Raw genomic sequence first — 53,125 nt, forward strand, 5'->3', positions numbered from 1 at the left:
CGGCTCTCTCGCGATCACGAGGGCTTGCCCGAAAGTTCGGAGGCGTTTATCAGAATCGCCTCCTGCCATCGCCTCTTGACCAAGCTCGCGCCTGCATACCCATCGTGATGGGAATCAAACACTCTCTATGACAATATAGACACGGTCGGGATTCTCTTGACCGACTATTTTCTCAAACTGCTCACCATATTTGTGGGCTAAAGCGGCGCGGGCAGCGGCGCGCTCTTCAAGCGCGGCGTCACGCCCCTGACCGACTACTTCTGGCTCACCTAACAATTCTCCCATGCGACCAGAAGGGGTCATGCTTACACGCCCGTTATCGCGAATACGCTTGATTTTTCCAGCATTTTTAAAGGTCGTCACATAAACCTTGCCGTTGTCATTGGCGAACCAGACAGTAGTAGGAACGGGCGTCCCATCATGGCGATAGGTGGTCATGACAACGTACTCGTGCGCGGCCAGGAAGGCAAAAGGATCTTCGATATTTACATCAGGTGTGGTCATATGTGTAACAACTCCTCTAAATATGCGTATCACGCAACAGCTTCAATCCTGATACTACTCTGTCTCATCAATAGATACTATCATAACGCTTTATCCACAGCAAAAGGATAAATCCTCAGCGTCATCTTGCTCTGCTTAATATACGCATGTTTCCCCGATTAGTCAAGGATCATTGTGGTAGTAAGGCGACTGAAGAAGGGTTACCGATCGTTTCAGCGGGAGGAAACCACACATGAAAATCTTAACCAGGAAATGGTACTTTCATACCAAATTGTAAAAATAGAGGAAGAGATGCATTTTGATATGCTAACATCGCAAGCAGGCGTGATATATATGGATACTTCAATAAGTGGTCATGCTATGTCACTGTGATTCCCTGTAATTGCCAGTTGAGCAGTGATAGCTTTGATACACAACCGGTTGACCGGAGAACAGATCTCATATTTTCTCATTGCTTTCTCAGTCCTGCCATATGGAGTTTATCAGTTATCAGCAGGGCTGGGCTGATGCAAAAATAGCACAGTGCAAGAAAAGGAACACAACATATGCGCAAACCAGGACGCCAATCCTTTGGTTCTCAGGCCGGAAGACACCAGCATTTTTCGCCCTATGCACTCGTGACGACGGTTGTGACATTACTGGTAGTGATAGGTGCCGGGACTTATTTTGTCATACTCCCATTGGCACGTTCTCATGCCGCAGGTCAACAGATAAACCTTAATCTCAACTGTACACTGCTGGTGCCAGCCAATCCCTTATCAGCGAAAGGGCTGGCGACTCCTTACCAGCTTGTAGCGACCAATCCCAATGATGGTCCCTGTCATGAAAGCAACCTGGCACAAAGCGCCTTTGTCCAGGGCGTCATTTACGATCCCGCTAGCGGTAATTTTAGCGTGTATAATCCACTGATCATCGATAAGGATACCCGGCCAGCCATAAATCCGACGGTGCCAGCCTTGCCCAGGCACGCAGTCGTCGGACTCTGGTTTGGTTTTAACGCGACCAATCTGACATTGAAAGCCAGACAGGTGGAGACACTGCAACAGGCAGGATGTGTCAATGGCCTGGAAGGCTCAGTATTTGGGCAATTTGCCTATTGTAACGCACCGGCATTTTTCGCCGCCGCCAATCAAGGCATCGTAGCCGGCAGGGTCAAAATTCCTGCGCTGGCACGCGCTCGAGATGGCATGCCCTGTCCTACCGTTCGTGATTTCGGTATGATCGATCAGGATCAAAGCGATAACGTGCAAACACAATATCTGGCGACCACTGATGGACGTATCGCGCAGCAATCTACCGCCAATCGAGCACGCATCAACAACACGACCCTGATCGCCAATCCCAGTGATAATGCCCTGCTCACCAACTTCATCGATCCCGCCCTTGACTGTCAACCGTGGCAGGCTCCCAATCTCGCTGATAACAACGCTCCCGTCTCAGCGCTGCCATTAGACGAATTACAAGCGTCAGTTATTCAAAAAGCGCCGGTAGCATTGGTTCCATTAACTGATCCAATGGTGATCAATGGCAACGATCAAAGCCTGACAAAGACAAATCTTTATCGTCGTGGTGTTGATCAGATTATAGCTACCACTAATCAGCAGGCCAGCGGCACACTCTACTGTCAGAACTACTTACAGATTGGTCTGACACGCATCCTGGTGGATAAGCAGTTCACAATCAATGCCATTTCACCCGATCCAGCTGCGGCCAACTCGCTCTTTACCTTCCTGGCAAACCGCTTCCAGGGCGCCTATACCCTGCTCAATTGTCCCAAGCTCCTCAACGTACCCAATCCTGTCACCACTCAGATGAACAAGAATGGAGTCGTCATCTCCGCCACCATCCATGCACCAAACATCAACGCAGGCGGAACCGGCACCACTACTGGAACCGGCACCACCACTGGAACTGTCAGCGGAAAAGGCACCGGCACTGGCACCACTGGAACTGCTACTACTCCCGGGAAAGGAGCAACTGGCAATAACGCAGGGACTGGTAGCACCGGCACTGGCACTGGAAATCCATCCCAGACGCTCAATTGTAGCGTTAATGGACAACTGGTGCGCGGGTGTATAGGCACCGTCACAATTAATAATCAAACCTGTACACTCACAATTGCCTATAACACAGTTTCAATCAACTGTCCCAACAACCAATAATCATACAATCCCAACCGTGAAGGGCAATACCGCTTAAACAAGAGGAATTTTGACGAATGATTTTCGTGATTCTCGTTATTCCTCTGAAATTGGGAGCAATTTCATCCTTCCTGATTGAGCAAAAGAATTACGGGAAAGGTTTGTTTTTAGCCGATTATTTTTCAGGTACGGGCGTATGGCGCTCAGGTCTGGCTGAACGCAGGTCGCGGGCAGAGAACTGAGTGTGCAGATATCCAATCCGCTGCTTGAGTTGTTCGATCTGATGCCTTAAATGACTCATCGATCCTTTGAGGCGTCCATAGGTGAGACGGTCCGTGTTAGCAGCTATAGTTGAATTTTCGATTTCAGTACATTGTTGATAGAGATGGTGCATCTGTGTTTCGATAGAAGCTAATGTCTGCATTTGCGCTTGCCATTGCTGCTGTTGCTGGCGCTGGAAATAGAGCAGTGAGAGGAAAATGGGACTCAGCTCCGGCGTGCGCTGGTTATTCCTGGGAAGAGGCACTAATAGAGCCCCGTTCGCGAACTGTTCTACGGTTGTGCGTAAGAGATCACATTCAGCACGCAGACGCTCATAAGCTTCTGTTTGTTGCTTGAGCAATCCCAAACGTTCAACCATCAAATTAAAGCTCAGGGCCATTGGCACCAGTGGTCCTGGCGGGACACTGGCACGAGCGGAAAAGTCACCACGTGCCAGCAAAGTATGGGCGGTCCGAAGGGATTCCAGCGCCTCCTCCAGGGTACGCTTCTCCTGCATCTCGCACGTCACGGCTACAATCTCAGTACGTGACGCGCCCAATTCACGCTGCGTCACTAATAACGCATCCAGTAACTGCCGCGCCGCTCTGGCATTTTCAAAGAGGATGATAATCTGGCGCATCATGAAGACGGCGATCAATGCGCCTGCGCAGGAGGTGGATTGCAACAGGAGGTGACTGCCATGTGCCGCCACGACCGTACTCAAGAGGGCACAGACGATCAGGGCCAGTAGAAAGGGCGTCAGGGTACGTAAAGAGAGGGACAGCTGTGGCATCATCGGAAGAGGTAAGGGTTGACGTGCCAACCGCACATGCTCGTTAACAACCGACTGAGGATATTTGATGGCCGCGCTGGCGATGAGCAAAAGAGCGCAGGGATCAAGCAGCGCGCGGATCAATTCTAAGCCTAATGTCCGGTTGAGTGCTTCATATTGTAGAAGGCTGTCACTCACAGCGAGCAAGCAGAGTCCCCAGAAGATAGCACCAAAAACAGGATCTAATTCAGGTGAAAGTGTCGTGCAACACAAGAAAAAAGCCGCTAACGAGACCAGAATGATATCGCTGGCTGGAAGATATACGGCCAGACCTTGCGTAAGCAGATCACTATGCATACTGGCAAGCAGTGGTGCCAGCAAAAAAAACCAGGAAAGTGCCAGCGTGGCACCCAGGATCATCAAAGCATCCAGTATCAGACGGAAACGTCCAGGCAGCGTAGCATGTATGCGTGCAAGCAACAACAATCCTATGAAGAAGCAGGGATACATGCAGGCGGCTGGTAACGGGTTGAGATCAGAAAAAGCCGCTAACGGCTGATGCACGGCAATCTTAAACCAGATCCATAATCCCTGTGTGAAGCAGGCAGCAAGCACACCCAGAGTTAAAAGCAGCCATATCAAGCATGCGGAACGCAACGCCTGGAGCTCACTCTGCAAAGTCGCCTCGCCTGAAGAGGTAGTCTCCGCAATAATGCGCTGCAATTTACGAATCAAGCCTGCTTTAATCCACAGCATACTACTACAAAAGAGCAGGGCCAGAATGCCTCCTAATGCCGGTGCCACATACGTCAGGACAGTAAGTGCGGCGCGCTGGCCGGTGATGAAAAGAATGCCAGCCAGCAGGACAGAGAGTACGAGCAATCCAACAGAGATCATTCCTCCGTAGCGCTCCAGCCAGATGCTGCGCGCCAATACTTCATTATACGGTGGCTCACTGTCTCTCAACATGCCAGGAGGAGAGGAAAAAGCATGGGCAACGCCACGCGGTTGAAGGGAAAAATTGCGGGTCACCCCGGTACTCAAGCGGGAAGGGTCATGCCAACTCTCGCGTCCAGTTGAGCGGGCAAAATCTAAAGGATTTCTGTTAGACATCGTTAACGCCACTCCTCATTGCAACATTCCGCCACACAAAGATGTCATAAGGCCAAATATATCAGAACAATCCAAAAATGTTACATGGATATACAACAACAATTTCTCTTATTATAGCATATTGTTGCGACAAAAGTATCAACTCATCCGAAATATGTGTTTTCATGAATATTGAGAGCACAGTAAAGGTAGAGCGCGTATGTCCAATTGCTGGCATTGAATAGCGTATAAGGACCATCTATAGAGCATAAAACACAATATTGCTGACATTGCAATCTCGCAAAACAAGCGGACATAATACCAAATTGTAACAGCGATCATGAAAGAAAGGGAGTTGATATGTCTTCAAAAACCTCAACACAGATAAGAGGGAACTTATCAACGTGTGTCAAAGGAGCGACCGCCTTGCTATTGTTGACAATGTTGTGGTTGGTGCCAGCCACCGTGTCCGCGCAAAAAAGTGCCACCACCACAGCAACTGCCAAACTCCTGCACAGCCCACTAGGCAAAGCTCAACTTGTTTACGATCAAAGCAATCAGACCCTCACCGTCACCATTCGGCAAGTGGGGCTCACCCCCAACAGCACCCACCCAGCCCATATCCATGCCACCGGCACCTGCCAGAATCCGGTGGATACCATCAAATATCCATTGAATAATGTCGTTGCGAATAGTACAGGCATGGGCACCAGTATAACTACCATTGCCAATGTCAAAACAGGTATTCCCGCCACAGGCTGGTTTATCAATGTGCATAACGGTCCCAACCTCGTACCAGCCGCGCAATACGCCCCCATCAGTTGTGGCATGATCAGTAATGCCAGCGGCGCAACAGCCGTTACCACCGTGCTGGGACCAACAACCAGTCCCAATGAAAGCGCCATGGGAACGGGAAGCTTGAGCCTCACCAATGGCACACTGACAGTCACCCTGAAAATAAGTGGGCTGGCCCCCAATAGTATGCATGCGGCCCATATTCACGCAGGCAACTGCTTGAACACTGGAAAGGTGCTGTATGACCTCAGTCCGTTACAGGCCGATAGCAATGGTTCTGTTACTAAAACCATGACCTTCAGTAACGTCCCAGCTATCCCCAGCACAGGCTGGGATATCAACGTTCACTATACCAACAACATCGCCACACAGACAGGCTATAATCCTATTCTCTGCGGGAACATTGTACCTGCTTAGCAATTGTATCAACAAGCGGCTTCTCTACCTGTTCTGAAGTGTAGAGAAGCCGCTTATCATATGATGAACTATCCAGAGAGAATTGGACAGGAACTTATAGAGGCAAAAACGTCTTTCTCGCGGCAGTTCGCGCTATGTCCTGTGTATGGTCATAGTCAGGATGGATGGGCATACCCTGCCGGTTCTGGCTCGCTGACTGAATAAGCAGTGTAGCGAAGGCAGTATGGTTGGCGGCATCACTATTATGCGGCACCGTTATCGTTGCGGTTGAAGTGAGAATCGGAAAGGCATCGGCTGTCAGTTGACCGGTGATGATGATGGGCGCAAGCGCTACCCCCGGTCCAATAGCCCGCTTGCCAATGTATTGAGCATGGATAACAACCGGGCTGATCGTATCGCTAACAGTAACCTTCCAATCGTTGCCGATAGTCTGGATATGCGAGAGGCCCAGGGGAATCACTGCATCCAGAGCAATTGTATCCGGCCTGACAATCGTGCCCGCGCCAGCAGCGTTTGCCGCTCGCAGCTCAAAACTAATTAAATGCCCGACGGCAGCATAATCCCAATACAGCGTAGTGCTGGTAAGGGAAAGAGCTGGCCGGGATTCTTTGGACGACGCTTCGCTGCTAATGTGTATCATGGTCGGCGTGACAGGCAAACTGGACACAACTGTTCCTTCCAACGAGGCTACGACAGTTGGACTAGCGGAAACTGCCTCCATCGGAGTGGGCGTTGCCTGCACAGCAGGCTTCACTGTGGCAACGATAGGAGTCGGGTGGACAGGAGAGACAGGAGGGACAGAAGTCGCCTGTATTTCGATTGTATCCACGACCATCGGTTGTGTTCCGGCCAGACTATTAGAGGAGAGAACTGTTACGGCGGTCGAGAGTTGTGGGAGAGCGGCGCTGGTCAGGATGCCGCTGAGTGTAACAGTTGGCAAAACAGTGCCTGCGGCAATAGGATAGGGGCCATTGAAGGTTGCGGCGAATACGGCTGGTCCGATATTGCTGGATGCATCAAATGTCCAGTTTGTTCCGCTGATCGTGAGATTACGCAGGCCAAGCGAAACAATATCTAAGAGTCGGATCATTTGATTCTGGCTCCCCGCCAGATTCGTGACGCTCAGATGATAACTGATGCTCTGCCCAACAACATAATGGCCGTCAGGGAGCGCATCGGATCGCTCCAGGCTCAGTTGCAATCTGGCTGGCGTCATCATGGGCTGTGGAGTTGGCTGTGATGTTGGCTGTGGGGTTGGCTGTGGGGTTGGTTGCGAAATTGGTTGTGATGCTGGCAGTGGGGTTGGCACGAGGATATGCGATGGAAGAGGAGTTGCCGTTGGCGTGGGAAGTGCAGTCAATTCAGGGGTTGCGGTTGGCTGTCCACCTGATGAGGAGATGACGGTTGGCGAACCGGTTGGCGAGGTTGTCATCGTTGGCCGGACGGTCGGTATTATAGCTGAAACAACGGTGGGAGTTGCCGTTGGAGAGATCACTTGATCCACAAAAATTGTGTCGGTGTCGGTATTGTTGGCAGGATTGCTGTCGCCGGGCGTCGCAACATTGGCGGTTGTGGTGATGGATGGGATGGCATCACGATCCAGGAGTCCCTGGATGAAAATTGGCGCGAGGTTCATGCCTTCTTTAATGGGATATTTACCAGTATAAGTGGCCTGGATGACAACAGGACTGGTTGTGTCGCTGACAAACACACGCCAGCCATTTCCATGGGCGTAAACATTTTTCAGTCCCAATGGGATGATATTCGTAATGGCAATCGCATGCTGCTTGGTGATTGCCGCACCCCCATTATGCATCGATAAGGTATAGGTCAGTATTTTGCCAACGGTATTATGTAAAGAACCGCTATGGGTGATGCTAAGTGATAAGTCAGGCGCGCTCACAAGCGCTGTGCCGGTTGGCGTGATAGTAGGCACGACAATGCCTGCTGATGTGGGCGTGACGGTTGACGTTGCGGTTAGCGTACCAATTGGGGTCGCCGTCTGGATCGTAGCCGAAGTGTCGGTAGGCGTGACGGTAGAAGTAAAAGGGGCCAGCGGCAGGCCTGGTACCACGACGTGGATCGTACTGATCACAGTATTATTGGAGGGATTATGATCGCCTGCTACGTGGATGGTCATTGTGTTGGACAAGCGCTTGCCCGCCTGAGCGTTCAAGCTGGCAAACAGGACAATCCGAGGGAGACGCTGGCCCGCAGGTAACGGCTTCGCACTCCGGTAGGTGCCACGCAGTATCAAGGGACTGGTGTGTCCATACGGTGTGAATACCCATCCACTATTCCATTGTGTCGAGATGCGTACATTGGATAACCCGATTGGCAGTGTATCACTAAAGGTGATGAGGGTTTTAGCAGGAAGCGTATGCGCGCCACGCATGTTGGTGAGCGTAAAGGTCAATGCCAGCGTCTGTCCCAGTGTCGCCATTTCCGGCTGGCCGGTCACGGTCACAGATAGATCAGGGGCACTGCTACGTTTGTGCCTTAAATGCAGCTTATGAATTTTATGAATTTTTTGATGCCACTTCTGCCGAGCCCTGTGATGCTGCCTATGCTGGAGAGAGTGTGCATGGTTCCCTGTACCATTACTGACGCTTGGAACATGTCTTTGCCCGGCGACGTAATGTGCAGTAGCGTCGTGAGGCACAAGATTGCCGGGTATGGTAAACAGGATGCTTGTTAGCAATAGGCCCAGTAGACCACCCATAAAAAGTATAAATAGTCGTGAGCCTTTGCCACCTGGCATGCCTGATGCTCGCTTAGATCTATGCATAAAATACACAACTCTTTCTTTCATCAATCAAATCTAGTAAAAACTGCATGAACAAAAAGAGCATTTACGATAAAAATACACACAGATGTCCCAACATGCAGTTCATATTTAGTATATAGAAAGCATAAAAATAAACTGGTAAGTTAATCGCGCCGCCTGTGCTTGAGAAAAGAGATGGTGATGTGTTGGGGTATTGTTTGTTATAATGATTGCGGATTTATTATTTATATACGATGAGGGATTTTTGTCATGCATGTCGTTGTCTTTGCGGGCGGGACGCTACGCCCAGGCACAGCCGTAGCCGAGGCTTTATCCACCGCTGATCTCGTTCTGGCTGCCGATGGCGGAGCTGCCGCCGCCCTGCAGTATGGCTATAGGCCCGCTGTAGTTTTAGGAGACTTTGATTCCCTGGACCCTCTCTTATTAGAGGATCTGGCAATCCATGGCAGCGACATTATCCGCCTATCCCCCCACAAAGATGAGACCGATACAGAGCTAGCCTTGCTTGAAGCGCACAAACGCGGTGCCACCCGTATCACGCTCCTCGGTGCCCTGGGTGGCACACGCATCGAACATACATTGGCGAACATCTTTCTGTTAACATCCTTCAGCGATATCCCCACACGGATCATCGATGGACCTTCAATCTGCTGGCTCCTCACCGGCCCTGACACCACGGCTATCACCGGATCAGCAGGAGACTATCTCTCTCTTATTCCTCTCACACCAACAGTCACCGGCATCCACACAACCGACCTTGCCTATCCATTGCACGGGGCAACCCTGCGGCTGGGCACACCACGTGGCGTAAGTAACGAGCTCATCCGCGCAGAGGCCACAGTCAGCATCGATCAGGGCATGCTCTTACTGATCAGTACGCGCCGACAAGAGGTAGAGTAAAAACATGTGTTTTTATCATCTACTAGCAAATAATAAATTTTTTAGCACAGTAATGGTAATCAAGCGCAAAAAGCAAACAATACGCATGGATGAGTTCTAAAAATTGGTATAATAGGAAGATAAAAAGTGTGTATCGGAGGCAAAAGGAGCCCTTATCAAAAGGGTTGAGACCACCGGGATACAATGCTTTTATAATGCAGCGATTACAGCATTGGTGTACAAGGAGAGAGAAAGATGGTTGAGAAGAGAGCCCAAGAGGAGCAACAACTCTTGTTCGCTCGCTCACAAACAAAATACGCATGGAAAAACGTCCAGTCGGTAGAGCGTGGAAACTTTATTGTGATCAAGCAGGAGGAGGTACGCATCCTCGGCCTGAAGCCAGATAATGATTTCCTGATGCTTAGCTATACCGATCCCGTTAGCGGTACCAAAGCCGAGCAACTCTTCAACCTCACAGACTATGTCTATACCAGACTTTAAACCAGAATATCCAAGATGTATGCTATGTGTAGGAAATGTATTTACCATGTTTCCTACACATAGCATACATCACCCTGCTGCGCTACGCTATGCTGTTAGACTTCATTTACAATGCTGCTACCAGTCATGAGGCATCCCAGTTCTTCTTCAGTTGCTTCGGGGGAGACAATATCAACGATCTGTCCTTCATACATGACGGCGATGCGGTCAGAGAGCGAACGAATCTCGTCGAGTTCGGCTGAGATAAGGAGGACCGCCTTACCAGCATCCCGTTGCGCGATGAGTTGCCGGTGGATAAATTCGATGGCACCAATGTCAACACCACGCGTGGGCTGTGCAGCAATCAAGAAAATAGGATTTGAACCTAGCTCACGGGCGATGATCAGTTTCTGCTGATTTCCTCCCGAAAGGGTACGCATGGCAGCTACCGCCGATGGCGTGCGTACGTCGAATTCAGTAATGAGCTTGTTGGCCCAGCTGGCAATCTGTTTGAGCCTGAGAATGATGCTATTGCGCGAAAACTCGCGCCAGTGATGTCGTCCCAGAATCGAGTTGTCGACAATCGATTCAGTAATCACCAGGCCACTCTCACGGCGATCCTCAGGAATATGCGCCACGCCAGCAATACGTGCATTACTGGCCCCAATATTGGTGATATCTTTAGCCGGACCTGCCACCCCATCTTTCACCTCGGTGAGCGTGATCTGGCCGCCGGTCGCTTTGCGCATCCCCGCCAGGACTTCGACCAGTTCGGTCTGCCCATTGCCTTCAACGCCAGCAATTCCCAGGATCTCACCGGCATGAACCTCAAAATTGATACCATGCAGGACCGCCAGATCCCGATCAGATTGCGCTTGCAGATTTTTCACCTGGACCACCACCGCACCTGGTCTGGCGGGCTCTTTCTCGACACGTAACAGGACGTCACGTCCGACCATCGCACGAGCAATTTCACGCTGATTGGTCTCGCGAGTGATCAATTCACCAACATTCTTGCCGCGTCGCAGAACGGTAATCGTATCAGTCACGGCTAACACTTCGCGCAATTTATGGGTGATAAAGATAACCGTCTTGCCCTGTTTCACCAGATCCCGCAGAACAGCAAAGAGATCATCGGTCTCCTGTGGTGTCAACACGCCGGTCGGCTCATCCATCACCAGGATGTCCGCGCCACGATACAACATCTTCAGGATCTCAACCCGCTGCTGCTGTCCTACCGAGAGTTTCTCTACCAGGACGTTCGGATCAATTGGCAAGCCATAGCGCTCGCTTAAAGCTTTGATCTCTTCGTTGGCGCGGCGGCGTTGATAGCCAGAAACCAGGCCGCCCGGCTCATTGCCCAGCACAATATTCTCAGCGACGGTCAGAGGCGGGATCAACATAAAGTGCTGGTGGACCATGCCGATACCCAGGCGGATCGCATCACGCGGCCCGGCGATATGGACCACGCGATCATTAATCAATACCTCACCGCTGTCTGGCGTCACCAGGCCATAAAGGATATTCATCAGGGTGGACTTGCCAGCCCCATTTTCTCCAACCAGCGCGTGAATCTCGCCTTTACGCACCCGCAAATTGACATGATCGCTCGCGACCACACCGGGCCAGGCTTTATAGATCTCGCGCATCTCTACCGCATAGAGCGAGGAAGAGGCAGGACGTTGAGTTACTACAGTGCTCTCTTGCATAGATACCTTCCTCCTACTCTGCCGCTGGCTCATAGGGAACACCATCAGCCGCCGGTGCCATGGTGCGACCAACCAGACCAACCAGAGCGACCAGCGTCAATAGATATGGCAGGGTGCTGAGGAGATTGGCCGAAATTCCTGTATCCTGCAAACGTGGGCTTAACGCTTCACCAAGACCAAAGACAATACAGGCGCCCGCGGCACCGAAGGGAGTATATTTGCCAAAGATCATAGCAGCCAGAGCAATATAGCCCTGTCCAGCAGTCATGTCCTGGTTGAAAATACCCGCGATACCCAGCGACAAGAATGCGCCCGCCAGACCAGATAGCAAACCGCTGGAGACGACACAGAGATAGCGGACCAGGCGAACATTGACGCCAGCCGTATCTGCCGCCTGGGGATGCTCACCAACCGCGCGAATACGCAAACCAATATTGGTACGGAACAGCAGGAAGTGCAATAGAATAACGATCAATACAACAACATAAAAGAGAATATTCTGCTGAAACAGAACTGGACCGATAAAAGGAATATGGGCGAGAGGTCCCAGCGCAGCCTGTGGCAAACGCAAAGAGCTATCCAGCGCCGTGATACCCTGTCCATTGGTCTGGATCGGCAACAGAAAATTGGTCAGACCGAGGGCCGCAATATTGATTGCGATACCACTTACGGTCTGATTTGCCATAAAGTTGATCGAGACAATCGCATGAACCAGAGCCAGCAGGCCACCGGCGATCATCGCGCCCAGTACGCCCAGCAATATATTGTGGGTCGCCACGGCCACCATCACGCCTGCATAGGCACCGATCAGCATCATACCTTCCATCGCGATATTGACGACACCACTCCGCTCAGAAATCACACCACCCAGAGCGGGCAGCAACAGCAGGGCCGCAAATTGTAAGGCCGCTTGCCAGAGATCGCTCGTGATGAGGACATGCCCAAGTACTTGCAAAAACACGACTAATCCTCCTGACTCGTTGCTGGAGTCGGCGCATCCGTCGCCCCCACACTATTATCGGTTAGAGTCGCCTCCGGCGGACCAGCAGTTGACGAGCCAGACGCATGTTCAAGCAGCGCCTCACTCTTAATCAGATTAGGGACTAGAGGCGGAGCCAGCACAGGCTTCGTACGACGCATAAAAGGTGGTAAGAAGCGTTGGAAAGAAGGCACATACTCAACGGCTACCGCAAAAAGGACTAGCGCCTGCAAGATATAGATCAGGTCGCCCGGCACTCCAACATTCAACTGCAAAAACGGACCGGCTTGCTGTAAACCACCAAAGAGTAAGGCGGATAAAATAACGCCGATCGCGGTTGTACGGCCCAGTAAGGCCACGCCAATCGCGTCAAAGCCAGTGCTATCGCTCGAAAAACCTGAGCTGATCAACTGATAGGGAGACTGACCCATCAAACGCGTCGCGCCCGCCAGGCCCGCAAAAGCCCCGGCCAGCGCCATCGCCAACACCAGATTGCGCTTCACCGAGATACCCGCATAGCGAGCCGCCTTCGGATTTTGTCCAATCACGCGCAGACTATAACCAAAGGTCGTGCGTGAAGTGAGAAACCAGTACACAACCAGCGCAACAAAAGCCAGCAACAGGCTGACATCCACGGTATATTGCGCCGCCAGAGGGATCTGTCCAAAGATGGTCCCTAATGTCTGATTGTAGAGATTTGCCAGCGAGGGCAGGGTCGCGGAAGCAGACAAGGGAGTCGTCTGCTGCGAGAGGCCGGGAGCCTGGAAAGGACCCTCTACCAGGGCTGCGCAGACATAGAAAGCAATCCAGTTGAGCATGATCGACGTGACAACCTCATGGGCACCACGCCACGCCTTCAGTATGCCGACGATTGATCCCCAGAATGCGCCCGCCAGCATGCTTGCAACCAGCATCATAGGCACCAGGATTACACCCGGCAACGAACCCAGTTTCAGGCCAATAATGCCAGCCACCATCGCTCCAACAGCCAATTGTCCTGCCGCGCCAATATTAAACAGACCGGCGCGATAGGCCAGTGCGACAGCCAGGCCGGTAAAAATAAGTGGGGTCGTTTTGGCGAGCGTATACGAAATGCTCTGGATGTTGCCAAAAGAGCCCATTACCAGATTATAATAAGCGGAAACAGCAGTGTTGAAACGGTCTCCCAATGCTCCTGGAGACGCGATCATCACAATGATCATGCCCAGAATAAATGCGACCAGCACCGCTATCAGCGGACGTCCTAACGAGGACTTAAGCGTGTGCATCCACCGGGTCAACCTTGACGCAGGAGTGGATGTCCTACGCTGCACTGTTGGCATTGCCATACGGCTCCTCCTGCGCGCATTACAGAGATTGAAATATGTTGATGGGGAAAATCGTTGTGCTAATAATAGCACTCACGTCTCTCCTATACAACTATGTGAAATTCAGTGATTTCGTCCGCCGCCTGCGGCGGAGTTTTTTAGGATATTTGGGGATTTGGGGATCTCCCCCTGGCTCTCTTGCATTTTAACAGGCAAACACCGTGAAGGGCTGTCAGGAACTGCTCCACCATCTCAGATGCGATGCGATGGGATGTAGCAATCCACCAGCCAGCTTCACGGTGTTTAGAAGCAACCTGCTACTGTACAGTTTCAGGGATGTTCAAGGAACCATCTTTGATCTTTTTGACGTATTCATTAACTACAGGCTGTACCTCTGCGGGTACGGCACTGCTGAAGGAACCGAGACCAACACCATCGTTCGAGAGATCGAAGACAGGAGGCTTGGCGGTGAATTTGCCTCCCTGCAAAGCTTTGATGATGTCATAGACCGAGGTGTCGACGCGCTTGACGGCGCTGGTGACCACGCTGCTGTTTACATGAGCCTGATCGCTATCAACACCGATACTATAGACGCCTTTGGCTTGAGCGGCCTGCAAAGCACCAACGCCACAACCACCGGCTACCTGGAAGACGAAGTCAGACTTCGACTGGGTAATCTGGTTGTTGGCAATGTCCTGACATTTAGCGGTATCCTGGAAATTGTTCGAGTAGTTGATTTTGACTGAGACCGAAGGATCTACCTGCCTGGCACAATACTGGTAACCAGCGATGTAGTGCACGACCGCGGGAATTTCCATGCCACCAACGGCACTGATGGTATTGTTCCCCTGTAATTTGGAGACCCTGGCTTTTCCTAATGACTCCATTTTACCAGCAACGACGCCAGCCAGACAGCCTGCCTGCTGCTCTTTATAGGATAAAGGGGCTACATTACTCAGGTTATCACACTTGTTGGTATCTTTAGGATCGGTCGGGCAGGAGTCTACCAGGGCAAAATATTTGGTGGGATATGCACGAGCAACCTGATCCATGGCCGAAGCCATCAGGAAACCTACGCCAACAACCATATCAGAACTCTGAGCCGCACGGGTCAGATTGCTCACATAATCGCTCTCGGACTGGGTTTCAATCACCGAACGTTTGAAGTTATACTGGCTCATGGCTTTTTGATAGCCAGTATACGCCGACTGGTTGAAACTTTGATCATTGATGCCACCGATGTCAGTGACCAGAGTGACGGTCTTGCCAGCGGGAGTAGATGATGAGCCACCGCTTGTAGTACCGGTCGTAGAGCCGCCACCACAGGCAGTAAGCAGAACACCACACAAAACAAAGAGCGAGACGAGCAAGCTCAATTTTCCGGACCTTCTCATTGAGGTAGGTTCCTTTCTTTGCTTCCAAAGAGCATGCGAAATAAATTGTGATAAATACAGCAAACGCTGATGTGTATGAGAAAAAGATACATATTACCCTGGAATATCTATACATCGCCGCAAAATGCGAACGTGATGCATCCATGACATTATACGCATATTCAATGCAGATTCCTTCCACCTATAAAACTCAAGTGGATGGTAGTTCGCTTGTTTCCATACATATATACGTATAAAGGTGTGCAATTCTCACAATGATATGCGCAAATTTTATCACAAATTTTCATAATCTCCACAATATCCCTTGCTCTGGATAGAGAGAAAAGATCTGCTGAGAAGTTCCGGAACGACTATCCTATTTCCTTGCAGTTCAAGTTCCCTACGGTTTATGATAGAGGTACTTGTTTACACCAGCGTTGATCTCCATTGAAACAGGCTGGATCTAATCTATACATGTATTCGCAATACAGACATATCTAAACAAAACCCAAACGGCGATAGAAAAAAAGCTTGACAGCCATTGTTCAGATACCAGAATTCCGCAATATACGTATACTCTTTATACCTATTCTCTACCTTAAACACGTTCACGCGGAACACGAGGAGTAAATTATGCTCATGCAAGAGCTCATACATATGACAGTCGATCATTACTATATTGAACGAGGTCTCGCCAGGGGAGGAATGTCTGAGGTCTATCTGGCCCGTGACCAGCACAACGGCCAGATTGTGGCGATGAAAGTGGTACGCAGAAGCGCGGGTGAATATTATGAACGCTTCCGTCGTGAGGCACGGGCAATGGGCAATCTGCACCATCCTCATATTCTGCCATCGCTTGACTTCGGAGATTATGATCAATGGTCGTATCTGGTAATGCCTTATATCGAATATGGCACATTAACACGCCGCATCCAGGAAGGCCCGATGCCGATGGAGGAGGCGGGGCATGTTCTGGAACAGATAGCAGGTGCCCTGCAATTCGCCCATGAACACGGCATACTGCATCGGGATATCAAAGCCTCCAATGTCCTGCTACGCGATGGGCATTACGCCTATCTAACCGACTTTGGCCTGGTCAAAAGTATTGAGGATGAATATAGCCTGACGCGCTCAGGATTTTTAATTGGTACACCTGAGTATATGGCTCCAGAGTTGGTGGAAAACGCCGCTACACCCGCTAGCGATATCTATGCGCTGGGAATTTTGCTCTATCAGATGGTCACGGGAACTGTGCCGTTTAAAGGCACAAATCCGGTGAACATCGTGATGAAGCATCTGCGGGATGCGCCGCCCCGACCAACTAACTTCAACAAAGATATTGTACCCGATGTGGAACGAGTCATCCTTCAGACGATTGAAAAAGATCCCATGCGGCGCTTTCATACGGCACGTGCGCTCTCAAACGCTTTTTATCATGCGTACCGCGTCGACGCTCCGCCTGTGCCAATTCCCAACTTACTCAATCTTACGACCAGCCAGCAACCATCGGTCCAGATCATGCCTGTCAGCCAGAGAAAATCGACCAGTCTGGGAATGTCACAGCTACGCAACATTCCGAAATCCCTCTGGATCATCGGAGTAACGGTCCTGGTGCTCGTTCTCCTTATCTTTCTGATCAGCACGCTTACCCATAAAACTGGTCAGGAACTACCCATCAAGCCCCATGTGACCGCCACAGCGGTTACAAAGCAACCAGCAGTGACAGCTATGGTGATTACCAGGCAACCAGGCGCAACTGGACAACAAAAAACCATTCAGCAAACGAGTAAACACCAGATGAAGCATGCCCCGAAACCGCTTCATCAATAACGCAACAGCATAAAACACCTCCTCAGATCGAGGAAGCGAGCACAGAAGAAAGGTCGTGATGCATGGCGACAGACGAACGGAACCCGGATGCCCTGCTGCCCCTGACACCGGCAGTATTTCATATCTTGCTGGCACTGGCGGATAGTGAGCAGCATGGCTATAGCATTATGCAAGAGATTAAGCAGCAAAGCCAGGGCAAGCTACGCATTGGGCCCACAACACTCTATCGTTCAATTAAACATATGCTCGCCGACGGCTTGATCACCGAATCCGAAGAGCGTCCCGATCCCAGAGAGGATGATGAGCGAAGGCGCTATTATCGTCTCACTGCGTTTGGACAACAAGTGGCTCGCGCCGAGGCCGCGCGCCTCTCCGCCACGCTCTCAGTAGTCCGCACAAAATCCCTGTTCCATGGCCTGTCGCTTGATATCACCAACGCTTGAAGGAGCTTCAGGATGCGCTCACCGTGGATTATCATCCTTTCATGCCACTGCTATCGCTGGCTGCTTGCACTGGGACCGGAAGAATTCAGAAGCGAATATGGCGAACAGACGCTACAAGTATTTGAAGAATGCTGTCGGGATGCTTATCAAAATAGTGGGATACGCGGTGTACTTGCGCTATGGCCCTCGCTATTTAGTGAAGCGCTGACCGGGATGCTGATCGAACAGGGGCAGCAATCCCGTCCCTGGTGGCCGTGCCTGCTCGCCTTGACCCTGATTCTGATCCCTTTTTACTGGCTCAGTGCCGTCTGGTCCAATTTCGGCAACCTCTTCTACAGTATCTTTGCCACCACCACCGAGCACAAAATCGGCCATGCCGCCCTCTTCTGCATCCTCGGCCTGCTGATCTTCCAGTCATTTCCATCGCTCCGCAACCGTCCCTTGAGCTACAGCGCCAGCATGCTCTGCATGATCCTGGGAGAAGAGCTCATCCACAAAGTACGCCTTCCCCTACCTATCAACCAGACGGATCTGCTCAGCGACCTCATCGGCATCTGTGGTGCCTACCTCGTCATCAAACTCTGGCAGAGCGCCCAACAGAGAGTCAGCGCTAATTGATACATATAAATACATTGCGATCCTGTGCCGTCAGGGCCAATGATGAACAAAAGATGCATCAGGAAATAGCAGGCCAGCACTGGCGCTCGGCTGATTGGGGATCGTGCGCGAGTTGGCTGGCTTGATTGAAGAGCATGGTGGGGCGCTGCTCGAGGTTATAACAGGGCCAGTCTGGCAGTCCGGCACGCCTGGGATCAAGGTTGGGATTGCCAGTGCGGATGAAGGAAATCCAGGCAGCATGCATGATATCTCCCAGCTCCTGGCGGTTGGGGGCTTCGTCGGTAAAGAGTTGGGCGAGATCACTGTCAAGGGTGTTCCAGGCAAAAGGGATTTCAAGGGCGTGGCAGGCTCCCAAACGCCCACCAAAGGCGGGGGTCGGCCAGTCAAAACGATACATCCAGACATGAGGATTATGCTTGAGCTGCTGTTCGGCGAGACGGATGGCGGGAATACGGAAGGCGCGGTCGGTGAGGATATCGATCCAGGCCTGCGGGGCGGAGCCATCTGCTCGTGCCTGACGATAGATTTCCAGGACCTGTGAGGCTTGCGCGCCAAATAACTGTTGTAGAGCCTTCTGGTTAACCACAACATGGTCCTGACTGGTCAATGTGAACATCCTGGCCTCATCACGGTTGGTGCCAATGAGAAGAGGGATGTCTGAAGCCGAGCCAGTGGCAATCAGTTCAAGCGGGGGAGCGGTCAGCAGGGTGCCATCAATGACGGGGCTGAAATTGTGGATACCGCTCCCGCATTGCTGCTGGGCGGCGAGTATGCGCGCAATTTCGATGGTTTCGAGGGACGCAAACCGGGCCGCATCCAATCCGAGCTGAGCGAGAAAGGTCTGGGCGATACGCATGGCAGCGTGTCTGGTAAGTACATTACGACAGGCACCACTCTCTAAAATCGCACGATGAAATAATCCATGAGCACGCGGCACCGCCAGCAAGCTACCGATACTCATCGCGCCAGCCGACTCGCCCGCCAGCGTGATACATTCAGGATCTCCCCCGAAAGCCGCAATATTCTCCTGAATCCATTCCAGGGCGGCAATCTGATCGAGCAGGCCGCGATTACTAACAGCTTCATCCAGAGAAGCTGTCAGCCCATCAAGATATAAGAAGCCGAGGGCACCCAGGCGATAATTGAGTGTCACGACCACGATATCCCCATTGCGAGCAAACGAACTACCATCAGTCCATGGTTCAGCGCCAGAGCCAGAGACAAAGGCACCACCGTGCAACCAGACCAGGACAGGCCGCCGCGCCTGATCAGCAGCAGGTGACCAGATATTGAGATAGAGACAATCCTCACCAGCTAACGGCGTAGATGATGGGCTGTTAAATAGATCCACTATGCTATCTGGCTGGGCTGAAGCAGAACCAAATCTGGTCGCATCCCGTATCCCTGTCCACGGTTGAAGTCTCTGCGGAGCACGCCAGCGCAGTGCTCCCAGCGGAGGCTGCGCAAACGGTATCCCTTTCCAGCAGGATACTCCCCGCTGCTGCTTGCCCCTCAGTGCGCCAGAACTCGTCTCAACAATCACATCACGCATCACACAAAATTCTCCCTCCAGGCTATCTCACATATACAAAGTGGAAATACAGTATCACCATATCACATTTACTGGCACAGCACCTTCTTCATAGAAGAGGAAAATACGCAGTATGCATACCACAAAGAATGCGTTCCTTCCAGCAGCTGCTCACAAAAGTACTTCTATTTCAGTATTTCAACATTTTTGTTTTAAGATATAGCAAACTGGACAGAAACAACAAATTGTCTCAAAACCATACTATGAAAGGATAAACATTATGTATAACAAACCGAGCTTGCTATTGCTCCATATATTTATCTGCTGTCCACTACTCGTACTGACAAATATCTGTATCTCACCCTGGCAAGCTCACATTCACGCGACTGGACTCTCCACTATTCCCAGTACCATCTTCCAGGATACAAACCTTCCCACCTTTACGCTTCAGGCTCCCGCCTCTGGTACGTTGAACTTTATCATTACCAATTTAGATGATACGACTGTATTGACGGGAGTAACCCACAGTATCAATGGAACTATTCAATTGGTACTTCCTCTACAAAGCGATGGCTATTACATACTGAATATTGCCAATCAACACATCCCCTTTGGTATCGTCCCGCCTGTCAGCGGCAACACTCAATCCCCTTTCGGTGTCGAAAGTCATCTCGAATATAATGATAGCCATCTAGCACCCTTAATCCTTGCTGGTGGCATGCGTGCTGTGCGTGGAGATATTCGCTGGTCTATTGTCGAACCGAGCATGCAGGGGCACTATACTTTTAGTCTCTATGATCCCTGGATAGCTAGCATGCAACAAAATGGGATTACGCCTCTGATCACTCTAGACTATACGAATTCACTGTACGACAATGGTATGACCCCCTACGATACGAGCGGCTATAAAGCGTTCGCCAATTACGCCAGAGCTGTACTACAACACTATGGATCGGCAATCAAAGCGCTGGAAGTCTATAATGAATATAACGATCACTTTTCAAATGGGCCCTGTGCAAAAAATCCTGCCTGCTATGTGCAACTGCTGCAATATACCTATCAAGCGGTCAAGTCTGTACGCCCGGATGTCACGATTGTAGCTGGCGCGGCCTCTGAAAGCGCCCTGGACTGGTTTGAGCGCTTGTTTCAGAACGGCGCATTGCGCTATGCCGACGTGATCTCAGATCATCCTTATACGCAACAACAAACCAGTCCACCCGAGTCAGGCCCGCTCGATCAGCAGATGGCAAGCCTGGAGACGCTGATCAAGCGCTACAATCATGGGCAGCCTAAACCGATCTGGCTCAGTGAATTGGGCTGGCCGACCTGCTGTAAACATGTTACTGAGCGCCAGCAGGCCGACTATCTGGTACGCAGCGTGCTCTTAGCACGTAGTGCAGGAGTGCGTAAATTTTTCTGGTATGATCTGGTCAATGATGGCAGTAGTACAACCGATACCGAGAGCAACTTTGGCCTGCTGAACCTGCCTGACAGCAGTAACTACTATACGCCTAAGCCCGCCTATGTGGCCTATGCAGTACTGGCTCAACAATTAAATGGACATATCTTCACCACCAATCATTCCAACCCGCCGGATATCTATGATGAACTATTCAACAATGACCTGCATGTCATGTGGACACCCCTCGCTGCGCGACAGGTAACCTTCGTGACACCCTGGCCCGTGACCGTCACTACCATGACCGGAAATACCAAAACCTACACGCCAACCAATGGCCGCATCTCCTTCATCCTCACCCAGGATCCCTGCTACGTGCACGGCTTTATCTCAGCGGTCCTGCCCTGAAGCGTTGCTACAGACGGCATCAATCGTCAGGAGATACCCACCATCTCCGCCCCAACGCTCTGTGATGCCCGCAGACATGGCGGATGAGCCTACGGGTGAGCATGTCGTACGATGGACGGGAAAGCGCACCTCGGTTGCGACCTCGGCACGCACCTACATCGCTTCCCAACGCTCTTTCCCGCCCCCTGGCGCCGTTGCGGGGGTACGAATACACCTCGTTTTTCCCCATCTATTCTTGTTGTTTGGTATTGACTATGTGGGGATTGAGGCGAAGGTGGGCGCTAGAGGAGCTTTTGAGTAGTCTGGAGGCATGATCTGAAGTAGCTGGAGTCAAAATACTTGTCCTTGCATCGGCGCGAAAGCCTGACATACAATCAGGCTGCCCGGTTGTATGGATTATGGGGGCTGTGTGGACCAATGATCAGGTAGGGATGCGCGGATCGGATAAGGATTGCTTGTATGCTCCATGATAAATTGGTGACGATCTCGCTACGGCGCGAGGTGCTGGCTGGCCTGACGACCTTTGTGACGATGGCATATATCTCGGTGGTAAATCCTGTGGTGCTGGGGGGTGCAGGAGTGCCATTTCAGCAGGCATTTACGGCGACGATTATCGCGACGGTAGTGGGCACGCTCTTGATGGCCCTCTATGCGAATTATCCAATCGCTATCGCGCCGGGCATGGGCCTGAATGCCTACTTTGCCTATTCGGTGGCAAGCAGCCATCATGGGATCAATTATCACGTGGCGTTTTCGGCTGTATTTCTGGCAGCCATCATTTTTGTCCTGCTCTCGCTGACACCCCTACGCACACATCTGATCAATGCCATCCCTGAGAATTTAAAATATGCGATTACAGCGGGTATTGGTCTTTTTATCGCATTTATCGGCCTGCGCATGACAGGAATTGTCAGGGCCGATCCCACGAATCTGGTGGCGCTGGGGAATCTCCATGCGCCGCAGGTATTACTGGCGCTGGCTGGATTGATCTTTACAGTCATCCTGATGTCACTTCAGGTGCCGGGAGCGATCTTCATCGGGATTGTCTTTATTACCCTGATCACTTTAATTACGGGACAGTTAACGTTCACTGGTATTGCGGCATTACCGCGTTTGCCCGAAGGTTTGCTAGCCTATAATCCTGTCACGGCTATTGCCGATACGCTTCATTATGGCTTATATGGGGCCATTTTTTCGTTTGTACTGGTAACGATTTTTGACACGACAGGCACGGTCCTGGGAGTATCTCGGCAGGCGGGCTTGATGGTCGATGGCAAGCTGCCACGCGCCGAGCGGGCCTTCCTGGCTGATTCGATCGCCACATTGGTTGGCTCGATCTTTGGGACCAGCCCCACTTCCGCGTATGTTGAATCGGCAGCAGGTGTAGCAGTAGGCGGACGCACAGGGATCACAGCACTGGTAGTCGCCATTCTCTTTATCCTGACAGCCTTCTTCAGCCCGCTGATCAGTGCGCTTTCAGCCGTCGCCGCGATCACAGGTCCGGCCCTGATTATCGTCGGTTCCCTGATGATCGGACAAATCCAGCATATTCATTGGGAGCATTTTGACGAAGCATTTCCAGCCTTTATCACAATCCTGATCATGCCGCTATCCTCAAGCATCGCCGACGGCATCGCGCTCGGCTTCATCTTTTATCCTATCCCCAAGCTTGTCACGGGCCACTGGAGAGAGGTTCATCCCCTGGTGTATATCTTTGCCATTCTCTTCCTCTGCCAGCTCCTCCTCTTCTCTCGTTGATCACATGTCCTAGAGTAGTGGTACGGTCCATGCCTGAAACGGTTATTTGTGATCGAGTTGTGATGCGTCTATGAGTTCCAGTGATGGGGATGAGAGCACAAAAACGTATGCTCTCATCAGAACAATTAGAATAAAATGAGGCAGAAAGGACAACAGTCATGTTCAAATATATACTTGTACCATTAGACGAGTCATCCAATGCTGAGCAAGCGCTACCGATTGCGGCACGTATCGCACATATCAATCAAGCAGAAGTGTCGCTGGTGCATATCCTACTTCCACTCACCGATTACGGCATTGCCACCTCAGCCGCTGCGATGGCGATGAATGAGTCGTATACCATTGAATTGCAGGATGCCGAGAATTACATGCATACGATAGCGCATGCAGCTATCCTCAAGGGACTCAAGGTCACGACCCATATTCTCAATGGACCCTTAAATCAGGCGCTACTCGACTTCGCAAAACTACAACAGGACAGCCTGATCGTGCTCAGTAGTCAGGCAGATACCGGCCTATGGCGCTTTCTCAAAGGCGGCCTGGGACAAAATCTCATTCGCCATAGCGCCTCACCAGTCCTGGTCCTGCGCAATGACTACTCGGTTGAGATTCTCAAGCAGGTAGATCAACACCATCCATTCAGCATGCTGGCAGCATTGGATGGATCGAGTAGTTCTGAATCAGCCCTACTCCCGGCTGCACAATTGAGCGCGGCCCTCTCAGCCCCTAATCCCGGCAAGCTCCACTTGCTACATATCGTCCGTCCCAGCAAGCTCAAGCAGAGGCAGCAAGGACAAAATGAGAGCGCAGCGACGGAGCAAGCTGTCAGGGAGGCTCAAGCCTATCTTGGGCGAGTAAAAGAAGACATTCAGCACAAGCTGGCGCTTTCCATACCATTGGACATCACATCATCAGTCATTGTTGATGACAATATTGCGGCCGCTATCGTGAAGACGGCTGAAGAGAAGCAAGTAAATATGGAAGCAGAGCAAGCGGCCTATCATGCCATTGCGGTCGTCACGCACAAAGATCATGGGCTCTCCTACTGGTTCGGGCAGCACGTTTCCGAGCATCTCCTGGGTGTCACGCATCTACCATTACTGGTGGTACGCCTGCATACCAGCTAAGCAAAGGAAACAGTTAGAACCTTAAAATAAGCGATCATGCTATCTTTTTTCAGACTGCTGATTTGTCCCATTTTCATTTGTAAAAAATCATCTATGGGAGCCGCTACGTTGGCTCTTCGCGCTCTCCCACATACATTGGACCTCGCGTCCTGCTCTGCACATGAGAATTAAATAGCCCTGCATGGCGTGATCCAAATGTTGACGGGGGTAATGGCTGATGGTATAATCATCGACCGGATAGCCTTGAGATGGCGATCCAGCTATCGAGCGGAATAGAGACATTTACTCTGGCTGGATCACTATTCTACAAATAACAACGCAACGCTTTCGAGACTTCCTGGCTTGCTCGCGGTCATATGGTCAGCGGTGTTACATGTCACCACACTGATCATGCTGATCAAGAAGAAAGCGTTTCAATTACTGAGCAAAGAAGCAGACATACCACGCTCTTCATACTTCTACACTTGCTTCGTGTAACAAATACGGGTTTTGTGGAACCGGCAGTATCGGCTCATGCTAACAGACACCATTTCAGCGCTCGCTGAAACAGGAGTATTTTTTTGTTATGAGCAGAGCCAGGCCTGTCCTTCGCAGCACCGAAGGCACGTATTATGTACGGGTAGTCAGAAGAAGTTACAAGAGGAAACTCCATTGAAGAAGCTAACAGCCAGCATCCAGGTGCTACTGGGTGCAGCCTCATTCGGCATCTTATCCACCATCGTCAAACTCAGCTATAGCCACGGCTTTTCAACCGCAGACATCACTGGTAGCCAGATCCTGTTTGGCTGTCTCTGTTTATGGCTCCTGAGTAGCCGTTCATTCAAAGAACTACGCAGTTTATCCGCCCGCCGCATCGGTACCTTGCTTCTCTGTGGCATCTTTACCGGCACCACAGGTATCTTTTATTATCTCGCACTCCAAAGCGTCTCCGCGTCGCTCGGTGTTGTGCTGCTCTTCCAATTCGTCTGGATGGGCTTTTTGCTGGATTGGATACTCTATCGCCATCGACCAACGCGCAACCAATGGATAGCCATCGTCGTTGTATTGCTTGGTACCGTTCTAGCGGCTGGCAATGAGGCCCTGAGCACCCGGCATCTCAGCCTGCCAGGAATCATACTGGGTTTACTGGCTGCGGCCAGCTATACCGCCAACCTGACCGTCAATGGACGTATTGAACCAACCGTCTCACCGATCCTGCGCAGTACCCTGCTCATCACAGGAGGAACCATCATCACCCTGCTGGTATTCCCGCCGCAATTCATCAGTAACGGCTCACTCAGCCACGAACTCTGGCTCTATACCATCCCACTGGCCCTCTTTGGCATCATCATTCCGCCCTACCTCTATGCCCGAGGTATTCCAACCGTGGGGCCAGCTATGGCTTCAATTCTAGGCTCCATTGAGTTGCCAATCGTGATTACCAGTTCCGCGCTGATCCTGAGAGAACCTATCGCCTACAGCCAATGGTTTGGAGTCCTGTTGATTATTCTCGGCATCTTCATCTCCGAACAGCGTATCATCCTCCATAAAAACTTCAAAATTAGAAAAGCGTAGGCTTATCCAGCGCGTCGGGCCGCCTTCCCCTGGCGGCCCCTGGCAAAACATCTGCCAGAATAGGTTAACGACCCATACCCGATAGAGAGGATAGATCACTCGTATATATAGATACTTTTATAAATTATTGCTCTTCTCTTATTTACAAAAAACTCAATAGCATCTTACGGAGAGCAAAGTAGCTAAGCCCATATACATGGATGTGATTTTCCTGTGAGATTATTAGCAGAATTATTATTTAATCACAGGTATAATAGGGGCATACTATTTACACTGGCTACATTCAAATGTGAAGTGAAAAGTAAACCATTTGAACCAGACCAGCAACATCACTCCCAGGCGTATGGAACATGCCACACGTACCATTGATTTGAAGGTGGGCAGTGTTACCTTCAAATATTGAAATAATATAGTGGGCATACATTGTTATAACAGGTGTCTAATAATTATTCTGATAGATGCAGGTTTTCCATAGCATGCCCGGTTGGATGAAACAAAATATTCACACAAAGTGCCTGACCAGGGCATTGGCTGCACAGAGGAGTATGTTACATTGACACATTTTGCTACATGGGGAAATCCTTGTGAAAGCCTGCCTGTCAGTGTTACTTTAGAAAATACGGCAGAAAATACGGATATGATACAAGAAAAAACCCAACAAAATAATCTCATTACACAATTGGCGCTTCCACGCCCCACTTATGTAAGTGTGCAAATACAGGATGGCAATTTACAGATAGCAGAGTCAGTGGACAATACCGTGGTTACTTATCATAAAGCATTGCACGATACTGCTCCCGATGAGGCGGTTATCACCTGGCTAAAACAGGCGACGAACGAACATAATTTACAGTTTATCGCCGCTTCCTTGCGCGAGGGAGATTTTACGCCAGAGTTGCCTTCCAAACTCTGGTTATTGGGAGATATTGTCCCCTACTGGACCCCGAAAAATACAGGCGACTATGTTTCCCCAGAGGAACGGGTCAAAACGATCCAGAGACGCTTTGATCAAGATAATCTGGTCAATGTGCCCCTCACGCCTGAGCGCGAGGTGGTCGTCAGCGAGTTGGTATCGCTGGAAGATTATCGCGCGACGGTCATGCCTGATCAATTTGAGTTACTGGAGCAGTTTGCCCAGAAGTTCTCTGGCAAGCGGCTGGTCTTTATCAACGCAACCCCCCAGGGCGGTGGTGTCGCTCTAATGCGTCATGCATTGATCCGCCTGCTACGGCTGCTAGGCGTGGACGCCCACTGGCACATTCTGCTCCCATGCAAAGAGGTCTTCGATGTCACCAAATCCAAGATCCATAATGTCCTGCAAAATGTGGCCGCCCCTTCTGTTGAATTAAATGAGGAAGATAAACAACTCTATCGAGAGTGGACGCAGGAGAATGCAAACGTGCTGGCGCCAGTATTCCAGCAAGCGGATGTAATCGTGGTCGATGATCCACAGCCCGCAGGCTTGATTCCGCATATTCGACAGATCAATCCAGCAGCCAGCGTGCTTTATCGTTCACATATTCAAATTGAGGCGGAACTGGCGACGTGTGAGGGCACACCACAGGCCACTACCTGGAACTTCCTGTGGGATTTCATCCAGCAGGCGGACCTCTTTATCAGTCATCCGATGAAGATGTTTGTTCCAAATAACATACCAACCAATAAGATACTCTATATGCCCGCCACGACTGATGCGCTGGACGGCTTGAATAAGCCGCTGACGGAGCAGCAAATGGAGACATATCTGAAGTTGCTTGATCAACTCCTGATCGAGGATGGACAGAAGCCGCTGGACGCTAGGCGACCATATATCGCGCAAATCGCGCGCTTTGATCCTTCCAAGGGTATTCCAGATGTGCTCGATGCCTATCGTCAGTTGCGCGAGATACTGGCGGAGAAGCAACAGCCAATGCCACAACTGGTGATAGCTGGCAATAGTTCTATCGATGATCCCGATGGCGTGCCAATCTTTAGTCTGATCAAACGTATGCTGCAAACCAAGCCATACGCTGCCTTCGCGGATGATATTAAGGTTGTCCGCCTGCCACATCGAGATCAAATTCTGGATACCCTGTTACGCAAGAGTCGGGTAGTGCTCCAGCTTTCCATTAAAGAGGGCTTTGAGATTAAAGTGACCGAGGCACTACTGAAGGGTAAGCCCGTGGTCGCGTATCGTACCGGGGGTATTCCACTACAGATCCAGGATAATGCGAACGGTTTCCTGGTCCCGGTTGGGGAGACAACCCAGGTTGCCAAACATCTCTATGATCTGATGACCGACGAGATTCTGTATGAGAGCATGAGTAACGCCGCCACAGGATTAGTCAATCGGGATTACCTGACTATTGGTAACGCCACCAACTGGCTCTATCTGGCCGTCACACTTGCCAATGGTAAGGAGATTGAAGGGAACTACCAGTGGGTCAGTGCTCTGGCACAACCAAACGAGGAAGAAGCAGTGGCTTGATCGGGGTATTTGGGGACACCCCAAACCCCGGCAAAGGGCTCGCCGCCCTTTGCAATCCCGCTTGAAAAGCAAATGAACTGTAACGCAGACCAGGATGTCCGACTCACAGATAAACAGGTTTGTTTGTTCATAACTAAAATGTCAGTTTAGCGGAGCCCAGGCTTGCCAGCTTCCAGCTTGATAGTAGGTTTGTTGAAGAAGATTATTGATGGTACGCGAGAAGACATCAATACGACCAGGTTCCCAGACGGTGGCAGCAGGGCTTGAGGTCATGACACCTCCCAGGGTCTCCCAGGCGTGCCAGGTTCCATCATAATTGATACGCTGAAGGACGTTGCCGACGCCGCGCACAAAGACATCCAGATGATTGAGGCCGACAGAGACAGCTGCTGGATCGGATTCAAAGGAACCGCCGAGCGATTCCCAGTTGTGCCACGAACCATCATAACCTCGATGCCATAAGGCGCTATCGGTACCACGCACAAAGACATCCAGCCGGTTCACGCCCCAGCTCGCCGCGGATGGGCTTGACAGCAACACACCATCCAGACGATCCCAATCGTGCCATGAGCCATCAAAGGCTTTATGCCATAAGGCATTATCAGTACTGCGCGCAAAGACATCCAAACGGCCAGGCCCCCAGGCCACAACTGAGGGATCAGTAGTCAATGTGCCCCCCAGCGATTCCCAGGCATGCCACGAACCATCATACCAGGCATGCTGAAGCGTATTATCCGCTCCACGCGCAAAAGCATCCAGGCGGCCCGCGCCCCAGCTTGTCACGACCGGATCGAATGCTAATCCATTGAGCGCTAACGTCCAGGCATGCCAGGTTCCATCATAGTGACGCTGCCAGAGTCCACCATCCGTGCCCCGCACAAAGATATCCAATTGACCAGCAAGCCCGGAGACAACAGAGGGGCGGGTCGCATTCAGTACCGTAGGATTCTGCGACACCGGGGTAGGAGTTGACGGGACGACTGTCGCGGTCGGTGGCGCGCTTTTGTGATGCGGCCGGACAGGGATAGGTGTAGGAACAGCTGGCACGGGCTGAAATTTCCCTTCAATAGCCGCAATAGCGCTTCCTCCCACCACGCCAGCTACCAGCACGCTCGCTAATCCTCCAATTACAATACGTCGACGCGCAAGCAAAGTATTGGGCGCTTGTATAGGCGGCGGGGCAGCTCGTACAGATTGTGTTGCGAGCAACAGGTTACGCGACGGAGGCAATGGGCGCATTGCCAGGCGCTGACTGCTGGATGGCAACAGCGGAGGCAGAAGTTCCTGCTGGTTGGGCGAGAGCAAAGGAATCGAAAAGACCTTTTTTACCGCTGGTACAGCCTTGTTCATCCAGAGATGTTTCACAGCGGGAACGCCATGCTCTGTCCACTTCTGCTTCAAATCGGTCAAGACAACCGTAGCCTTTGCAGTCAGAGCCGGTGTCCCTGCCGTCTGATCATCCTTAACGACGGCATCCGAGAGAGGCTGAAGTCCAGGCGAAGAGGCGTAATCCAGGAAACGCCGGGTGCCGCTATTGGATTGTGCGGCGGGCAATTTCAAGGAGTTTGGAGGCAGCGACACTTCCAGATGTCTGCTCACAGTATCTGAGGGCTGCGATGTCAGCAGCTTACTGCTATTGGCCTGTGGGGTGAGGCCGGGCTTACCAAAACGCAATAATTGTGGTTGCTTCCCTGAGAGGGAGAGATCTTGTACCGACATGCTCTGTACAGGAGATACAACAACCTCTGTCTTATCGGATGTGGATGCGGGAGGCAAGGAACTCAGAGCCAGAGCCGACAGGTGAGGCGGGACCGGCGTGCTATCGATGTGCACGCGATCACGCTGCGCGGCATGCTCAAAGGCCACAGCAAAATCCTGCATTGAAGAGTAGCGATCTTGCGGATTCTTGCTCAGGGCACGCATGATGACTGCTTCCAGTTCCAGCGGCACCTCCAGCACTTTATCACACAATGAAGGTGGCGAGATATGGACATGCTGAAGAGCGATTTCCATGTCTGAGCCAACAAAAGGCGGCGTGCCGGACAGCCATTCATAGGCTGCAATTGCCAGTGAATATTGATCGCAAGCAAAACTCGCCTCGCTGGTAAATAATTCAGGGGCCATATAGGTCGTAGTGCCCACAGTTTCTGAAAGATGGGCCGTCGCTACGCCTGGATTGCTGGGCATTCCCTGTAAGGTCACAGCGATACCAAAATCGCTCAATACCAACGCCTTCTGCTCATCCACCAACATATTCTCAGGCTTGACATCGCGATGGATAATCATCTGCTCATGGGCATAGTGGAGGGCCTGGGCCATCTGCTTGACATAGAGTGTAACCAGATCCAGAGGAACACTGCTGCCGATAGGATGCAAGCGGCGCAGGGAGCCATAGGGCGCATAGCTCATCACCAGAAAAGGGATCTCCTGCTCGATACCAAAATCATGGACCATCACAATATGGGGATGGCGCAAACGAGCAATTGTACGCGCTTCCGCGAGAAAGGGAGCGAAAGATTCCGCGCTCAACTGCATGCGTAACACTTTGATCGCAGCCGATGTCTTTAAATAAATATGTTCTCCCAGGTAAACATCGGCAAATCCGCCCTGTCCCAGCAGCTTGAGGAGCTGGTAGTTGCCTAATTGCTTCCCTTCATCATAGGTCATCGAAATGCATGTCCCTTCTGACCCGGCAAGGTGTTGAAATACAGACAGAAACGCCATCGAAAATACGGAGGCAATTTTCTATATTGCACGAGCAAAGCTATTTTACCATGCCAGAAAGGTTTTCTCTTCTATGCTATAAGAAAAGTGGGTAAAAAGTACCCCATTTTCTTCCTAAAAGACAGAGGCCCAGGCAAACACTTTGAATGTGTCGGACTCCCAGTACCATCGGGATCTTACTGTTTGACCTGCTGGCAGGCGCAGGCGCGCCTGCGCCCTTTTTAGTGTGTGGTGTCGGAAAAGTTCTTCGAACTTTTCCGACACCACACACTAAAAAGATGTTTGAGCACCGCAGGTGCGAAAACTCATGCACAGAGATGGTGGAGGGCATGAGAGGCTAACACCTTGTTTGTCTTTGTGGGCTTAGCGAGCCAGCCAGCTAAGTATAGTGCGACTGACGAGATCGGCGGCATCATGTTGTACGAAATGGCTGGCATGTGGGATAGTGAGTAAGGTCCAGTCACGCTCCAGATACTTCCAGGTATCGTTTAAAGCACCCGGCAGGAGATACTGGTCATCCAGACCATGAATCTGCAAAACGGAAGCCTGGATCTTTATGATGGGAGAAGTGTCTTCGGCATAGGGCGGGCGGTCGTAATTCTGTTTATAATACTGCAGGACGCCTTCCATGCTGGTGCGCTTAAAGGCTTCAATATAACGGCTATGCGCGACTGGATCAGTGACCCAGGCACTCAATTTTTCCGGCGTTGAGTTCAGATGCGCGCCTTCTTGCTGATAATTGCGCGCATACTGGCTGTTCTTTTGCTGCTCGGGATTGTGCGCCAGTTCGCGTCTCAGAGCCCGTGGATGCGGCAGATTTAAAATAATCAAGCGTTCGGTCATTTGTGGGAAGTCGGTTGCGAATTGCCAAGAAACCGCTCCACCCCAGTCATGGCCAACCACGATAGCCTGTTGCTGGCCCTGAGCTTCAATAACTGCTTTCATATCGCCGACCAGATACTTCATAGCATACTGCTCGCCCTCTGCAGGCTGATTGCTCAGATTATAGCCGCGTTGATCGTAGGCAACAACACGATAATGGGGAGCAAGCGCCAGCATCTGATTGCGCCAGGTATACCAGAAATCTGGATAGCCGTGTACCATTACCACCAACGGACCGCTGCCCAGCGCGGCATAGTGTATCTTGACACCATTATTATCTGCATAACCATGCTCTACATATTGCTCAATATCGTTTGCCGATACATTTGTAGGGATTTTTTCCATATATCCTTCTCACTATTCAGAACTTTCCCATTCTCTTTATTGTCGTCTTCGGCGGTGGGGAGGGAAGGAGTGGGAAACACACACACCCCACACCCCGGCAGGAGAACTGCCGTTCCCTGCCTGAGAATTGGAAGGCCCTTTTCTATTATTTACCGAGACGGCACGCAAACTGGCTCGCAGCCTGCAGTGTGTCCATTATTTAAACGAGCGAACAGGCGAAGATGTTCCGTTTCATCGTGGAATATATTCATCAGAAAAGCAAGCCAGCACTGCTTGATACTATCAGGAGGAGCGATTATGGGAAGCGTTGAAACCAGTGCAGGCTAAGCATACTGGCAGTCAGGAAGAGAAAGGCACCAAGCATGCTGAGTATAGCAGTAATTTCAGTGGACTCTTTGACCCAGCTAATCTGGCTGCTCAGGTCAGCATAGATTTGCTGTAACGCTTTGCTCTCTCCGGCATAAAAGTAGTGGCCGTTGGTTTGATGGGCAATGGCTTGAAGCGCCGCCTCGTCCAGTCCTGTGCCTGGTTGGCCTTCAGGACCAGATGTATTGCCGCGCGCACCAATGCCAATCGTATTCACTTTAATATGGGCATTACGGGCTCGTAAGGCCGCCAGCGCAGGATCTGTCCCCATGTTGTTGGCTCCATCTGAGAGCAGGACAACGGTTCCAGTTCCAGGATCTCCATTGGCGGCGCGCGGCAATTGCTGAAATTGATCCAGAGCAGTATTAAGGCCATCCCCAATGGCGGTACCGCCGCCGGGCGTGAGACTATCAATAGCACGCTGTACGAGACCGCGATCCAATGTTAATGGCGTACGTAGTGAGGCCACGTTGTTAAAGCTAACCACACCGATCTGGACATTGCCTGGTAACGCATTGATGAATGTATGGGCAGCCTGACGTGCGGCCATGATTCTACTTGGATGCATGTCCTGTGAACCCATTGAGCCGGATACGTCGAAGACCAGCATGACATTGGCTCGCTCCTGTGGCACAGCCAGGATAGCGGTCGGGCGAGCCAGACTGAGAATCAGGATTGCCAACGCACAGCCAAAGATGATCGCCGGTACGTGCCTCCGCATGCCTGGACCACGACCAACAACGCTGCCCAGCAGGGCGAGATTAGTGAAACGTACCGCATATACGCTGCGCTTCTTCTGGGCCAATAGATAAAGCCAGATGAGTAGCGGGATGAGTAGGAGTAAGAAGAGGCAAAAAGGCCATTGGAAGGTCATTGCGCTTCTCCTTTCCTGCCAGCTATCTCCACATCGGATACATGTCCAACACGCGGAAGTGTACTTGTATGGCGCAACCGGCGTGTTTGGCGTTTCTGTAGAAAAGAGATCAGGGTCGCCAGGAGCTCTGCATCGGTGCTGAGAGAGAGTAACTCGCTGCCACACCTGATAAGATCAGCCTGGAGCCGCTGCGTCTGCTGATGGGCAGATTGCTGAAAACGGGCTCGTAGCCGGGCATTGCTTGTATCCACCAGAAGTTGTTGGCCCGTCTCTGGATCTTCAAAGGTGACCAACCCGACATCAGGCAGTTCGCCTTCACGTGGATCGGTGATGCGGACAGCGATGATTTCATGGCGTTGCGCTAATTTTGCCAGCGTGCTCTGCCAGCCATCTGTGACCAGAAAGTCAGAGATCAGCACGATTAATGAGCGACGCCGGATGACTGTATGGGCACGCTTCAGGACAGCTGTTAGATCGGTTGGTCCACCATGTGGATCGGCAACCTGCTGATGCAGTTGTGTAAGGAGGCGGGTCAGGTGGACATGTCCACAAGCGGGTGGAATCAACAGACCCGGATATTCGGCAAACAGTAAAGCACCCAGGCGGTTGCCCGCTCGACTGAGCAACTGACCCGCCAGCGCGACAAACTCCAACGCTTGCTCGCGCTTCAGGCAATTCGCCGTGCCCCAATTCGTCGAGGCGCTTGTATCCAGGAGAAACCAGACATCCAGAGCACGTTCCACACGCGATTCGCGGATCATCGGCTGCTCCATACGCGCAGAAATGTTCCAATCAATAAAACGAATGTCATCGCCCGGCTGATAGGCACGAATCTCAGAGAACTCGACGCCGGGTCCCAGAAAGTACGAATGCTCGCTACCGCCCAGATAGCTGGCGAGAGGCCGAAGTATTCTCCAGTTCAGGCGGCTCAACAGACGCTGCCTGCTCACCTGCTTGTGAGAGATGGAGACTGCTTCATCCACAACGGCAGGGGACGGCGAGAAAGTTTTCAGGGATTTTATAACAGGCCAATCACGCCACATAGTTATCCCCCAGATCAATCTGTGGTGGTGGAAAACGTTGCAGCAGGTCCGCGACAATCGTATCCGCCGTCACTCCATCAGCCGCAGCTTCATAGCTAAAGACCATGCGATGACGCAACACATCGAGCGCCAGATCAGCCACATCGCGTGGCAGGACATAGTGGCGTCCACGCAGAAAGGCCAGCGCACGCGCACCCGCAACCAGATTGATCGAGGCACGCGGACTACCACCATAGAGCAACGCCTGCTTCAAATGTCCCAGGCCATGGCGCTCCGGCTCACGCGTCGCATGCACCAGCGTCGCCGCATAAAACACAACATGTGGATCTACATAGATCTGATCCACCCGCTGCTGAAACTCGCGGAGTTGATCCGACGACAGGAGGGTCCGCAACGTCACATGGACACCGGTCATGCGCTCAACAATCACCACCTCATCCTCATACGACGGATAATCGACCAGCACTTTGAACATAAAGCGATCCAGTTGCGCTTCGGGGAGAGGATAGGTTCCATCAGATTCGATAGGATTCTGCGTCGCCAGAACGAGGAAAGGATCAGGGATACGATGCGTCTCTTTGCCAATCGTCACCTGATGCTCTTGCATCACTTCTAAAAGGGCAGATTGCACTTTAGCCGGAGCACGATTAATCTCATCCGCCAGTAAGAGGTTCACAAAGATGGGCCCCAATTCAACCATAAATTCAGCGTTTTTTGCATTATAGATGCGCGTCCCAATCAAATCTGCTGGAACCAGATCAGGCGTAAACTGCACGCGTCCGAATTTGCCACCGATTACCTGAGCCAGGGCCTTGATCGTTGCCGTCTTCGCCAGCCCTGGCACTCCTTCCAACAAGACATGTCCACGGGCCAGCAAAGCCACCAGTAGACGTTCCAGGAGATGATCTTGACCAACGATCAAGCGCTTCACCTCAAACAATACCGGCTCAATCGGTGATGGTTGTACAGGTGCCAGGGATGGTCCAGGTGGCGCGGAACGCTGTGGTTGAGGATGAATCATCGGCATAATCCTTTTTTTCGTTCTGACACAATCTCTTCAAGACATTCATTTACTCTTCGTCATTGACTCTATATGGTTTGAAAAACTATCAAAGATAGATATTTGTTATCACTATTCATCGACAACCGATCTCATTTACATTACGTATTCCGCAATAAATTGAATATTTTCTACATGATTTGTAACTATTCAGGTACCCTGTACCTCTCAAGCCGCCTTGCGGCGGGGAAGGAGGGGGTTGGGCGGGGACTCCCCGCTCCCCGCGAAGGGGCCTTGCAGGCCCCCTCGACCCCCTTGCTGAATAGTTACCATGATTTTATAAATATCGAGCTCTCCGTCCTTGCGGGTGATGGTGGAAGAGGAAAGTTGCGAGGACAGCTCGCGCTCCGCCTGGGGCTGCCGCCACTACATCCCGCTTTCAGCCTGTCTTTTGAGTATCTGGTTACAATAGCATCAAGTAGGTTAGTATGAAAAAGGGAGATGATATGTACAATACATTAAAAAAGCACACATGCTTAGCTGTAGCAATAGTGCTGGTGTTGCTACTGATCGCGAGTAGCCTCAAGGGCAGTATGCAAGCACAGGCGGCAAGTAGCAAGATGCAGACAGGCAAGGTTGATCCAACCATCGATCAGGTAGCGCAAGAGGTACTCTGGAATATACGTACCAACGGCTTTAATCCTATCGCAAAGACGAAAGGCATGGTTACCGGTGGCCTGTACGTCAACTGGCGGATGGACAATCCAGGCATCACCAATAATGTAAATCCCAATAGCAACGATGATCCCCCCAGCAGCCACGATATCCAGACAGACCTCTTTTATCTCAATGCGCTAGCCGAATATAAATATCTGCATGGACAGGAGAGTAGCCATGATCAGGATATTGCCCGCATTACCCCCATCGTCCATAACGAGTTCTTCAATTATAATCTACCTAAAGGCTGGGTTTATTTTTATCTTTTGCGCGATGGCTATCTGCTCAATGATCCAGTTTTAACTCAGGAAGCACAGATGGCGGCTACCAACTATTACAATAATTGGTATGATCAGAGATTAGGGCTGCTCTATAATAAATCCCACACGCCTGGTGTCTATAGTGTTGAACATTCGCTTACCGCTGGAGCCGCCTTGATTGATGCAGGCACACGGATGGGTCATCCAGAGTGGGTACAGGCGGGCAAAGCAACAATCAATACGGTGCTACCCGCCTCTTATAATATCCAGGCCCAACTCTTTTACAATAATATGACGGTAAATGCTGATGGATCAGAGATGGTAATGAATGAACAGGGAAAGGCCAGCACCCAGGGGAGCGCGGTTGAAGCACTGCTGGCTGCCTATGAGATCACCCACAATCCACAATATCTCACCATCAGTACCGCAGTTTTGCAGAGCCTGTTCACTACCAGTGGATTATGGGATCAGAGAAATGGTGGTCTGTTCTTCGCGTATGACTTGAATAGCAGGACGTTAGAACAAAAGTATAAAGAGACACGCGCTCAGGCTCATATCTTGATCGGCCTCTACCGCTATAATCAAATCATGCGCCAGCTGGGACAATCACAGCAATTTCTAGATAAACAGCAACAACTGATCAACCTTTTAAGTACTAATTTCTACCAGCCAATCTACCATGGCTATTTCTATCGTGTCACACCAACCTTTGGGAACGTGATCTCAAACGGTCCCGATGGCACTCCACAGCCCGAAATTTACTTTACAACCGAAGCCATGGGACTTGCGCTAGATGCGCTCCAGCAAACTGAATTTTCCACCATTTCATTGTAAATGCAAAGCTATCCACAGATGTCGCACGTCAGGGAAGTAGAGTCGTGCCGTCGCTGTTACCTAACAGGCGACGGCGCACTTCCTGACGATACCAGCCGAGAACGGTTTCAACATGATGTTGGGCGGCCTGCGCGGCTGTGTCAGGATTCCCTCCTTTGATAGCTTCAAAGATGGCCTCATGATGCTCTACCGAGGCAAGTGAGGAGCCGGGCGATCCTCCGGTCATGACTTTGACAGCCCAGCGTTGGAGATGGAGAATGCTGGCAACGGTTTCGACAAGAAAAGGATTATGAGTGGCATGAGCAATCGCAAGATGAAAACGGTCGTCACTCTCCATAAAACGCTCTTGCTGGGCGGCTTCGGCTTGCGCACGATTGGCCTGCACAATCTGTTCTAGCTCACGCAGTTCGACCAGCGTAATCTGTTCCGTAGCCAGGCGAGCAGTAATCATCTCTTGCATACAGCGGAACTCAAAGAGCGCCTGAATGTGCTCAGGGTCAACAACCATAGAGAATTTGAAGGCTGGTCGGGCTACAAGTTGTGTCCCCTGCGCCACATAGATACCTACTCCTTTGCGCGCCGCCACCAATCCAGTTGCGGTCAGATATTTAATCGCTTCGCGTACGATGCTGCGGCTCACCCCAAACTGTTCACCCAGCCGCTGCTCGGTTGGCAGACGATCCCCGGGCTTCATATTCGTAGATGTGATAAAAGCAACGATTTTTTCGGCCACAATCTCATATTGTGGCCGATACGCAGGGACATTTATCTCTGCAGAAGATGTATGGTCATGATGCTTCACAGGCTCACCTATAACGTGCAATAGTACAACACCTGGTACTACTCCACGACAATTTTTCCCCGTCGCTGGGAAGTAACATACAGATTTTGCATGCGAGGATCAAAATGTATCATACTCAAGTATGAGCAACTCTGCTGAGAGTATACCTATAATTTCCTTCTTTTTCAAGGTACCACAACACTTATACAAAACCACAATGGCTCTCTGTCCTTCCGGGTGGTGGAAGAGGGAAGGTGCGAGGACTGTCATGCCCCTGGCATACCTGCCGCCCCTGCACCCCGCTTTCACCCTGAAGGATGTAGACCCACCACAATCTGCATCTTGACAAGTATTTCTCTGTAATGTTATAACCCTCATATGGTTCCAAACGTCTAAAGCAAGCAGAGGGGATTAAGCACTTTTCTATTTGTCTTTGACACAAATGTGTTGAACACATACTGGCATTCAATTTCTCTTCATGTGCAATGTTGGCCGCCTTCGGAGGCGGGTACCCTGCTTCTCATCTGCACAACCGAATATCACAGGAAACGTGTTCTCTTGCTTCTCAAGGCATTGTTGCAAGGAAGGTAAACATGTCGTTATCCAAAGATGAACCTGTCCTTCGGTTACAACATATTTCAAAGCAATTCCCTGGCGTCTTCGCCGTCAATGATGTCAGCCTGGATGTATATCCGGGTGAGGTGCATGTAGTGGCAGGCGAAAATGGGGCCGGGAAATCTACGCTGATGAAACTGTTGTCTCAGGTTGAAAAACCAAGTAGTGGGACGATCTTACTCAATCATGAGCCGATCCGCTTCCACGGTCCTCAGCATGCCCAATCCCTGGGTATTGCCATGATCTATCAGGAGTTCGCCCTCGCCCCCCATCTCACTATCGCGCAAAACATGTTTTTGGGACAGGAGCCGCTGCGCCTGGGCTTGATTGATCGCTCCACCGAGATACAACGTTCACGCACGTTACTGAAACAGGTTGGTCTAAACATCGATCCACGCCGATTGGTTTCCGGGCTCTCCGTGGCTGAGCAACAATTAGTCGAGATCGCGAAAGCGCTTTCTCTGGATGCGAAGGTCGTAATCATGGATGAGCCGACTGCGACTCTCACCGAACAAGAAATCCATGAGCTCTTCAACGTCATTCATAACATGACCGAACGGGGCATCGCTATTCTCTATATTTCGCATCGTCTGGATGAGATTTTTCGTATTGCGCACCGCGTGACAGTGATGCGCGATGGTCAGGTCGTAGCGACCCTGCCGCGCGCCGAGATTGATGAGAAAAAGTTGATCCGCCTGATGGTAGGACGCGAAATTGCCAATCTGTATCCCAAACCGAGCACAACAATTGGCGAGGTCGTCCTGCGCGTAACAGGCATCACCCGTGCTCACGTACTGCGAAATTGCTCATTTGAACTTCACGCGGGCGAAATTCTGGGCTTCGCTGGTCTGGTTGGGGCGGGGCGCACGGAACTGGCGCGGGCAATTTTCGGAGCCGACCGTATCGATGCTGGCACGATTGAAGTCGAGGGAAAAAAGGTACGCATCAAGTCGCCTGAAGCGGCTATTCAGGCTGGTATTGGCTACCTGACTGAGGATCGCAAACGCGATGGGCTGGCGATGAATCTCGGCATCGATCAGAACATCACCATGGCGCATTTGCCCGTTGTCGCTGGCATCCTGAATCTGGGTCAGGAGCGGCGAACAGCCCTGCAAGCACGCGACCAGCTACGCATACGCACGCCCTCGATACGCCGCAAAGTGGAGGTGCTATCGGGAGGAACGCAACAAAAAGTCATCGTCGCTCGCTGGCTAGAAACGCAGGCCAAAGTCCTTTTCTTCGACGAGCCGACACGCGGCATTGATGTCGGGGCCAAAGCTGAGATCTTTGATCTGATCGGTAAATTGGCTCAGCAGGGACGAGCGATTATCCTTATCTCTTCCTATTTGCCTGAACTACTCAATATGTGTGATCGCATTCTCGTTATACGCGAAGGACAGATTGCAGGAGCAGTTGAGCGGGAACAATTTTCTGAAGAGAGAATTATTGCGTTGGCTACGGGTGCCAGGGAGATCGAAGCACAATGAAAAATATCATCAATTCATCATCCGAGGTCGCAGATCAGCCACCCATTGAAGAGGTAGGCGCATCCTTCACGCAACGCTTGCGCGAAAGGTTAGTCGATGTAGTAGCCCAGCTCGCCGCCGGTGGAGCGCTGATTATCGTCTTTATTTATCTCACATTCGCCTCGCCAGTCTTTTTAACCCTGAATAATCTTTTCAATATTGTCTCACAAACAGCGGTCACCGCTGTCATCGCTATTGGCATGACCTTTGTCATCATCACCTCCGGCATTGATCTTTCGGTTGGCTCTAACGCCGCGCTATCCGGGGTGCTGGGCGTGATGCTGATCGTCAACTCTGGTGTTCCCTGGCCGCTGGCGATCCTGGGAGGAACCATCATTGGTGGCATCATCGGACTGGTCAATGGCTTACTCATCAACGCTGCCCGCCTGAGTCCCTTTATCACCACCCTGGGTATGATGGGCGTGGCACGCGGATTGGTCTCGATCTTCACCAACTCGGTGGGCGTATATGGTACACCAGATGACTTCCAATTGCTGGGGCAGGGAACCATCTATGGCATCCCTATTCCTCTGCTGGTCGTGGTGCTGCTGGCCCTGCTCGCCCATCTTATCCTCAATCGCACGCGGCTCGGTCGCTATACCTATGCGATTGGCTCCAATGGCGAGGCCGCACGTCTCTCGGGTATTCCCATCAAACGCTATTTGACCCTTATCTATGTTATCCAGGGGCTGCTGGCGGGTTTCGCGGGCATGATCGCGTCCTCACGTGTCAATTCAGGACAACCGAACTTTGGCATTGGCCTTGAACTTGATGTTATTGCCGCGGCCGTGATCGGTGGCGCCAGTCTGTTTGGAGGGCAGGGAACCATTCTTGGTACCCTGATCGGGGCCTTTCTGATCTCAATTATCCGCAATGGCGCGGTCCTTTTGAACGTCAACATTTACTATCAGAATGTCATCATCGGTGTAGTGATCTGGCTTGCGGTCTTCTGGGATCAATTCCGACGCCGGAAGTTCGCAGTAGCATCACGATAAATCCATCCATTGCTGCCATTTTCTTTCGTTCCTGTAAACATCCCCATACGGGGACCTATGCCCATTAAGGACATAGTTACACGATGAACCCGCAAAGGAGTACGCAATGAAGCGAAGCATTGCACGGATTCTCACAACGGTGGTCTTAGCCATCGTTGCCTTGCAAACGGTTGCCTGTGGCGGAGTACAAGTTCAATCATCAAACCCAACAGGTAACAGCGGCGGTAAGAGTACGCCTACGAATGGACCGATCAAGATTGTAGTGGTACCAAAAGCAGTCGGTTCAAACTATTGGGAACAGGTACAAAAAGGCGCGCAGTGCGCCCAATCAAAACTACAGAACGTGACAATGCAATGGGATGGTGTCTCGGCTGAAACCGATGTCACGGGACAGATTAATCTGCTTACCAACTACATTACGCAGGGGGTAAATGGAATTGTCTATGCCGCAACGGATGCCAGGGCACTCACCGAAACCAGCACAAAGGCGGTCAACGCAAATATTAAGGTCATCAATATCGACTCGGGCACGAACCCTCAACCCGCCAATGTGCCGCTGTTCGCTACAGACAATACAGCATCCGCCGTCAAGGCCGCTGACCTCCTGTCACAGGCGCTCAATGGCAAAGGCAAAGTTGCCTTCATTCCTTTCCAGGCAGGATCATCCACCAGCGACCAACGGGCCGCGGGCTTTAAACAGGGCTTAGCCAAGCATCCAGAACTGCAACTGGTCGCGGAACAGTATAGCCAGAGCGATCCAAATACCGCCCTGCGCGTCACTGAGAATATTCTCAGTGCCCATCCTGATATCACGGGCATCTTTGCTGCTAACGAGCCAGGCGTTATCGGGGCCGCCCAGGCTGTCCATAAGGCAGGCAAGGATGGAAAAATCACGATCATTGGCTGGGATGCCGCTCCCGACGAAGTCAAAGGTGTCCAGAATGGCACGATCAGCGCCCTCGTCGTACAGAATCCATTCCGCATGGGCTACGATGGCCTGAATGCCGCCGTCAATGCTGTACGCGGCAAAGCAGTCAGTAGTGAAGATACCGGTGTCACCTTTGTCACGAAAGCAAACCTCAACGATAGCAAAGTCCAGGCAGTCTTAAATCCAAGCTGTGCTAATCCTCCCGTGTAAACTCACTGATTAGCTGAAAGGTCAGAGAAAAAAAGGAGTATCCCGAAGCGGGATACTCCTTTTTTTCTCTGGTAGAAGATGAAATTAACGCTCTTTGATTTCTTTCTGAAAAAATCCAACAATCGCGGCGGCCAAACCCATCACCAGTAAAAACACCTCGAAGCCCGGAAATAACTTCAGAATGGCCGGTGGATTACTGCCGGAAACGGCAAAAATGGCAGGCGCGATATTCTGTGCCAGGCCAACCGCTAACAGCATCAGCACTAATCCCAACAACATTAATTTGATCGACTTCATCAACATAATACCTTTCTAGAAATGAGCACATTATACCTATTTAAGATGAGCAGAGAAAAGATGAATAAGCCCTTTTCCTTGTAAAATAGCACACGGCAGCCCGCTACTCTGCATTTTTCGACTCCGGGGCAAGAAAATGAACCATTTATCCTAGTCATCGACTCATCTTCAGCGGAGCAGGTTGCTCGCTACGCGGGCGAAAGGAGAGAGCAAGATGCATGAGAACGCCCTGCACCTTCTCTCTTCTCTCTCCTTTTTATTGCCGCGAAAAGCAGAATATGATATATTTCCTCAAGGTGATCGATTGCTTGAGAGGAGACACTGAAGATATGGCGCTTGAAAATAATGAGCGTGAACAATTAAATGCAGCGCTCAAACGCCATGGCTATCGTTGGGTCAAAGAGAACGGTCAGTGGATCTTGAAAGATCCACAGGGCAGGACGATAACGCCAGAAAAAGCGATGAGTATGATTCAGAAGAATGTGGCGGCTTCCGCGACATCAGTATCCGCCGCATCGGCGCCGACACCCGCGAAGTCCAGACCTGTACGGCAGGCAAAGGCGTCAACACCACCACAAACGGCTACCACTTCCCCGGCACCAGCACCAGCACCAGCACTCCAAAAAGCGCCACCAGTGCAACTCCATTTAAATGATCGACCCGCGATTGTCAGCTGGGCGCAGCAAATTATCAGGCGGCGTCCACTTATTTTTGATCTCGAGACGATTCAGCCAGGCTTGAATGATGAAATCATTGAGGTGTCGCTGGTAGATCTGGCTGGTCGTATCATCTTCCATTCGCTGATCAAGCCCGATCAGGCAATTGAGGCGACCAACAGCGATATGCATGGTATTCCCACGAATATGCTTTTACAGGCTCCCATCCTACCTGAGATCTGGCCTCAACTGTATCCATTATTGATTCAAAATGAACTCATTATTTTTAGCGCAGCCTATAAAATACGTATTTTGAGACAGGCGGCGGCCTTTTATCAACTGGGACTCTCAGCGATTGTATCCCATTGCCTGATGGTGAAATATGCTATGTATGCAGGCGTCAAGGCGACCGAACGCGACTATAAATTACATACCTTGCCAGAGGCATGCGCAGCCCTTAAAATACCCACGGGAAGCGGACGAGCACTGGAAGACGCTGAAGCTACCCGCCAACTTCTCCTGACCCTCACAAACGCATAAGCCAATGTGTAGACCTCGCCTTTTCGGTGCGGTCTACACATTGATGAGGATATGGTAAGTATATATCCTGCCAGGATAGCTGCTTATTGAGGTGGGGGGGAATCTTGAGGATTATTAGATGAATGCTTTCCTAATAATCCCCCCAGAATGCCGCCTGCATTGCTGACAAGGTGACCAACCTGATTTTGCAGATTGTTCAGAACACCTGAAGCGGCTCCCTTGGCTTGATCGGCAAATTGTTCACCCCCGGGAAGCTTTCCCGCGAACTGATCAATAACCTGGTCAATCTTCTGCTGCGCCACTTCACGTGCAGCTTGAAGTTGTTCAGGACTTTGTACCTCAGCGTTATCTGCTGGAGGAGTATTTTCTTGCTCTGACATGATCTCGAAACCTCTCACTTTTCCCGGGTACTCATATTGACAAAGACAGATCTGTTAACTGCGACAATGCAAGAACATGAGCTATGATTCAGAACACAGACACTCTAAGAACGTTTTTTGTCTCTATTCGGAGTCACTCATCGTGAGCAAGTTTTAGAAATAATGTCTTTTCAACCAGCGAGCACGCAGGCGTACCAGGAGATAGGTTCCCAGGCTACCACAGACCAGGGCAACCGCAGTCCAGCTATAGATGGTGCTATAGCTGGAGGTGGTGAGTCCCAGGCCAAAGAGCGGGAACAGGATGATCATTGCCAGGCTTTTGGTTGTGCTTCTGTTGGGGGGCATTATACTTGCCATTCAGCAGTTTTTTTGCAACACAGCCCTTCATTTTGCTTGGTTATGGCCATCTGCTTCACCCTCCTGAAGCAATCTACCACTTTTCACAACTAAGTGTCACTGTAGTACTAAGATCAAAAAACGTATAGATATTTTTCAAGCATTATAGTATACTTGCTAGATAGACTAACGCAGATATAGGCGAGTTCCACGTGCATACATTGTAATATATTATTGCGTTTAACTTATTTAAGGAGATGTTGATGTCAACCAGGTTATTCCGTGTTCTGGCTGCAATTTGTGGTATCATTGGGGTCCTCTTGCTCATTACATCTTTCATAATTATTCCGAACCCACCTGCCCACCCGACTGTCGCACAATTGGTTGCGTATAAAAACCAGTATGACATACCCTTTGTCATTGGCTGCTGGCTTCAGGCTGTAAGTCCCGTGCTTATCGTGTTGTTCGCATTCTCAGTTGTACGCCTTGCAGGCAAACAAAACCATTTGGTGGGCTGGATGACATTCTTTGGAGGTGTCATCCTCGTGATGGTGAGCCTTGTAGAAGTCACATTTTACCTCAGCGCAATCAATGGCAATCCGGCAACGACAAGTTTAATAAGTCTCGATCTCATCGCAGCTGTCCAGCATCTCTATTCAATCGTGGCCGCGCCGATTCTTTTCTTTCCGCTAAGCCTGGTGTTTCTGAGCTCACCTGTGTTACGCAAGGTTATTGGCGCTATTGTAGCCTGCATTGGTTTTGCGATTGGCGCTGCATTTTCTATCTTAGGCATGATCGGCCTTTTTACGCCTGATCAGAATGTCGTCAATATTATGTCAATCGTCCAGGGAAACTGGTGGTTATTTGCCGCAATCGTGTTGATATTCTGGCCCGGCAAGGAGATTGAGGCGCCAGCGATAAAGATGGCTGAAACTGTACCCGCTATCTGAACACGATATGCTCTCACCTACCCAAAGAATCAGCAATCCTTGTGAGAGGATTGCTGAGGGGAGTAATGGAGGAAACCCCAGGATACGTGTAAAAATAGCTCATAGCACATTTTTGTTCAAGTTTTGCGCTGTTCAGATAACCGGCGTTTCTTGTACTCTACTATTCAAGCGCGAGCATAAAGAGCAGATCATGCTTTCCCTCATGCATAAATTGAACAGTGGTGAAGCCAATCTCAGTGAGTGTATGCTGCCCTGGCTGGACACCTGGCGCATCGGCTAACAGCTGGCTGCCGAGGCAGATGCCAAGATATCTGTGGCTGGCGTGTTTATAATTTAAGGGATGAGAGATGGTGGTGGTTGATGAGAAACGAGTAGAGAGCGGCTTTCGATCAGTGATCAGTTTTTTGTGTAGTGATCGAGATATGTGTATCGATCAATGAAAGGTTTTTTGCACGATGATCAGACAACGCGTACCTGCCGGTTTAGAGCGACGCTCTGAAGATTATCCTCTGATTACGGGTCGAGGTGCTTATGTGGATGATATCCGTCTTGCACCCGAGCGACCAGCAATAGTACAAATGGCGGTTGTGCGTAGTCCTCATGCACATGCTCGTATTGGTACCATTGATCTTGAGGCTGCTCGTACAGTGACCGGGGTGGTGGCGGCGTATACAGGCGCGGAACTGGTACGAGATCTGCCAGCGCTGGTTCCATTGATCCATTCAGATGCGAAGGATGTAAAACTACCAGAACGCCGTCCGCTCGCCGTGGATAAGGTGCGCTATGCGGGCGATCCTGTCGCGGTGGTGCTGGCTGAGACGGCTTACGCAGCCAGAGATGGACGTGATCAGGTACACGTTGACTATGAACCATTACCAGCAGTCATTGATCCTGTACGTGCACTGGAGCCGGATGCCCCCCTGCTCTATGAGGAAATGGGTAGGAATCTGATTCAGCAGACGGTTACGCAGGGCGGCGATCTATCCGCTGCCTTCGCGCAGTCCACGCATACTCTGCAACTTCGGCTGGAAAATCAACGCCTGGCTCCGAGTTCAATGGAGCCGCGTGGCTGCCTGTTTGATTATGATGCCAGCAGCGGCGAGCTGAATGCCTGGATCTCTTCTCAATCAGTCTTTCAGGCCCGCAATACGCTGGCGCGCTTCCTGAAAATGGAGCCGGAGCGCATTCATGTCCATAATGCCGATGTGGGTGGGGCGTTTGGCGCGAAAACGATCTTCCTGGGCGAGGAGATTATTGCGGCCTTGCTGGCGGTACGCCATGCCAGACCGGTAAAATGGGTCGAGGATCGCAGCGAGAATCTACTGGCGCATGTCCATGGACGCGGTCAGGTGAATGAGATTGAGGCCGCCTATACCGATACTGGACGCTTGCTGGGGCTCAAAGTACGCATCATTGGCGATACCGGCGCGTTTATCTATGGAATCGGGGCGATGATGCCGATCTTTACCTCTACCATGTTGAGCGGGGCCTATCAAATTCAGGCGATCGAGTGTACGGTGCTTTCGGTGCTGACGAATAAGGTGCCCATCAGCGCGTATCGCGGCGCGGGACGCCCGGAGGCCGCATATATTGTCGAACGTACGATTGAGGAGATCGCACGGGCCTTGCAGCTTGATCCCGTTGAGGTGCGGCGGCGCAATCTGATCCCAGCTACGGCCTTTCCCTATCGGACCCCGACCGGGCTGACCTACGATAGCGGCAATTATCAGTTGGCGCTGGATAAAGCTCTGGCCCTGGCGGATTATGCTGGCTGGCGGGAGAAGCAGCGCCAGCGCCGGGCCCGGCCAACCTCAAAGTATCTGGGCATCGGTGTCTCGACCTTTATTGAAACGACCGGCGGCACTATGTCTCAGAATGGATTGCATGAGGCTGCAACGGTGCGTATTTTGCCCGATGGCAGGCTGAGAGTGCAGTGCGGCGTTGCCCATAATGGGCAGGGACACTTTACAATCTTTGCGCAGCTCGTGGCTCAACTCTTTGATATTCCCGGCTCCCAGGTTGAGGTGCAGATGAATGATACCAGCCTGCCCGGTTATAGCACTGGTACCAATGCCAGTCGCATCACGCAGACAGCGGGCTCGGCGATCCATCTGGCGGCGAATGCTGTACGCGAGAAGGCACTGAAACTGGCCTCTCAACAGCTTGAAGTCGCCACACAGGATCTGATCGTGACCAGCGGCAAGATTATGGTTCAGGGCTCCCCCTCACATTTTGTGGAACTGGGAGCGCTGGCACGGGCCGTCGAGCAGCAACCGGAGCTGATCGAGCATGAAGCACCTAATCCCGCCAATGGTATCCCTATCGAAGGATTGGCCGCGTGGCGCTCGTTCACGCCACAATCGGCTGCCATCGCATCGGGCACGCATATCGCCATCGTCGAAGTAGATAGCGAGACCGGCGATATACAAATTCTACGCTATATCGCCGTTGATGATGGCGGCCACATCGTCAATCATGAGTTAGCCGAGGCCCAGATGCACGGCGCACTGACGCAAGGAATCGGGCAGGCACTCTTTGAAGGCGTATTCTATGATGAAGCGGGACGAAATCTGACGACGACCTTTATGGAATATGCGCTTCCGGCCCCGGATCAGGTTCCCGATTTCACATTAGAACTGGTCGAGACCCCCTCACCGCTCAATCCATTGGGAGCTAAAGGCATTGGAGAGGCAGGCACGATTGGCGCGCCTCCAACCATCGTCAACGCCACGCTCGATGCTCTCGCGCCCCTTGGCATCACCGATCTTGACATGCCCTTATTGCCAGAGAAAATCTGGTTCGCCATCCATGCCAGGCAATCATCCCAGCATTAATCGCGTAGGAGTCCTATCCAATCTTTGGGGATAGGACCCAATCCTCACTCTTCAGGATAAGCTAAGCTACATCATTTGAGTTCATCGATGACACGACGTACATCTTTGAGGATAGCATAAGCAGCACTATCTTTATCATCCCAGGCAGCAACGGGCTGCTTCTCCTGAGGGAGCGACCAGAGTTCACCAAACAGCTCATCCTTCCACCACTCATATGTTTCTTTGACGATGATAGGAATAACGTGGGTCAGTCCCTGTTCACGGCGCTGGAAAGCAGGTTTCAATTCATGCTCATAAATACTATCAGAAGCCATAAAAGCAGGGCTCACCAGCAACAACACGATATCAGCCTCATTGAGATAATCGGCCAATACCGCCGCACTCACCGAGCCAGCCAGGGTATTTTCCGCACGCCGGATCACAACTTCATGCCTGCGTTTCAATACACTGAACTGCTTTTCCAGCGTATCACAGAACCGCTTATCCTCAGGAGCATACGAGATAAAGATCGATATTGGTCTATCTATTACCCGAGAAGATAAGCCTGATTGGGTAGGCTGCACCTGCGCCAACTCCTTCAAAGTCACACGATTGGCATCCACACCCGGCCGCGTAAACAACTGTGGAATGTGATGCTGCGGAATATTCTTGATCTGTATCTGCGTGAGGCCCTGATCAAAAGCACTTTGCACCGACTCACCAAATCCCAAAGCCTGATAAAATCCAAATACAAATGCAATCGAAGCCTGATCACTAATAATATCACTCATACCAATAACACAATCAATATCTTTAGCAATCATTCTGGCTTGATTATGTGTATGGCAAGCATTTAACACAACTAAATGGATACGGTTTTTAAAAGCGTGTAACAATGCTTGAAGACTATCGCCTGTAATGGGCCTGATTTTTCTTTGCTCATCTTCAAAAAGGAGTTCACCTGTTTGTGTGCCATGACCACTGAAATGAACGATATTGGGCTGATAAGTATATAAATACTGAGAAAGACCATCATCAGTCACGGCCCATTCATTTTTAATGCTAAAGGCATTTCTATATTTACTAACATTAATTCTCTCTTTTATTGTGCGAATCTCTCTATCTGATTCTACCTTCATTGTCTGTTTTGGGGAAGCCGCCAGAAATAGGATTTGTACAGGATTGCCCACAAGGTTTTTCCTTTCGCTTTTGGTACAACTTGGCATCGTTATTGTAAAGCAGCGAAAAATGCAAGTCAAGAATTTATATATATCAATATATTGGTCCTTATGAAGCTGTGAGATTATGCGTCTGCTCCAGGGCCGGTGAAGAGAATCAGGCTGTTGGCTTTTCAGCGACGAGGGTAAAGGTTTTAGGGAGACCAATATCGTCAATTTTGCTATTCGGTTCTTCATCCAGGCGGCGAATCAGCAGGCCTGCGGCTGCAAAAGCGGTAACAATCTCGCCCAGGGTCCATTGCCGCAGATAGACGACGGGCGCGTCTTTCTGCTCTTGTCCGGGCAGATGCTTGCTAAAGGCGACCTTTTTGACGATGATCGTTTTGTCGAAATAATTGCCAGTGACACGATGCTTTTTGCCTTTTGAGGTGATCAGCTTGGTGGAGATAGGATGGAAATCCTGTAGGATCAAGCGACCGCCTGGAGAAAGGAGCTGCTGGACAATCCGGGCCAGCGGCGCGAGATCGATAAAATAATGCAGGATGCCGAGTTCCATGAAGACAAGCTGATAGCTGGCATTGAGTTCGGCTGGTGCCAGGGCCAACACATCAGCGACAAGATAGCGGATCTGCGTCTGAGCAGCCGCCGCAACCTCCCGCGCATAATGTGCATTCTCCTGCGAGATATCCACAATCGTGACGTCAGCGCCCAGCAAGCTCATGGCAATAGCCTTGGCTCCGTGTGAGCCTAAGAGATTGATGACCTTACATCCCGCCAGTGGTACCAGATACTGACTGAGCATCGAGAGGCGCTGCCTGGGATCTTTCCGTAGCCGCTCACCCAGGCTCTGAGGGGTTCCATGACGATGAATCCAGGCTTCATAGGCATCCTGATTCCAGGCTGCCTGGTTGAGTTGGCTATTTTCTTGTTGCAGCCGACGCAGATAGGCTCGGATAGCCTGTAGATCCACATCTCCTGCCGGTAAGGTACGGAGATAGAAATCGAGCGCCTTCACCCAGAATGGCTGCCCGGCATGTTGATAGGCCAATCGATCAGGATCAGTCACGACAACAGTGTTGAGATAGCCATAGAGGTGGACAGCGATACCATTGAGCGTGAACACACAATATTCATAGCAGCCAGCCCGCTGCTGGATGCCTTCATGTGCCTCAAAGAGCGCACAGGCCCGCGCCATCAAATCCCATTGTAGTGAAATTTCCAGGGTATCAGGAATAGTTGTTGTCACCCCCTGCACGAAGAGGGAAGTGGAGCCGATGAGAGTAGTGTCAATCGGGATGGTGGCTAAGCGGTTCAGGACGGTCATCAACGTCTGCCACCAGAGCTTGTCGGAAATCAATAGATTCACCTCGAGATATTTTGTCATCCCCATTATATACCACGAAGCAGTGCGCCACCCCCTGAACCACAATCAAACATGGCATCAATAGCGAGTAGACTAAAAAATCAGAAAACGGTGGAGAAGCATCCTGGACAATTGAGAAGTAAACGCTTGTTTTCTAGTATGCATTCAGTTATACTACACCTTAATTGAAACATAGTCATGTATCATACGTTAGACCCGGATAAAAATAGTGCGTCATAAAACAGCAGCATGGTCAGTTGAAACTCCAACTATCCCTATTTACTAACCATGACAAATATCATAACTGACAATTCCTGTCTGTTTAAACGCCAGCTTCGCTATTATCAGGAGGATTTTCATTTTAATGAGCAACAATTCTAATTATCCCCCCTACAATCAGCAGCCAGAAAATGAGAGAGCGTACGAACCAACCATACCAGCCACACCCAGCAATCCTGGTGGCCCAGGCCAGATAGTACCACCATCCCAACCCAATAATAATATCCCCCCCGCACCATATGGGCCAGGAACTACGGGCAATCAAAACAACTATCCTGCACCGTCACCAGCAAGCAACCAGCAGCCCTATTATGCTCCGCCACCAGCCAATGCGCAAAATAACCCGAGTAACATCAATAATCCCTATAGTGAGCAAGCGCCTGCACCATATGATCCTTATGCACAAAACCAATATGCACAGTCAGGAGCATATCCACCACCATTACCCGCAGGGGCAGCTCCCTATCCTGGTACTGGTTATCCCGGCTCTGGTTATCCAACGCCGCCCAAGAAAAAGAACAGGGGATTATGGATTGCACTTGGCATCGTAGGCGGCATCATAGTGTTGAGTATTGTGGGCTGTATCGTGGCCTCAAGTCTCATCATCAACAACGCACAATCGAATATCAGTAATTCGAATGCGACCGCGACCGCCGTTGCGAAACAGGACAATATTTCAGCGACTAGCACTAACACAGAAAGCACTAGCACTAACACAGGAGGCACTACTTCGGGAACAAATACCACAAACACAGCGGGTGGGCAAACGCAAACCTTACAAAACGTGGATTGTACAGTCAGCTCATTAAAAAAGATCGCCGGCGATGATTACGCCTCGCCCAAAGCAGGAAACCAATTCATTGTGCTCCATGTGAAGATAACCAATCATAGTGGTGCGAGCCAACACTATAATCCATTGGATTTCACAATTACAACATCACAAGGCAAGACCTTGAGCCATTCATATATTGTGCCGCAGGAATACGATACACAGCTCTCCTTTGGAAATCTGGGGGATGGTAAATCGGTTGAGGGAGATCTGGTGTTTGAAGTTCCCCAAAATGATCACCAGCAGACATTCAAGTGGAATCCGACCTTCAACGAGTTCGCAGATAATCCCGGCAACGCCGAGTGGAAGCTAACGCTATAATCGGCGATACCATCACGAGTATCTTCAAGTAAGCATAAAGAGGAGAATAGTACAACTGTGCTATTCTCCAGAGCGACCATCACGAGTTGTTGATGTGGGAAACAACGACCAACCTTAATGCAGCAGATCCCCAAACAGCAGCATGGAATGTGAATCTATAGTTGTCGAGGTGCGCTTTCCTCTTCCTCGTACAATACACTCACCCGTATGATCCCATCCGATCCCATCATGCCAGCGCGTTGGGGCGAGATGGTGGGACGTGAACGGGAAAGCGCACCTCGGTTGCGACCCTGGCCACCTACTCCAACAAATGGGGGTGAAGCAAGAGCTCCCTGCCTGTATGGTTTTCCGTCATCGAGACCCGGCCCTGTTTTCCCTCATCGTATCTGCAGAGGTGGGTGAGAAGGAGCCTGTCTTTCTGCGATATACTACCACGAAAAGGAGGGTGATG

At 51.0% G+C, this 53,125-nt stretch carries 40 protein-coding genes; 20 read left to right on the forward strand and 20 right to left on the reverse strand.

Annotated elements, in window-relative coordinates; all coding sequences use genetic code 11:
* Window positions 1–114 precede the first annotated feature (114 nt).
* Window positions 115–504, reverse strand: a complete 390-nt coding sequence (locus tag F1593_RS15965; protein WP_149402561.1) for a PPOX class F420-dependent oxidoreductase — start codon at window positions 502–504, stop codon at window positions 115–117.
* Window positions 505–1,049: 545 nt separating this feature from the next.
* Between F1593_RS15965 and F1593_RS15970 the strand changes: the two genes are divergently transcribed.
* Complete coding sequence (locus F1593_RS15970) at window positions 1,050–2,666, forward strand: hypothetical protein (RefSeq protein ID WP_216368881.1); 1,617 nt, start codon at window positions 1,050–1,052, stop codon at window positions 2,664–2,666.
* Window positions 2,667–2,820: 154 nt separating this feature from the next.
* Here the strand turns inward: F1593_RS15970 and F1593_RS15975 are convergent, their stop codons facing one another.
* The gene (locus F1593_RS15975) at window positions 2,821–4,791 is read right to left on the reverse strand and encodes a methyl-accepting chemotaxis protein (RefSeq protein ID WP_149402562.1); all 1,971 of its coding nucleotides are present in this window, start codon (window positions 4,789–4,791) and stop codon (window positions 2,821–2,823) included.
* 405 nt (window positions 4,792–5,196) lie between these two features.
* Here F1593_RS15975 and F1593_RS15980 point away from each other — a divergent pair, with 405 nt between their 5' ends.
* Window positions 5,197–5,982, forward strand: a complete 786-nt coding sequence (locus F1593_RS15980; RefSeq protein WP_172632159.1) for a CHRD domain-containing protein — start codon at window positions 5,197–5,199, stop codon at window positions 5,980–5,982.
* Between the two features lie 94 nt (window positions 5,983–6,076).
* Here the strand turns inward: F1593_RS15980 and F1593_RS15985 are convergent, their stop codons facing one another.
* On the reverse strand, window positions 6,077–8,770 hold the full coding sequence (locus F1593_RS15985) for a hypothetical protein (protein WP_172632160.1): 2,694 nt from the start codon (window positions 8,768–8,770) through the stop codon (window positions 6,077–6,079).
* 249 nt (window positions 8,771–9,019) lie between these two features.
* Between F1593_RS15985 and F1593_RS15990 the strand changes: the two genes are divergently transcribed.
* A complete protein-coding gene (locus F1593_RS15990) occupies window positions 9,020–9,670 on the forward strand; it encodes a thiamine diphosphokinase (protein ID WP_149402565.1) in 651 nt (216 codons plus the stop codon).
* Between the two features lie 234 nt (window positions 9,671–9,904).
* The gene (locus F1593_RS15995) at window positions 9,905–10,150 is read left to right on the forward strand and encodes a hypothetical protein (protein WP_149402566.1); all 246 of its coding nucleotides are present in this window, start codon (window positions 9,905–9,907) and stop codon (window positions 10,148–10,150) included.
* Between the two features lie 95 nt (window positions 10,151–10,245).
* On the opposite strand, the gene F1593_RS16000 is transcribed toward F1593_RS15995, so the two are convergent.
* The 4 genes from F1593_RS16000 to F1593_RS16015 all read right to left on the reverse strand — a co-directional run bounded on the left by F1593_RS16000 (window position 10,246) and on the right by F1593_RS16015 (window position 15,518).
* On the reverse strand, window positions 10,246–11,838 hold the full coding sequence (locus tag F1593_RS16000) for an ABC transporter ATP-binding protein (RefSeq protein ID WP_149402567.1): 1,593 nt from the start codon (window positions 11,836–11,838) through the stop codon (window positions 10,246–10,248).
* 13 nt (window positions 11,839–11,851) lie between these two features.
* The gene (locus F1593_RS16005; protein ID WP_235932601.1) at window positions 11,852–12,799 is read right to left on the reverse strand and encodes an ABC transporter permease; all 948 of its coding nucleotides are present in this window, start codon (window positions 12,797–12,799) and stop codon (window positions 11,852–11,854) included.
* Between the two features lie 2 nt (window positions 12,800–12,801).
* The gene (locus F1593_RS16010) at window positions 12,802–14,145 is read right to left on the reverse strand and encodes an ABC transporter permease (protein WP_149402568.1); all 1,344 of its coding nucleotides are present in this window, start codon (window positions 14,143–14,145) and stop codon (window positions 12,802–12,804) included.
* A gap of 296 nt (window positions 14,146–14,441) precedes the next feature.
* Window positions 14,442–15,518 carry a BMP family lipoprotein gene (locus F1593_RS16015; protein ID WP_149402569.1) on the reverse strand — a complete coding sequence of 359 codons (1,077 nt, stop codon included), beginning with the start codon at window positions 15,516–15,518 and terminating at the stop codon, window positions 14,442–14,444.
* 618 nt (window positions 15,519–16,136) lie between these two features.
* Between F1593_RS16015 and F1593_RS16020 the strand changes: the two genes are divergently transcribed.
* The 3 genes from F1593_RS16020 to F1593_RS16030 all read left to right on the forward strand — a co-directional run bounded on the left by F1593_RS16020 (window position 16,137) and on the right by F1593_RS16030 (window position 18,388).
* Window positions 16,137–17,327 (forward strand): serine/threonine protein kinase, encoded by a 1,191-nt coding sequence (locus F1593_RS16020; protein ID WP_172632161.1) that lies wholly within the window; start codon window positions 16,137–16,139, stop codon window positions 17,325–17,327.
* A 62-nt stretch (window positions 17,328–17,389) separates the two neighbouring features.
* Window positions 17,390–17,770 (forward strand): PadR family transcriptional regulator, encoded by a 381-nt coding sequence (locus F1593_RS16025; RefSeq protein ID WP_149402571.1) that lies wholly within the window; start codon window positions 17,390–17,392, stop codon window positions 17,768–17,770.
* Window positions 17,771–17,782: 12 nt separating this feature from the next.
* The gene (locus tag F1593_RS16030) at window positions 17,783–18,388 is read left to right on the forward strand and encodes a hypothetical protein (RefSeq protein WP_149402572.1); all 606 of its coding nucleotides are present in this window, start codon (window positions 17,783–17,785) and stop codon (window positions 18,386–18,388) included.
* 58 nt (window positions 18,389–18,446) lie between these two features.
* Here the strand turns inward: F1593_RS16030 and F1593_RS16035 are convergent, their stop codons facing one another.
* Window positions 18,447–19,940, reverse strand: a complete 1,494-nt coding sequence (locus tag F1593_RS16035; RefSeq protein ID WP_149402573.1) for a carboxylesterase/lipase family protein — start codon at window positions 19,938–19,940, stop codon at window positions 18,447–18,449.
* Between the two features lie 259 nt (window positions 19,941–20,199).
* On the opposite strand from F1593_RS16035, the gene F1593_RS16040 reads away from it, so the two are divergent.
* Window positions 20,200–21,726, forward strand: a complete 1,527-nt coding sequence (locus F1593_RS16040) for a glycosyl hydrolase (protein ID WP_149402574.1) — start codon at window positions 20,200–20,202, stop codon at window positions 21,724–21,726.
* Here F1593_RS16040 and F1593_RS28380 read toward each other — a convergent pair.
* On the reverse strand, window positions 21,709–21,879 hold the full coding sequence (locus F1593_RS28380; RefSeq protein ID WP_172632162.1) for a hypothetical protein: 171 nt from the start codon (window positions 21,877–21,879) through the stop codon (window positions 21,709–21,711). The two genes, F1593_RS16040 and F1593_RS28380, sit on opposite strands and share 18 nt — an antisense overlap.
* Window positions 21,880–22,185: 306 nt before the next feature.
* Here F1593_RS28380 and F1593_RS16045 point away from each other — a divergent pair, with 306 nt between their 5' ends.
* The 4 genes from F1593_RS16045 (at window position 22,186) to F1593_RS16060 (ending at window position 28,632) form a co-directional block, all read left to right on the forward strand.
* Window positions 22,186–23,484 carry an NCS2 family permease gene (locus F1593_RS16045; protein ID WP_149402575.1) on the forward strand — a complete coding sequence of 433 codons (1,299 nt, stop codon included), beginning with the start codon at window positions 22,186–22,188 and terminating at the stop codon, window positions 23,482–23,484.
* Window positions 23,485–23,642: 158 nt separating this feature from the next.
* Window positions 23,643–24,611 (forward strand): universal stress protein, encoded by a 969-nt coding sequence (locus F1593_RS16050; protein ID WP_149402576.1) that lies wholly within the window; start codon window positions 23,643–23,645, stop codon window positions 24,609–24,611.
* A gap of 651 nt (window positions 24,612–25,262) precedes the next feature.
* Window positions 25,263–26,165, forward strand: coding sequence for a DMT family transporter (locus tag F1593_RS16055; RefSeq protein ID WP_149402577.1), 903 nt, complete (start codon window positions 25,263–25,265; stop codon window positions 26,163–26,165).
* 637 nt (window positions 26,166–26,802) lie between these two features.
* Entirely contained in the window at window positions 26,803–28,632 is a 1,830-nt protein-coding gene (locus F1593_RS16060) for a glycosyltransferase (protein ID WP_149402578.1), read from the forward strand.
* Window positions 28,633–28,773: 141 nt separating this feature from the next.
* Here the strand turns inward: F1593_RS16060 and F1593_RS16065 are convergent, their stop codons facing one another.
* From F1593_RS16065 to F1593_RS16085, 5 genes are all read right to left on the reverse strand, one after another.
* On the reverse strand, window positions 28,774–31,299 hold the full coding sequence (locus tag F1593_RS16065; RefSeq protein WP_172632163.1) for a DUF8189 domain-containing protein: 2,526 nt from the start codon (window positions 31,297–31,299) through the stop codon (window positions 28,774–28,776).
* Window positions 31,300–31,719: 420 nt separating this feature from the next.
* Complete coding sequence (locus tag F1593_RS16070) at window positions 31,720–32,583, reverse strand: alpha/beta fold hydrolase (RefSeq protein WP_149402580.1); 864 nt, start codon at window positions 32,581–32,583, stop codon at window positions 31,720–31,722.
* Window positions 32,584–32,878: 295 nt separating this feature from the next.
* The gene (locus F1593_RS16075; protein WP_149402581.1) at window positions 32,879–33,823 is read right to left on the reverse strand and encodes a VWA domain-containing protein; all 945 of its coding nucleotides are present in this window, start codon (window positions 33,821–33,823) and stop codon (window positions 32,879–32,881) included.
* A complete protein-coding gene (locus F1593_RS16080) occupies window positions 33,820–34,866 on the reverse strand; it encodes a DUF58 domain-containing protein (RefSeq protein WP_149402582.1) in 1,047 nt (348 codons plus the stop codon). The genes F1593_RS16075 and F1593_RS16080 overlap by 4 nt, the downstream gene beginning before the upstream one ends.
* Window positions 34,856–35,893: an AAA family ATPase gene (locus F1593_RS16085; protein ID WP_371873860.1), complete on the reverse strand. Its 1,038-nt coding sequence runs from the start codon at window positions 35,891–35,893 to the stop codon at window positions 34,856–34,858. The genes F1593_RS16080 and F1593_RS16085 overlap by 11 nt, the downstream gene beginning before the upstream one ends.
* 479 nt (window positions 35,894–36,372) lie before the next feature.
* On the opposite strand from F1593_RS16085, the gene F1593_RS16090 reads away from it, so the two are divergent.
* Window positions 36,373–37,677, forward strand: coding sequence for a hypothetical protein (locus F1593_RS16090; protein WP_149402584.1), 1,305 nt, complete (start codon window positions 36,373–36,375; stop codon window positions 37,675–37,677).
* Between the two features lie 28 nt (window positions 37,678–37,705).
* On the opposite strand, the gene F1593_RS16095 is transcribed toward F1593_RS16090, so the two are convergent.
* Complete coding sequence (locus F1593_RS16095; RefSeq protein ID WP_172632164.1) at window positions 37,706–38,479, reverse strand: FadR/GntR family transcriptional regulator; 774 nt, start codon at window positions 38,477–38,479, stop codon at window positions 37,706–37,708.
* 572 nt (window positions 38,480–39,051) lie between these two features.
* On the opposite strand from F1593_RS16095, the gene F1593_RS16100 reads away from it, so the two are divergent.
* The 3 genes from F1593_RS16100 to F1593_RS16110 all read left to right on the forward strand — a co-directional run bounded on the left by F1593_RS16100 (window position 39,052) and on the right by F1593_RS16110 (window position 42,732).
* Complete coding sequence (locus tag F1593_RS16100; protein ID WP_172632165.1) at window positions 39,052–40,560, forward strand: sugar ABC transporter ATP-binding protein; 1,509 nt, start codon at window positions 39,052–39,054, stop codon at window positions 40,558–40,560.
* Window positions 40,557–41,594: an ABC transporter permease gene (locus tag F1593_RS16105; RefSeq protein WP_149402586.1), complete on the forward strand. Its 1,038-nt coding sequence runs from the start codon at window positions 40,557–40,559 to the stop codon at window positions 41,592–41,594. The genes F1593_RS16100 and F1593_RS16105 overlap by 4 nt, the downstream gene beginning before the upstream one ends.
* Before the next feature lie 106 nt (window positions 41,595–41,700).
* Window positions 41,701–42,732 (forward strand): ABC transporter substrate-binding protein, encoded by a 1,032-nt coding sequence (locus F1593_RS16110; protein WP_149402587.1) that lies wholly within the window; start codon window positions 41,701–41,703, stop codon window positions 42,730–42,732.
* An 84-nt stretch (window positions 42,733–42,816) separates the two neighbouring features.
* Here the strand turns inward: F1593_RS16110 and F1593_RS16115 are convergent, their stop codons facing one another.
* Window positions 42,817–43,029 carry a hypothetical protein gene (locus tag F1593_RS16115; RefSeq protein WP_149402588.1) on the reverse strand — a complete coding sequence of 71 codons (213 nt, stop codon included), beginning with the start codon at window positions 43,027–43,029 and terminating at the stop codon, window positions 42,817–42,819.
* Between the two features lie 329 nt (window positions 43,030–43,358).
* On the opposite strand from F1593_RS16115, the gene F1593_RS16120 reads away from it, so the two are divergent.
* Complete coding sequence (locus tag F1593_RS16120; protein WP_172632166.1) at window positions 43,359–44,225, forward strand: 3'-5' exonuclease; 867 nt, start codon at window positions 43,359–43,361, stop codon at window positions 44,223–44,225.
* An 83-nt stretch (window positions 44,226–44,308) separates the two neighbouring features.
* On the opposite strand, the gene F1593_RS16125 is transcribed toward F1593_RS16120, so the two are convergent.
* Together F1593_RS16125 and F1593_RS16130 are read right to left on the reverse strand one after the other, a co-directional pair.
* On the reverse strand, window positions 44,309–44,605 hold the full coding sequence (locus F1593_RS16125) for a hypothetical protein (RefSeq protein WP_149402590.1): 297 nt from the start codon (window positions 44,603–44,605) through the stop codon (window positions 44,309–44,311).
* Between the two features lie 153 nt (window positions 44,606–44,758).
* Window positions 44,759–44,962, reverse strand: coding sequence for a hypothetical protein (locus tag F1593_RS16130; protein ID WP_149402591.1), 204 nt, complete (start codon window positions 44,960–44,962; stop codon window positions 44,759–44,761).
* A gap of 242 nt (window positions 44,963–45,204) precedes the next feature.
* Between F1593_RS16130 and F1593_RS16135 the strand changes: the two genes are divergently transcribed.
* Entirely contained in the window at window positions 45,205–45,891 is a 687-nt protein-coding gene (locus F1593_RS16135) for a hypothetical protein (RefSeq protein ID WP_149402592.1), read from the forward strand.
* A gap of 455 nt (window positions 45,892–46,346) precedes the next feature.
* Window positions 46,347–48,725 carry a xanthine dehydrogenase family protein molybdopterin-binding subunit gene (locus F1593_RS16140; RefSeq protein WP_149402593.1) on the forward strand — a complete coding sequence of 793 codons (2,379 nt, stop codon included), beginning with the start codon at window positions 46,347–46,349 and terminating at the stop codon, window positions 48,723–48,725.
* Between the two features lie 71 nt (window positions 48,726–48,796).
* Here the strand turns inward: F1593_RS16140 and F1593_RS16145 are convergent, their stop codons facing one another.
* Both F1593_RS16145 and F1593_RS16150 read right to left on the reverse strand, forming a co-directional pair.
* Entirely contained in the window at window positions 48,797–50,098 is a 1,302-nt protein-coding gene (locus tag F1593_RS16145) for a TIR domain-containing protein (RefSeq protein WP_172632167.1), read from the reverse strand.
* Window positions 50,040–51,266 carry a class I SAM-dependent methyltransferase gene (locus tag F1593_RS16150; RefSeq protein ID WP_216368882.1) on the reverse strand — a complete coding sequence of 409 codons (1,227 nt, stop codon included), beginning with the start codon at window positions 51,264–51,266 and terminating at the stop codon, window positions 50,040–50,042. Before F1593_RS16150 ends, F1593_RS16145 begins: the two co-directional genes overlap by 59 nt.
* A 343-nt stretch (window positions 51,267–51,609) precedes the next feature.
* On the opposite strand from F1593_RS16150, the gene F1593_RS16155 reads away from it, so the two are divergent.
* Complete coding sequence (locus tag F1593_RS16155) at window positions 51,610–52,674, forward strand: DUF4352 domain-containing protein (RefSeq protein ID WP_149402595.1); 1,065 nt, start codon at window positions 51,610–51,612, stop codon at window positions 52,672–52,674.
* The last annotated feature ends 451 nt before the right edge of the window (window positions 52,675–53,125 follow it).

This window comes from Dictyobacter arantiisoli (genome assembly GCF_008326305.1).
GTDB classification, from domain to species: Bacteria; Chloroflexota; Ktedonobacteria; order Ktedonobacterales; family Ktedonobacteraceae; genus Dictyobacter; species Dictyobacter arantiisoli.

Coding starts and splice junctions, on each gene's coding strand:
- F1593_RS16070 (WP_149402580.1), bottom strand. CDS start 32,583: ATGGAAAAAATCCCTACAAATGTATCGGCAAACGATATTGAGCAATAT.
- F1593_RS16155 (WP_149402595.1), top strand. CDS start 51,610: ATGAGCAACAATTCTAATTATCCCCCCTACAATCAGCAGCCAGAAAAT.
- F1593_RS16060 (WP_149402578.1), top strand. CDS start 26,803: ATGATACAAGAAAAAACCCAACAAAATAATCTCATTACACAATTGGCG.
- F1593_RS16045 (WP_149402575.1), top strand. CDS start 22,186: ATGCTCCATGATAAATTGGTGACGATCTCGCTACGGCGCGAGGTGCTG.
- F1593_RS16065 (WP_172632163.1), bottom strand. CDS start 31,299: ATGACCTATGATGAAGGGAAGCAATTAGGCAACTACCAGCTCCTCAAG.
- F1593_RS16000 (WP_149402567.1), bottom strand. CDS start 11,838: ATGCAAGAGAGCACTGTAGTAACTCAACGTCCTGCCTCTTCCTCGCTC.
- F1593_RS16025 (WP_149402571.1), top strand. CDS start 17,390: ATGGCGACAGACGAACGGAACCCGGATGCCCTGCTGCCCCTGACACCG.
- F1593_RS16020 (WP_172632161.1), top strand. CDS start 16,137: ATGCAAGAGCTCATACATATGACAGTCGATCATTACTATATTGAACGA.
- F1593_RS16105 (WP_149402586.1), top strand. CDS start 40,557: ATGAAAAATATCATCAATTCATCATCCGAGGTCGCAGATCAGCCACCC.
- F1593_RS16135 (WP_149402592.1), top strand. CDS start 45,205: ATGTCAACCAGGTTATTCCGTGTTCTGGCTGCAATTTGTGGTATCATT.
- F1593_RS16040 (WP_149402574.1), top strand. CDS start 20,200: ATGTATAACAAACCGAGCTTGCTATTGCTCCATATATTTATCTGCTGT.
- F1593_RS16030 (WP_149402572.1), top strand. CDS start 17,783: ATGCGCTCACCGTGGATTATCATCCTTTCATGCCACTGCTATCGCTGG.
- F1593_RS16110 (WP_149402587.1), top strand. CDS start 41,701: ATGAAGCGAAGCATTGCACGGATTCTCACAACGGTGGTCTTAGCCATC.
- F1593_RS15970 (WP_216368881.1), top strand. CDS start 1,050: ATGCGCAAACCAGGACGCCAATCCTTTGGTTCTCAGGCCGGAAGACAC.
- F1593_RS15985 (WP_172632160.1), bottom strand. CDS start 8,770: ATGCATAGATCTAAGCGAGCATCAGGCATGCCAGGTGGCAAAGGCTCA.
- F1593_RS16085 (WP_371873860.1), bottom strand. CDS start 35,893: ATGCCGATGATTCATCCTCAACCACAGCGTTCCGCGCCACCTGGACCA.
- F1593_RS15975 (WP_149402562.1), bottom strand. CDS start 4,791: ATGTCTAACAGAAATCCTTTAGATTTTGCCCGCTCAACTGGACGCGAG.
- F1593_RS16115 (WP_149402588.1), bottom strand. CDS start 43,029: ATGAAGTCGATCAAATTAATGTTGTTGGGATTAGTGCTGATGCTGTTA.
- F1593_RS16125 (WP_149402590.1), bottom strand. CDS start 44,605: ATGTCAGAGCAAGAAAATACTCCTCCAGCAGATAACGCTGAGGTACAA.
- F1593_RS16140 (WP_149402593.1), top strand. CDS start 46,347: ATGATCAGACAACGCGTACCTGCCGGTTTAGAGCGACGCTCTGAAGAT.
- F1593_RS15995 (WP_149402566.1), top strand. CDS start 9,905: ATGGTTGAGAAGAGAGCCCAAGAGGAGCAACAACTCTTGTTCGCTCGC.
- F1593_RS16035 (WP_149402573.1), bottom strand. CDS start 19,940: ATGCGTGATGTGATTGTTGAGACGAGTTCTGGCGCACTGAGGGGCAAG.
- F1593_RS16080 (WP_149402582.1), bottom strand. CDS start 34,866: ATGTGGCGTGATTGGCCTGTTATAAAATCCCTGAAAACTTTCTCGCCG.
- F1593_RS15990 (WP_149402565.1), top strand. CDS start 9,020: ATGCATGTCGTTGTCTTTGCGGGCGGGACGCTACGCCCAGGCACAGCC.
- F1593_RS16130 (WP_149402591.1), bottom strand. CDS start 44,962: ATGGCAAGTATAATGCCCCCCAACAGAAGCACAACCAAAAGCCTGGCA.
- F1593_RS16100 (WP_172632165.1), top strand. CDS start 39,052: ATGTCGTTATCCAAAGATGAACCTGTCCTTCGGTTACAACATATTTCA.
- F1593_RS16090 (WP_149402584.1), top strand. CDS start 36,373: ATGTACAATACATTAAAAAAGCACACATGCTTAGCTGTAGCAATAGTG.
- F1593_RS16015 (WP_149402569.1), bottom strand. CDS start 15,518: ATGAGAAGGTCCGGAAAATTGAGCTTGCTCGTCTCGCTCTTTGTTTTG.
- F1593_RS16150 (WP_216368882.1), bottom strand. CDS start 51,266: ATGACAAAATATCTCGAGGTGAATCTATTGATTTCCGACAAGCTCTGG.
- F1593_RS16120 (WP_172632166.1), top strand. CDS start 43,359: ATGGCGCTTGAAAATAATGAGCGTGAACAATTAAATGCAGCGCTCAAA.
- F1593_RS15965 (WP_149402561.1), bottom strand. CDS start 504: ATGACCACACCTGATGTAAATATCGAAGATCCTTTTGCCTTCCTGGCC.
- F1593_RS16075 (WP_149402581.1), bottom strand. CDS start 33,823: ATGACCTTCCAATGGCCTTTTTGCCTCTTCTTACTCCTACTCATCCCG.
- F1593_RS16050 (WP_149402576.1), top strand. CDS start 23,643: ATGTTCAAATATATACTTGTACCATTAGACGAGTCATCCAATGCTGAG.
- F1593_RS16010 (WP_149402568.1), bottom strand. CDS start 14,145: ATGGCAATGCCAACAGTGCAGCGTAGGACATCCACTCCTGCGTCAAGG.